70 protein-coding genes (1 of these 70 cut by a window edge) are annotated in these 56,401 nt (G+C 35.0%); 48 read left to right on the top strand and 22 right to left on the bottom strand.

Annotated features, from left to right (window positions below):
* From LW139_RS09015 to LW139_RS08900, 25 genes are all read left to right on the top strand, one after another.
* Positions 1–568, top strand: the 3' portion of a protein-coding gene (locus LW139_RS09015; protein WP_247851089.1) for a hypothetical protein. The gene continues 101 nt to the left of window position 1, outside the view; 568 of the gene's 669 nt are visible here — the last part of the coding sequence; the start codon falls outside the window, past its left edge; its stop codon occupies positions 566–568.
* Positions 569–673: 105 nt separating this feature from the next.
* Positions 674–1,042, top strand: coding sequence for a hypothetical protein (locus tag LW139_RS09010; protein ID WP_247851088.1), 369 nt, complete (start codon positions 674–676; stop codon positions 1,040–1,042).
* A gap of 1 nt (position 1,043) precedes the next feature.
* Positions 1,044–1,289, top strand: coding sequence for a hypothetical protein (locus tag LW139_RS09005; RefSeq protein WP_247851087.1), 246 nt, complete (start codon positions 1,044–1,046; stop codon positions 1,287–1,289).
* 91 nt (positions 1,290–1,380) lie between these two features.
* A complete protein-coding gene (locus LW139_RS09000; RefSeq protein WP_227335673.1) occupies positions 1,381–1,581 on the top strand; it encodes a hypothetical protein in 201 nt (66 codons plus the stop codon).
* Between the two features lie 22 nt (positions 1,582–1,603).
* The gene (locus LW139_RS08995; protein ID WP_247851086.1) at positions 1,604–2,599 is read left to right on the top strand and encodes a cell envelope biogenesis protein TolA; all 996 of its coding nucleotides are present in this window, start codon (positions 1,604–1,606) and stop codon (positions 2,597–2,599) included.
* Positions 2,600–2,737: 138 nt separating this feature from the next.
* Positions 2,738–2,872: a hypothetical protein gene (locus tag LW139_RS20580; RefSeq protein WP_255310961.1), complete on the top strand. Its 135-nt coding sequence runs from the start codon at positions 2,738–2,740 to the stop codon at positions 2,870–2,872.
* Positions 2,863–3,129 carry a hypothetical protein gene (locus tag LW139_RS08990; protein ID WP_247851085.1) on the top strand — a complete coding sequence of 89 codons (267 nt, stop codon included), beginning with the start codon at positions 2,863–2,865 and terminating at the stop codon, positions 3,127–3,129. Before LW139_RS20580 ends, LW139_RS08990 begins: the two co-directional genes overlap by 10 nt.
* Positions 3,130–3,161: 32 nt before the next feature.
* Positions 3,162–3,599 (top strand): SAM-dependent methyltransferase, encoded by a 438-nt coding sequence (locus LW139_RS08985; protein ID WP_109409586.1) that lies wholly within the window; start codon positions 3,162–3,164, stop codon positions 3,597–3,599.
* On the top strand, positions 3,596–3,748 hold the full coding sequence (locus LW139_RS08980; RefSeq protein ID WP_247851084.1) for a hypothetical protein: 153 nt from the start codon (positions 3,596–3,598) through the stop codon (positions 3,746–3,748). The genes LW139_RS08985 and LW139_RS08980 overlap by 4 nt, the downstream gene beginning before the upstream one ends.
* A complete protein-coding gene (locus LW139_RS08975) occupies positions 3,745–4,062 on the top strand; it encodes a hypothetical protein (protein ID WP_247851083.1) in 318 nt (105 codons plus the stop codon). The genes LW139_RS08980 and LW139_RS08975 overlap by 4 nt, the downstream gene beginning before the upstream one ends.
* Before the next feature lies 1 nt (position 4,063).
* Complete coding sequence (locus tag LW139_RS08970) at positions 4,064–4,936, top strand: ATP-binding protein (RefSeq protein ID WP_247851082.1); 873 nt, start codon at positions 4,064–4,066, stop codon at positions 4,934–4,936.
* Positions 4,937–5,476, top strand: coding sequence for a single-stranded DNA-binding protein (locus LW139_RS08965; RefSeq protein WP_247851081.1), 540 nt, complete (start codon positions 4,937–4,939; stop codon positions 5,474–5,476). It abuts the gene before it with no gap.
* An 8-nt stretch (positions 5,477–5,484) separates the two neighbouring features.
* On the top strand, positions 5,485–5,940 hold the full coding sequence (locus LW139_RS08960) for a hypothetical protein (protein WP_247850838.1): 456 nt from the start codon (positions 5,485–5,487) through the stop codon (positions 5,938–5,940).
* Position 5,941: 1 nt separating this feature from the next.
* Positions 5,942–6,169, top strand: coding sequence for a hypothetical protein (locus LW139_RS08955; protein ID WP_247850837.1), 228 nt, complete (start codon positions 5,942–5,944; stop codon positions 6,167–6,169).
* A 42-nt stretch (positions 6,170–6,211) separates the two neighbouring features.
* Complete coding sequence (locus LW139_RS08950; RefSeq protein WP_247850836.1) at positions 6,212–6,478, top strand: hypothetical protein; 267 nt, start codon at positions 6,212–6,214, stop codon at positions 6,476–6,478.
* A gap of 36 nt (positions 6,479–6,514) precedes the next feature.
* Positions 6,515–6,835, top strand: coding sequence for a ClpX C4-type zinc finger protein (locus tag LW139_RS08945; protein WP_247850834.1), 321 nt, complete (start codon positions 6,515–6,517; stop codon positions 6,833–6,835).
* Positions 6,835–7,113, top strand: a complete 279-nt coding sequence (locus LW139_RS08940) for a hypothetical protein (protein ID WP_247850832.1) — start codon at positions 6,835–6,837, stop codon at positions 7,111–7,113. The genes LW139_RS08945 and LW139_RS08940 overlap by 1 nt, the downstream gene beginning before the upstream one ends.
* Positions 7,106–7,387, top strand: coding sequence for a hypothetical protein (locus LW139_RS08935; RefSeq protein ID WP_247850831.1), 282 nt, complete (start codon positions 7,106–7,108; stop codon positions 7,385–7,387). Before LW139_RS08940 ends, LW139_RS08935 begins: the two co-directional genes overlap by 8 nt.
* A 72-nt stretch (positions 7,388–7,459) precedes the next feature.
* Positions 7,460–8,596 (top strand): DNA (cytosine-5-)-methyltransferase, encoded by a 1,137-nt coding sequence (dcm, locus tag LW139_RS08930; protein ID WP_247850829.1) that lies wholly within the window; start codon positions 7,460–7,462, stop codon positions 8,594–8,596.
* An 89-nt stretch (positions 8,597–8,685) separates the two neighbouring features.
* Positions 8,686–8,862 (top strand): hypothetical protein, encoded by a 177-nt coding sequence (locus LW139_RS08925; RefSeq protein ID WP_004916560.1) that lies wholly within the window; start codon positions 8,686–8,688, stop codon positions 8,860–8,862.
* A gap of 3 nt (positions 8,863–8,865) precedes the next feature.
* The gene (locus tag LW139_RS08920; protein ID WP_247851080.1) at positions 8,866–9,186 is read left to right on the top strand and encodes a phage protein NinX family protein; all 321 of its coding nucleotides are present in this window, start codon (positions 8,866–8,868) and stop codon (positions 9,184–9,186) included.
* Positions 9,183–9,410 (top strand): hypothetical protein, encoded by a 228-nt coding sequence (locus tag LW139_RS08915; RefSeq protein WP_247851079.1) that lies wholly within the window; start codon positions 9,183–9,185, stop codon positions 9,408–9,410. Before LW139_RS08920 ends, LW139_RS08915 begins: the two co-directional genes overlap by 4 nt.
* Entirely contained in the window at positions 9,397–9,999 is a 603-nt protein-coding gene (locus LW139_RS08910) for an MT-A70 family methyltransferase (RefSeq protein WP_247851078.1), read from the top strand. The genes LW139_RS08915 and LW139_RS08910 overlap by 14 nt, the downstream gene beginning before the upstream one ends.
* Before the next feature lie 7 nt (positions 10,000–10,006).
* Positions 10,007–10,207 (top strand): hypothetical protein, encoded by a 201-nt coding sequence (locus tag LW139_RS08905; protein ID WP_247851077.1) that lies wholly within the window; start codon positions 10,007–10,009, stop codon positions 10,205–10,207.
* Between the two features lie 204 nt (positions 10,208–10,411).
* Positions 10,412–10,645: a hypothetical protein gene (locus LW139_RS08900; RefSeq protein WP_109372516.1), complete on the top strand. Its 234-nt coding sequence runs from the start codon at positions 10,412–10,414 to the stop codon at positions 10,643–10,645.
* On the opposite strand, the gene LW139_RS08895 is transcribed toward LW139_RS08900, so the two are convergent.
* Both LW139_RS08895 and LW139_RS08890 read right to left on the bottom strand, forming a co-directional pair.
* The gene (locus tag LW139_RS08895) at positions 10,621–11,802 is read right to left on the bottom strand and encodes a tyrosine-type recombinase/integrase (RefSeq protein ID WP_247851076.1); all 1,182 of its coding nucleotides are present in this window, start codon (positions 11,800–11,802) and stop codon (positions 10,621–10,623) included. The genes LW139_RS08900 and LW139_RS08895 overlap by 25 nt on opposite strands.
* Positions 11,803–12,212: 410 nt before the next feature.
* Positions 12,213–13,553, bottom strand: a complete 1,341-nt coding sequence (locus LW139_RS08890) for a hypothetical protein (RefSeq protein WP_247851075.1) — start codon at positions 13,551–13,553, stop codon at positions 12,213–12,215.
* A gap of 310 nt (positions 13,554–13,863) precedes the next feature.
* On the opposite strand from LW139_RS08890, the gene LW139_RS08885 reads away from it, so the two are divergent.
* The gene (locus LW139_RS08885) at positions 13,864–14,307 is read left to right on the top strand and encodes a PACE efflux transporter (protein ID WP_227336789.1); all 444 of its coding nucleotides are present in this window, start codon (positions 13,864–13,866) and stop codon (positions 14,305–14,307) included.
* Here the strand turns inward: LW139_RS08885 and LW139_RS08880 are convergent, their stop codons facing one another.
* Complete coding sequence (locus LW139_RS08880) at positions 14,308–14,997, bottom strand: AraC family transcriptional regulator (RefSeq protein ID WP_166541384.1); 690 nt, start codon at positions 14,995–14,997, stop codon at positions 14,308–14,310.
* Positions 14,998–15,105: 108 nt separating this feature from the next.
* On the bottom strand, positions 15,106–15,444 hold the full coding sequence (locus tag LW139_RS08875) for a tRNA-binding protein (protein ID WP_247851074.1): 339 nt from the start codon (positions 15,442–15,444) through the stop codon (positions 15,106–15,108).
* A gap of 266 nt (positions 15,445–15,710) precedes the next feature.
* Here LW139_RS08875 and LW139_RS08870 point away from each other — a divergent pair, with 266 nt between their 5' ends.
* Together LW139_RS08870 and LW139_RS08865 are read left to right on the top strand one after the other, a co-directional pair.
* Positions 15,711–16,307, top strand: a complete 597-nt coding sequence (locus LW139_RS08870) for a GNAT family N-acetyltransferase (protein ID WP_166541386.1) — start codon at positions 15,711–15,713, stop codon at positions 16,305–16,307.
* Between the two features lie 99 nt (positions 16,308–16,406).
* Positions 16,407–17,120, top strand: coding sequence for a MarC family NAAT transporter (locus LW139_RS08865; protein ID WP_166541387.1), 714 nt, complete (start codon positions 16,407–16,409; stop codon positions 17,118–17,120).
* Here the strand turns inward: LW139_RS08865 and LW139_RS08860 are convergent.
* Entirely contained in the window at positions 17,117–17,788 is a 672-nt protein-coding gene (locus LW139_RS08860) for a transglycosylase SLT domain-containing protein (protein ID WP_166541388.1), read from the bottom strand. The genes LW139_RS08865 and LW139_RS08860 overlap by 4 nt on opposite strands.
* 632 nt (positions 17,789–18,420) lie before the next feature.
* On the opposite strand from LW139_RS08860, the gene LW139_RS08855 reads away from it, so the two are divergent.
* The 5 genes from LW139_RS08855 to LW139_RS08835 all read left to right on the top strand — a co-directional run bounded on the left by LW139_RS08855 (position 18,421) and on the right by LW139_RS08835 (position 22,957).
* On the top strand, positions 18,421–19,278 hold the full coding sequence (locus tag LW139_RS08855) for a metal ABC transporter substrate-binding protein (protein WP_227336951.1): 858 nt from the start codon (positions 18,421–18,423) through the stop codon (positions 19,276–19,278).
* Positions 19,275–20,162, top strand: coding sequence for a manganese/iron ABC transporter ATP-binding protein (locus LW139_RS08850; RefSeq protein ID WP_109408653.1), 888 nt, complete (start codon positions 19,275–19,277; stop codon positions 20,160–20,162). Before LW139_RS08855 ends, LW139_RS08850 begins: the two co-directional genes overlap by 4 nt.
* Positions 20,163–20,164: 2 nt before the next feature.
* Positions 20,165–21,076, top strand: a complete 912-nt coding sequence (locus LW139_RS08845) for a metal ABC transporter permease (protein ID WP_166541390.1) — start codon at positions 20,165–20,167, stop codon at positions 21,074–21,076.
* A complete protein-coding gene (locus LW139_RS08840) occupies positions 21,073–21,930 on the top strand; it encodes a metal ABC transporter permease (RefSeq protein ID WP_036937443.1) in 858 nt (285 codons plus the stop codon). Before LW139_RS08845 ends, LW139_RS08840 begins: the two co-directional genes overlap by 4 nt.
* Positions 21,931–22,084: 154 nt before the next feature.
* A complete protein-coding gene (locus LW139_RS08835; RefSeq protein ID WP_166541391.1) occupies positions 22,085–22,957 on the top strand; it encodes a fructosamine kinase family protein in 873 nt (290 codons plus the stop codon).
* A 128-nt stretch (positions 22,958–23,085) separates the two neighbouring features.
* Here LW139_RS08835 and LW139_RS08830 read toward each other — a convergent pair whose 3' ends face one another.
* Positions 23,086–23,625, bottom strand: a complete 540-nt coding sequence (locus LW139_RS08830) for a YniB family protein (protein ID WP_109408650.1) — start codon at positions 23,623–23,625, stop codon at positions 23,086–23,088.
* A 199-nt stretch (positions 23,626–23,824) separates the two neighbouring features.
* Between LW139_RS08830 and hxpB the strand changes: the two genes are divergently transcribed.
* The 4 genes from hxpB to LW139_RS08810 all read left to right on the top strand — a co-directional run bounded on the left by hxpB (position 23,825) and on the right by LW139_RS08810 (position 28,011).
* Positions 23,825–24,493, top strand: a complete 669-nt coding sequence (hxpB, locus tag LW139_RS08825; protein ID WP_109408649.1) for a hexitol phosphatase HxpB — start codon at positions 23,825–23,827, stop codon at positions 24,491–24,493.
* Between the two features lie 307 nt (positions 24,494–24,800).
* Positions 24,801–25,367, top strand: coding sequence for a metal-dependent hydrolase (locus LW139_RS08820; RefSeq protein ID WP_109408648.1), 567 nt, complete (start codon positions 24,801–24,803; stop codon positions 25,365–25,367).
* Positions 25,368–25,609: 242 nt separating this feature from the next.
* On the top strand, positions 25,610–27,001 hold the full coding sequence (locus LW139_RS08815) for an L-cystine transporter (RefSeq protein ID WP_072070396.1): 1,392 nt from the start codon (positions 25,610–25,612) through the stop codon (positions 26,999–27,001).
* Between the two features lie 146 nt (positions 27,002–27,147).
* Entirely contained in the window at positions 27,148–28,011 is an 864-nt protein-coding gene (locus LW139_RS08810) for a hypothetical protein (protein WP_227336788.1), read from the top strand.
* Positions 28,012–28,096: 85 nt separating this feature from the next.
* Here LW139_RS08810 and htpX read toward each other — a convergent pair whose 3' ends face one another.
* The 5 genes from htpX to LW139_RS08785 form a co-directional block, all read right to left on the bottom strand.
* Positions 28,097–28,975, bottom strand: coding sequence for a protease HtpX (htpX, locus tag LW139_RS08805; protein ID WP_109408646.1), 879 nt, complete (start codon positions 28,973–28,975; stop codon positions 28,097–28,099).
* A gap of 416 nt (positions 28,976–29,391) precedes the next feature.
* Positions 29,392–30,744, bottom strand: a complete 1,353-nt coding sequence (locus tag LW139_RS08800) for an OprD family outer membrane porin (RefSeq protein WP_227336787.1) — start codon at positions 30,742–30,744, stop codon at positions 29,392–29,394.
* Positions 30,745–31,679: 935 nt separating this feature from the next.
* The gene (gene prc, locus LW139_RS08795; RefSeq protein WP_166541392.1) at positions 31,680–33,740 is read right to left on the bottom strand and encodes a carboxy terminal-processing peptidase; all 2,061 of its coding nucleotides are present in this window, start codon (positions 33,738–33,740) and stop codon (positions 31,680–31,682) included.
* A 19-nt stretch (positions 33,741–33,759) separates the two neighbouring features.
* Positions 33,760–34,452, bottom strand: a complete 693-nt coding sequence (gene proQ, locus LW139_RS08790; RefSeq protein WP_166541393.1) for an RNA chaperone ProQ — start codon at positions 34,450–34,452, stop codon at positions 33,760–33,762.
* 95 nt (positions 34,453–34,547) lie between these two features.
* Positions 34,548–35,045 (bottom strand): GAF domain-containing protein, encoded by a 498-nt coding sequence (locus tag LW139_RS08785; RefSeq protein WP_115349612.1) that lies wholly within the window; start codon positions 35,043–35,045, stop codon positions 34,548–34,550.
* 266 nt (positions 35,046–35,311) lie between these two features.
* Here LW139_RS08785 and yebS point away from each other — a divergent pair, with 266 nt between their 5' ends.
* From yebS to LW139_RS08770, 3 genes are all read left to right on the top strand, one after another.
* A complete protein-coding gene (yebS, locus tag LW139_RS08780) occupies positions 35,312–36,580 on the top strand; it encodes a membrane integrity lipid transport subunit YebS (protein WP_109408640.1) in 1,269 nt (422 codons plus the stop codon).
* Positions 36,522–38,840: a PqiB family protein gene (locus tag LW139_RS08775; RefSeq protein WP_247851073.1), complete on the top strand. Its 2,319-nt coding sequence runs from the start codon at positions 36,522–36,524 to the stop codon at positions 38,838–38,840. Before yebS ends, LW139_RS08775 begins: the two co-directional genes overlap by 59 nt.
* Before the next feature lie 210 nt (positions 38,841–39,050).
* Positions 39,051–39,293 carry a DUF1480 family protein gene (locus LW139_RS08770; RefSeq protein WP_072070409.1) on the top strand — a complete coding sequence of 81 codons (243 nt, stop codon included), beginning with the start codon at positions 39,051–39,053 and terminating at the stop codon, positions 39,291–39,293.
* A gap of 304 nt (positions 39,294–39,597) precedes the next feature.
* On the opposite strand, the gene LW139_RS08765 is transcribed toward LW139_RS08770, so the two are convergent.
* From LW139_RS08765 to ftnA, 4 genes are all read right to left on the bottom strand, one after another.
* Entirely contained in the window at positions 39,598–39,939 is a 342-nt protein-coding gene (locus LW139_RS08765) for a YebY family protein (protein WP_109408638.1), read from the bottom strand.
* A 47-nt stretch (positions 39,940–39,986) separates the two neighbouring features.
* On the bottom strand, positions 39,987–40,883 hold the full coding sequence (copD, locus tag LW139_RS08760) for a copper homeostasis membrane protein CopD (RefSeq protein WP_247851072.1): 897 nt from the start codon (positions 40,881–40,883) through the stop codon (positions 39,987–39,989).
* Complete coding sequence (gene copC, locus LW139_RS08755; RefSeq protein ID WP_166541397.1) at positions 40,883–41,275, bottom strand: copper homeostasis periplasmic binding protein CopC; 393 nt, start codon at positions 41,273–41,275, stop codon at positions 40,883–40,885. Before copC ends, copD begins: the two co-directional genes overlap by 1 nt.
* A 433-nt stretch (positions 41,276–41,708) precedes the next feature.
* Positions 41,709–42,212 carry a non-heme ferritin gene (ftnA, locus tag LW139_RS08750; RefSeq protein ID WP_072070414.1) on the bottom strand — a complete coding sequence of 168 codons (504 nt, stop codon included), beginning with the start codon at positions 42,210–42,212 and terminating at the stop codon, positions 41,709–41,711.
* Positions 42,213–42,913: 701 nt separating this feature from the next.
* On the opposite strand from ftnA, the gene LW139_RS08745 reads away from it, so the two are divergent.
* From LW139_RS08745 to LW139_RS08725, 5 genes are all read left to right on the top strand, one after another.
* A complete protein-coding gene (locus tag LW139_RS08745; protein WP_109408635.1) occupies positions 42,914–43,348 on the top strand; it encodes a universal stress protein in 435 nt (144 codons plus the stop codon).
* 310 nt (positions 43,349–43,658) lie between these two features.
* Positions 43,659–44,039 (top strand): DUF2628 domain-containing protein, encoded by a 381-nt coding sequence (locus tag LW139_RS08740; protein WP_166541398.1) that lies wholly within the window; start codon positions 43,659–43,661, stop codon positions 44,037–44,039.
* A gap of 178 nt (positions 44,040–44,217) precedes the next feature.
* Positions 44,218–44,769, top strand: coding sequence for a class IV adenylate cyclase (gene cyaB / locus LW139_RS08735; RefSeq protein WP_166541399.1), 552 nt, complete (start codon positions 44,218–44,220; stop codon positions 44,767–44,769).
* 329 nt (positions 44,770–45,098) lie between these two features.
* Positions 45,099–45,698, top strand: coding sequence for an NADH:ubiquinone reductase (Na(+)-transporting) subunit E (nqrE, locus tag LW139_RS08730; protein ID WP_247851071.1), 600 nt, complete (start codon positions 45,099–45,101; stop codon positions 45,696–45,698).
* Positions 45,699–46,394: 696 nt separating this feature from the next.
* A complete protein-coding gene (locus tag LW139_RS08725; RefSeq protein ID WP_166541400.1) occupies positions 46,395–47,993 on the top strand; it encodes a methyl-accepting chemotaxis protein in 1,599 nt (532 codons plus the stop codon).
* Between the two features lie 66 nt (positions 47,994–48,059).
* On the opposite strand, the gene LW139_RS08720 is transcribed toward LW139_RS08725, so the two are convergent.
* Complete coding sequence (locus LW139_RS08720) at positions 48,060–48,797, bottom strand: phosphatase (protein ID WP_227336784.1); 738 nt, start codon at positions 48,795–48,797, stop codon at positions 48,060–48,062.
* 300 nt (positions 48,798–49,097) lie between these two features.
* On the opposite strand from LW139_RS08720, the gene LW139_RS08715 reads away from it, so the two are divergent.
* Entirely contained in the window at positions 49,098–49,532 is a 435-nt protein-coding gene (locus LW139_RS08715; protein ID WP_109408630.1) for a hypothetical protein, read from the top strand.
* Positions 49,533–49,618: 86 nt separating this feature from the next.
* On the opposite strand, the gene LW139_RS08710 is transcribed toward LW139_RS08715, so the two are convergent.
* The 4 genes from LW139_RS08710 to LW139_RS08695 all read right to left on the bottom strand — a co-directional run bounded on the left by LW139_RS08710 (position 49,619) and on the right by LW139_RS08695 (position 52,278).
* A complete protein-coding gene (locus tag LW139_RS08710) occupies positions 49,619–50,482 on the bottom strand; it encodes a lipase family alpha/beta hydrolase (protein WP_166541403.1) in 864 nt (287 codons plus the stop codon).
* A gap of 187 nt (positions 50,483–50,669) precedes the next feature.
* The gene (locus LW139_RS08705; protein ID WP_166541404.1) at positions 50,670–51,014 is read right to left on the bottom strand and encodes an antiterminator Q family protein; all 345 of its coding nucleotides are present in this window, start codon (positions 51,012–51,014) and stop codon (positions 50,670–50,672) included.
* A gap of 277 nt (positions 51,015–51,291) precedes the next feature.
* Positions 51,292–52,068, bottom strand: a complete 777-nt coding sequence (gene map / locus LW139_RS08700) for a type I methionyl aminopeptidase (RefSeq protein WP_109408627.1) — start codon at positions 52,066–52,068, stop codon at positions 51,292–51,294.
* Positions 52,069–52,080: 12 nt separating this feature from the next.
* A complete protein-coding gene (locus tag LW139_RS08695) occupies positions 52,081–52,278 on the bottom strand; it encodes a ParD-like family protein (protein ID WP_036937502.1) in 198 nt (65 codons plus the stop codon).
* Between the two features lie 361 nt (positions 52,279–52,639).
* Between LW139_RS08695 and LW139_RS08690 the strand changes: the two genes are divergently transcribed.
* On the top strand, positions 52,640–53,398 hold the full coding sequence (locus tag LW139_RS08690; RefSeq protein WP_247851070.1) for a hypothetical protein: 759 nt from the start codon (positions 52,640–52,642) through the stop codon (positions 53,396–53,398).
* A 211-nt stretch (positions 53,399–53,609) separates the two neighbouring features.
* Positions 53,610–54,149 carry an AAA family ATPase gene (locus LW139_RS08685; RefSeq protein ID WP_109408625.1) on the top strand — a complete coding sequence of 180 codons (540 nt, stop codon included), beginning with the start codon at positions 53,610–53,612 and terminating at the stop codon, positions 54,147–54,149.
* 331 nt (positions 54,150–54,480) lie between these two features.
* On the opposite strand, the gene LW139_RS08680 is transcribed toward LW139_RS08685, so the two are convergent.
* Both LW139_RS08680 and LW139_RS08675 read right to left on the bottom strand, forming a co-directional pair.
* Positions 54,481–54,897 (bottom strand): hypothetical protein, encoded by a 417-nt coding sequence (locus LW139_RS08680; protein ID WP_247851069.1) that lies wholly within the window; start codon positions 54,895–54,897, stop codon positions 54,481–54,483.
* A gap of 486 nt (positions 54,898–55,383) precedes the next feature.
* A complete protein-coding gene (locus LW139_RS08675) occupies positions 55,384–55,665 on the bottom strand; it encodes a DUF5339 domain-containing protein (protein WP_247851068.1) in 282 nt (93 codons plus the stop codon).
* Positions 55,666–56,401 lie beyond the last annotated feature (736 nt).

The raw sequence follows: 56,401 nt of genomic DNA, 5'->3' as shown, positions 1-56,401 counted from the left end.
ACAGTACGCAAAAATGAGCGAGGAAAGATTTAGATTGCCGGATGGTAGCATGTCTAGTGTCCTTGCTCTCCAGCAAGAGTATTTCAATATAACAGGCAATAAATTAGCAAAGCCAGCAACCATGTCATGCCGATGGGATTCTAAATGCTATTTCGATATATGGCTGGCTAATTACAATAGTGAAATAGATAGAATTAAAGCCAAACAATTGGCAGACAAGGAACAACAAGAAGCACATGCGGAACTATGCTCGAATGACCCTGAGTGCATAGCTAGACTCGAAGGAATATCATTTGCAACACGGCAATTAAATCGAGGGTATAGCGTATTACAGATCAGGTATCTGCATGATCAGGATGGCGCTGATGCGTTATCCAGAATGGTGTGCAGGCAGATGGGCAAAGCTCAGAGGGATAAAATAAGTAAGGAATCTGTTAATGAGTGGGTTAATTCACTTGAAGGGGTTCCTCCTGATGCCAGACCATATGTCTCCGCCGTGGGAGAGGCATGCTGGTCATTAAGTCTATATGGCGTTCCTGACGGGACGGTTAGAATTGAACATTATTAATATTATTCAATAACATATTCTATTAAGAGATCAATTATACGGCCCCTTTCTTTTGTCTGTCAGGGCATAACTTGTTGTGAGTTGATTAATAGATAGGAGATAGAGATGTCAATAACACTGAAAGTATATAAAGACTCGCCTGAGTATAAAGATTACATGACCGCAAGATTTCCAAAAACTGGAAACTATACCGTTGGAACTCCTGCAACATTCGAATTCAAAGGTCACCGCTGGAAATACCAAGTAACCAGCTTCGATGATAACGGCGACTATGATTTACTGTGGCGTCCAGATGCTAAAGAGCCTGAGCTGATGTTAGCTGATATCTCTTTTAGAGATTACGTTGCAACTGAGGCTATGAATGGGATCTTATCTAACCACTGCATGATTGACAATGTAACCGAACAATCTGTGGTATGGGTTGCTAAAGAATCCTACCTTATGGCAGATGCAATGTTAAAGGCTAGGGGGTGATATGGGAAAAATGACATTCGTAGTTGAGTATGATGACAACGAAGAGCCAATAGTATATGCAGGCATGAAAATATTAGGAGGGCACTTAGTGGCATTTGCGTTCAATGATTATCGTGATGATTTACTAACTCAGGATGAGGCTCATGCCGTAAATAATTCTATTGAACCTACCGTGTTACAAGAATACTGCGAAGAGTTCGAAGTTAATTATGACGAAGTTGTCGCCAAGTTAGAATCGCCACTCTAGCAATCGCAAAAGCCCTCGGTCAGCAGTAACCCATTAATTAATCATTCATATCGCTATTAATAGTGAGGAATACGCACATAAGGAATTAATTATGGAATTCACAGAATCAGAAAGTAATCCAATTGCAAATAACAACAAACCAGTTCAAGCCGTAACTATCGGTAAGATGACTATTTCACAGTTTGGAGATGGCCAGCTTTGGATAGAAGAGCCCAACGGTGAACATGGTGGTTCATTTAAAGAATCTGATATCGCCAAGTTGCTCGAAGAATATCACGCCAAAAACTTCTAAACGCACATAAGGAAAATTGGAAATGGCAAATGAATTAGTCGTAATTGAAAAATCGACGGCGCTTGAAGTATTTAAATCATCAGACAGCGTCGAAGATATCATCCGTAAAGTAGAGCAAGAAGTTAACTCTTTTATTCACGATGTTAGCACTGCTAAAGGTCGCAAGGAAATTGCTTCGCTGGCTTATAAAGTCGCTCAATCAAAAACTTACCTTGATGGGCTCGGTAAAGACTTGGTGGCAGAGTTAAAAGAAATACCAAAGCTAATCGATGCTAATCGCCGAACTGTACGAGAGCGTTTTGATGCATTGCGCGATAAAGTTCGACAGCCATTAACCGAGTGGGAGGCTGAGCAAGATAGAATAAAAGCAGAACAGCAAATGTTAGCGTGGCACGAAGAGGCGCTAGAAATGAATGCAGTATTCGATAAGGCACTTGCTGAGCGTATCGAGTCAGACCATGAAATAGCCCTGCTCATGAATGAGAAATTCGATCGTGATTTAGAAGAAGATAAAGCCGAAGCAGAACGCCAACGTATTGCTCACGAAGAAGAGCTGAAGAAACAAGCAGTAGAGCAAGCGAGGTTAGAAGCCGAACAAAAAGCACAGCAAGAAATCGAAGCAGCATCACAGCGCGAACGTGAAGCCAAAGAAGCACAAGAACGCGCAGAGCGTGAAAAGCAGGAAGCTATTCAACGTGCAGAGCAAGCGGTAAAAGAAGCCAAGGAAAAGGCAGAACGTGATGCTAAAGAGGCTCAGGAACGAGCTGAGCGTGAGAAGCAATTAGCTATCGAGGCTGAGCGTAAGAAAGCACAGGAAGCAGAACAAGCGCGATTAGCAGAAGAAGAACGCAAGCGTCAGGAAGAAGCTAAACGTCAGGCTGATAAGGAGCATCAGAAAACAGTTAACAATAAAGCCATGCAAGATTTAATTGATGCTGGCATTCAAGAAGAGTGCGCCAAGAATTGCATTATCGCTATCGCTAAAAACTTAGTATCAAACGTAAAAATTCACTACTAACCCACCGCACCAACACCAGAACCTAAATAACAATCGCTATCTAAATAGTGAGAATTTCGCATGAACATAGACACTATATTCAGCGCCCTACTTCTATTCGCAGTCATTTCATTAAGTCTAATTATCGCAAGGTAAATTATGAAAATTAACCAAGATATTTTCCGTCTGGCGCAAGCTCAGGCGCAGGTAGCTATTCGCCAGAAATGTGAGGATATCTGGTGGTTAGCAATGGAATTACTCAAAGAAAGCTATCAGGAGGGTTTATGCAAATAGCCTTCAGATACTCTTACGGAATGAGAGTTAATAGCGACGGGAAAGTCGTGATTGATTTTGATGATGTTAGTCAGGTTCAGATTGAAACAGGAAGTTTCGCTGAGCTGGCTAAATTAACGGAAATCGACTCAGTTGAGGCAATGGAATATGTGCTCGATTGTGACGACGAATCGCTTGAGCGGATTATCAATGCGATTGGCAAGGAAGCCTTTATTAACAGGATATTACGAGTTTCTAAGTTAAGGAGGGTTGCGTGACTCAGGTTCTAGATATGTGTTGTGGCAGTCGCATGTTCTGGTTTGACAAGGAAGATAATCGAGCAATTTACAGCGACATCCGCGCAGAGAAGCATATTTTATGTGATGGCAGGAAGCTAAATATCACTCCAAACATTATCGCTGATTTTAAAAACCTCCCCTTTCCTGACGGTTCATTTTATCAAGTTATATTCGACCCACCTCATTTAATCAGGGTTGGCCACAACGGATGGATGTTTAAAAAGTATGGGAGATTAAATAAAGAGTCATGGAAAGACGATTTATCAAAAGGATTTAGTGAAGCATTTAGAGTGCTCAAGCCAAACGGAACATTGGCATTCAAGTGGAATGAAACGCAAATACCTACCAAGCAAGTTTTAGCGCTAACCGACCAAAAACCAACAATAGTACAGCGTGTCGGTAAGAACGATAAAACGCATTGGGTGCTGTTTATTAAGGAGGAGTTATGAGCAACTCAAAGCAATGGTTAGAAGAATTACGCAGGAAGCGTAAAGAATCGCAGGAACGCGAACACGATGAGTTTATATATCAAACGGAAGTGTTAGGGCGACAAGGATTGTCGACACCTTTAAAGGATTTTGCAGGAGATTTTCAATGAACGTTTCTAACTCTTACCCTACTGATAAATACCCTCGATTAACATCATCACTAGCAAAAAACAGAGAGGAAGCTCTGGCTCAAGCTATTGCAATGATTGAGGGCCATTTGCCGAATACGAGCGTGAAGGAGAGAGAGAAGCGACTAGCAATGGAACTGTTACACATGAATTTAGATGCATCGAAAAATCACCCTCCTCTACCAGCGCATATTCAAGCAATACGTGATACAGAAAGGAGTTCTGCACCGAGTAATAAATTTGAAATCGATTACTACGGAACTGATCGCCGACCTGGTCAGTATTTGGGAGATTAATATGAAATTCGTCAAGGCAATGCGAAAAAAAGCAAAGTTAAGGCTCGCTTTAACAGGACCTAGTGGGTCAGGGAAAACTTACGGGGCACTGGAAATAGCCAAAGGACTTGGCGGAAAAACGGCGTTGATTGATACAGAAAAAGGAAGTGCTTCTCTTTACTCTGACCGTTTTAATTTTGACGTATTGGAGTTAGATCCACCTTTTACACCAGAGCGATTTATTGAAGCTATCGGAGCTGCGCAGGAAGCTGGCTACGACAATCTCATAATCGACAGCCTTACTCATGAATGGAGTGGTACAGGTGGCTGTTTAGAGATGCTTGATTCACTAGCTAAAGCTAAATTTGGAGGAAATACATGGTCTGCATGGAGCGTGATCACTCCTCGCCACAATAAGTTTCTTGATGCGATTCTTCGGTCTGAGGTGAATATTATCGCGACTATGCGGAGCAAAACGGAAACGGCTCAGGTTGACAAAGGTAACGGCAAAAAACGCGTTGATAAATTAGGGATGAAATCAGAGCAGCGTGACGGTGTTGAATATGAATTCACCACGGTTCTCGACCTTAATCATGAAACCCACACAGCAGTAGCCAGCAAAGACCGGACAGGATTGTTCAGTAATGCTGACTTTACTGTAATTGATGAAACCACAGGCATTAGGCTAATGGAATGGCTTAACGACGGGCGTACTAAAGCAGAGATAGATCTAGCTCACTTTACGAGCATCGCAATGGAAGTGCAAAGCATGAATGAGTTGAAAGTCGCATTTAGTGAAGCATACAAAGCACTTAGGGATACATCTGAACAAACGGAAGCTCAGAAAGTATATGAGCTAAGAAAAGAAGAACTAACTAAACAAGAGGCGGTGTAAATGGCAAGTCGTGGAGTATGCAAGGTGATCCTTATTGGTCACCTGGGGCAAGACCCTGAAATTCGATATATGCCGTCAGGTGGCGCAGTAGCAAATCTCACACTAGCCACATCGGAATCGTGGCGTGATAAACAAACCGGTGAGATGAAAGAAAAAACCGAGTGGCATCGTGTATGCATCTTCGGCAAATTAGCAGAAATTGCAGGTGAATATCTAAGAAAAGGAAGTCAGGTATACATAGAAGGTTCTCTGCAAACCAGAAAATGGCAAGACCAAAGCGGGCAAGACCGATACACAACAGAAGTAGTGGTCAATATTGGTGGAACAATGCAGATGCTAGGCGGTAACAGTGGTAATCAGGCAGGAAGCCAGAAGCCACAGCAGAATCAAGGATGGGGACAGCCACAGCAACCGCAAGCACCAAAACAAGCACCGAGTAATCAAGCACCACAGAATCAGCCACCGATTGATTTTGAAGATGATATTCCTTTTGCGCCGATTGGGCTCATGTATCCACGTCACGCTATTAATGTGATTTAGGAGGCTTTATGTCAATTACTCCAGAATTTGTAGAATATGATGAAAATGGTTATTGGACTCATTCAAAACTGCCATATTCCGAAGATAGTAATGAAATTATGCAGTGGGTAACGGATAACCAATTAGAGCAACGCTGTATTTATATGAGTGAAGATGTCGGAGAGAATACACCTGTTTTCCAGAACTATTTTACTCACGGTAACCCTAATGTATCAGCTTGGATGCCAACAGAACCTCCTGGTGAAGGTTGGTTTGTTGGAGCCATATACGAAAGTGAAGATGGACCCATCTGTCTTTGGTTACGCTCTTCAAGATATCAATTAAAAGAACAGTTTTTTAAAGCCCATCGAGAAGCTGAAAAAACAGCTTATGAATATTTCTGTGCTTGCGATATCGGCGAAGAGAGAATTCAAGCACACGAAATCTACCAACGTATCAGAACAGCTACGCGCATAGGTGGATGATATGAATACGCTCGTGATGATTTTAACTAATGAAGATGGCGAAGAAGAAGAACCACTGTGGCACGCAATAGACCCATTTAATGATGATTTCAAGGTTTTATGTTCTGGTCAATTTTTTGGTGAACATGCTAGTGAATGCACATACAAAACAAAGGATATTATCAGAGGTGGCATTAGCTGTCCTAAATGCTTAGAGATAATTAAGTTCTATAAGAGCATTAAACTCTAACTTAAATTGAGTAGAACAAACAGGATCAAACAGGAGGTAGATATGAAAAAGCAAACAGTAGATTTACTAAATTCTAATAACGAAACTATTTTGATGATGCGAGGCAGTCAAACCAAAGAGCAAGTTATCGACGCTGCAATTAAAGAAAACATTATTTGTGAAAGCGATAAATTGGAATGGGTTAATTGCGATCGCGTTGATGTTTGTTATTACAAAGCAGTTCCTCGTGATGGTTATTCAGCATATTACTATCCATCAAATAAAGATGTTAAAGGTGCATTTTTAGCGACAGCTTTAATTATCTTTTGATTTAACTCGCAGGGATGCAATGAAGAGGAATGAATAATGGATAGTTTTACACACCATAATCAAATTATGAAATTTACATTGCCAGAACCAGATCCTAGGAATGTTTGCAACTTTTGCGGTGGAAGCGGTAGTAAGGACAATTTAATCCAAGGTAAAGCAGCAAATATTTGCTTCGACTGCTCAGATTTAGCGAAGGAAATTGCAGATGAAAAGCGTAAGGAAATTAAAGAAAAGGAAATTAATCAAATTTCTAACACCCTATCCACTACTCGTGACGGTAATTTTGATGTAGATATGGCTCAAGCTCTAGTTTACGCAAATCGTTTATACAAAGCTGGGTATAGAAAGGTGGAGTGATGGATAAATCAAGGAGACAGTTTGAAGAAGAATTTAGAAAGTATTCTACATTAGATAAAGATGACATATTTAAAATAGATTCAGAATCTGACGATTATTATTACCTAGCAACTCGGCAAGCATGGCATTGGTGGCAAGCATCACGCGAGAGTTTGGAGGTTGAATTGCCACAACGTAAAGGCATTTGTCATAACGAATACGATAGTGGTTATTTTGATGGAATTGATAAATGTGAAGACATATTAATCAGCAACGGAGTGAAAATAAAAAATGAATGATGAGATATTGGAGTTAGCGATTGATTTAAAAAATAAAGCTAAGGTATTAAGCATTGGGCATGAACGATCATATGTTAATTTAGATACGCTAATAAAAATTTGCGAATATATCGAACACATTAACAATCTACAACCAGTCGCTTGGATGTACCCTGTATTTCATGATGAGAAAATGCAATTCACTACTGATGCTGTTACATCTGAAAATATAGATATTCATTTTCAATCTCATGGCTCACCATTTAAAGTAACCCCGCTATATAAATTAGATTAAACAACCATGCAAATAATCGGATATGTATTACTCATGCTAATACAGGGTTCTGCACATTCATAGGAAATCAAAATGATATATTTAAGTCTGTTCAACGGAATATCCGCTGGGCGATTGGCGCTGTCTCGAGCTGGAATTAAATTTGATAAATATTACATCGCTGAAATAGATAAATTCGCTAACAAAGTATCTGAGTTTCATTATCCAGATAACATTCAATTAGGTGATGTTAATAATTGGCGTGAGTGGGATATTGACTGGTCAAGTGTAGGATTAGTTACTGCGGGATTTCCATGCCAGAGTTGGTCACTTGCGGGAAAGCAACTAGGTGATAAGGATGAGCGTGGTAAATTATTTTGGACGACGTTAGAAATAATGAGTCATGTATTAGAAAATAATCCAGATGCTAAATTCATGCTCGAAAATGTAAAAATGAAAAAGGAATTTGAGGAATATATAACATTACATACGGAGCGTGCATTAGGTTATGTAAATAAAACGCTTATTAATAGCTCGTTATTATCAGCACAAAATAGACAGCGTTACTACTGGACTAATTTTGAAGTTAGCCAGCCAGAAGATAAAGGTATTTTGCTGAAAGATATTATTGATGATGAAAGTATTACTGATAGAGAAAAATCATATTGCATCATGAGCAATTACGCATGTGGTGCAAGTGAAGATGAATACTTTAATAAACGTCGCCGGCAAATAGTATTTAGACCATGCGAGCCAAGAGAGAGTATCAGGCAATCCAGAGACGGGTTAATTCATGTTGCTAACGCCTCTGATGTCAAAGGCAATGAGCAGATAAAGCGTATTTATTCTGATGCTGGAAAAGCCCCGACACTGTCAACATGTCAAGGCGGGCACAGAGAGCCGAAAGTAGCAATCTATCAGCGTCCTCGAGGGAAAAACAATGGAGGTATTCACACTGAAAAATCTCCAACACTCACATCTAATTCGTGGGAACATAATAACACTCTGCAATATCGAAAATTAACTCCTACAGAATGCGCCAGACTACAAACATTTCCCGATGGTTGGTGTGAAAATATAGTCTCAAATTCACAGTCATATAAATGCTACGGCAATGCTTGGACTGTTGATGTTATTGCTCACATATTTAAATGTGCATATAGAGAAAATAAACATGAAGTTATTCGTCCTGTTGTTAATTATGAACAATCATGCAGTGCCAATATCTGAGGATTTATACACGCAATCGGAATGCAATAAACGTGCTGAATATTTAATGTCAGTGAGGGGTTTAAATATTATTTGTGGTGAGGTGATTCGTGAAAATAACAATTGAATGTAAAGATAATGAGTATTTATTTGCTCTTGAAGCAGCAAAAACAATTATTAGTAATAAGCCAGATGTTAATGCGTTAGCTGTGGCTACTGGTGACGGAAAAACGGCATATGGTAAGAAATCACATGCGGGTAATTACAAAATAACTGTTAAGGATTAATCAATGAATAAATACACCGAACTCTCTGACTTCGAGATTAACAGACGAATAGCAGAAATGGACATTAAGAATAGGTATGTTTATTTCGAAAAAGAACAAACTATTTTTAGAAAGTTTAATAATGGGCAAACTCAAAAGTTTAATCCGTGTAATTATCCATCCGACGCAATGCCGATTATTATTGAGAGTGAAATATCCATGATTAAAATCTCAGGTGGCTGGATGTGCTGCCATGGTTCAGTTAGTCAGGTTGAGCATGAAAACTTATACCGTGGCGCTATGGAGTTATTCTTAATGATGAAGGATGCGGAGAATAATAAATGAAACAAGTTCAGGCCATGACGACACTGGTGTTAATTGATGGCGTTACATATCAAATAGCCCTACCTAAGCAGCATGTCTCTCTTCAGGCAAAGCAGGCGTTAATGTTTGCTCAAGAGTTCGGAGGTGGAATTATCCCATGTACGTTTACTCACATAAAACCAATGGAAGCTGATGGACTGCCGTTTTATATAGGTGACAGTGGAGCGGAGAATGAAAAAGTATGACTTGATATTGTGCGATCCTCCTTGGTCTTACAATAACAAAGTTTCAAATGGCGCAGCAGATAATCATTACAACACCACCGACTTATATTCCCTTTCTAGATTATCAATAGAAAAACATACCTCTAAAAATGCCGTGCTGTTTATGTGGTACACAGGAAATTTTGCACTCGAAGCAATCAAATTAGCCGAAGCATGGGATTTTAAAGTTAAAAACATGTTCGGTTTCGTGTGGGTTAAATTAAATAAAAACGCAGGAGATAGAATAAATAAAAACCCGCCAGAAGATTTCTTTGATTTCATGGAAATATTAAATAACGAGACAAAGATTAATTGCGGTAATTATACCCGTCAAAATGTCGAAATGTGCTTAATTGCCACGAGAGGAAATGGATTGCCTCGTCAATCTGCAAGTGTTCGGCAGGTTATTTATTCATGTCTAGGTGAGCACAGCGAAAAACCAAAAGAAGTCCATCATCGCTTAGAGGAATTATATGGAGATGTTCCTCGACTCGAATTGTTCGCTCGTGAGAAATACGGTGATTGGGATGTATATGGCGACCAAATGGAAGAAAGTATTCAATTAATATAGGTGAATTATGGAAATCAGAATTCATGGTGATATTAGTGATATAGAAAGAATGGCAATAAATGCAGCTTTAAATATCCACGATAAAAGCAAGAAAGGATTTCGAATAAATCACAGAGTTAAGATTAAAAATACAATTTATAACGTAGAAATAGAAAATTGCCCTAACTCTCTCAGAATAATAATGAGAAATAAAAGGCAAAGCCTATGAATGCACAGGCAATGGAAAACGCAAGACGGCAAATAGCAAAGGAATGCTTAATCGAACTCAGAAGCCACGGAATACCCAACGACAAACTAACAACTCAGATCCTCGATAAATACACGCCAAAGTTTAAGCCTCTAAATCACATGAACTATCAGGACAAGATGGTCCTATCGTATTACCTACGGAAATTACAAAAGGAAGAGAAAGATGGATGACAACATTCCAAAATTTTTAATTTGTAGAAGTAAAATTCAAGGGATGCTAGGTGGAATATCTCGCACAACATTCTGGAGAAAAAGACAAGAATGGATCGCTCAGGGAACGCCATTTCCAGAACCCGATAGTAATTACGCCCCTATTAACGGAGGCGCATTATATAAATACAATGAAGTTATTGAGTTTTTTAAAAGCAAAGGCTATTCAGTACAGGATAATATGTGAGTCGCCAAACTATTTACTGCATCTATTTGCTCTTTTATATATTCGTGTTGGTCATAAACAGAAAGGACTCCACCAAGTTTATGGCCTAACACTTTCTCAGAGACATGAGGAGGAACGCCAAGCTCACTCATTTTTGTCTTTGCGGTTCTGCGAAGATCATGCATACTCCAATCATTAACCTTCATTGCATCACCAACCTGAATAGCCATGTTTAATAATACACTAGCGGCCATTGGCCTGTCCTCCTTCAGGTTTGCAGGGGGAAAGACTTGTTTAAAGCTTGGGTATAATGAAAACGCTTCATTTAATAAAGAAACAGCCTCATCAGACAATCCTCTACTAAATCCATCCCTTGTCTTAGAGTTCTGATCGGGAACTGTCCATGTATTGTTTTTTAAATCAAATTCTGATTTTTTAGCAAGTCTAAGTTCGGCACCTCTACATCCTGTTAATAAAACCAACTTAATAAATATTTTGCTTTGCTTAGTCATATTGGTGTTATCGACAGCCCGCCAAAACATACCAATCTCTTTATCACTAAAGTATCGCCTTCCTGTCTTTGGTTTCATCCCCACATCATCAGCTCTTAGTTCAGAAAGTGGATTAACGGTCATTTTTCCAGAGCGAATACAGTATGAAAATATCTGCTTCATTTTTGAAAGAATTTCGGTTGCCATTGTTGGTGATCCGTTGTCTCTCATTTTCTTAAAAACAGGCTGCCAATGAGCTATAACCATATCTTCAGCAATCATTTTACCAACACTAGTGGATACGTGACGATGTAACGCCCTCTTCCAGAAATCATGTTTTACTAATTTCTGTGCATGAGGGCTTTTTAACCATTCATTTATACACTCGTTTACTGATAGCTTTTTACCCTCATCAGCTATTTCCATTTCTTTGGCAATAATTGGATCTTTGCCTTCCAATAATATATTCCTAGCTTCTTGAGCTAAATTCCTAGCATCTTTAAGAGATATGGTTCCATATTCACCAAGAGTCATACGTCGAGGTCGTCCATTAAAGCGGTACCGGAATTGGAATATAATCATACCCTTCGGCGTTACTCGAATAGATAATCCCTGAGCATCAGCTATCTCAATACGCTTTTCTATTGGAACGTTATGAAGCTTTCTTAGTTTCGCATCTGTGAGCATGTGTACATCCCTTTAACTGTGTACACGGGTATGTACACAAATTTCATGGCACGAACTTAAACTGAATGAAACAGAGTGAAACATACGAGAAAGGGAAACTCAATATCTATATAGTGCTAGGTTGTATTTTTGAAACAGATTGGAATTGGTTGGAATAGCTTTGATGGCTTATACGCAAGATCACTTGTAAGCTTTTTATTTCATCTATATTCAGTACGTTACGACAATTTCTCACTTTACCTCGCGAGGTTTGCACACAGTTATGTACACATATTTATTTTATAAATATCCATAGCATCACTGAGCCTTATCATAACTCAGGAGGGATATTATCACAGACAGTAAAGATTTATACATTTATCTGCCTATATTTCCTCAAGAAAATACGAAATAGAAACCACAAGAAAATCTCACTCATCACATTGTGTTAATTGACTCAATATTCTTTTCTCTATCTCTTTTTTATCATCTCTATTTTTTATTGTATGGTTATATTCAAGATGTCGGAGTAAATAGCTAAAACAGGTTTTTTCCTTGCCATGATCATCCGCCAAGTAATTATATCCATTGCATTTATAATTACTTGTATTTACTAGATTATTATCCAATAGTGCTATAATTAAGTTCTTACTTCCATTACTAAAAATAAAGGTATTTATATCAAAAGGCATAATCCCTTCATCACAACCAGATGCGGACAATGCAGATGTATCCATAAGAATTTGAGTAAAGAGTTCAGGATTTTTCTTTCCTTCATCAACAATATATTTAATGTCATCTTCAATGATTGCAAAACCTAATTTAATAAAAGGATCATTTTTATCGAGATGTTTTTTAAGGTATTGAGCATATTTTAATCGGTGATTTCTGAGTGCGTATATAAACTCTTTTCGATCAAAAATAATATAGTTTTTAAATTCAGGACGCTGTTGAAGAATATAATCAATTTTTTTCGTATAATCATCAAAGGTGCCTGTATACATTAATCCTTCTTGAAAAGTTTGTATTATGGTATCGCCTAGTTCCTTTTTCTCTTCTTCTGGAAGAGTGCTATAAAATTTTTTATCGATAAATAAATCGACAACATTTTCATTCCATTCTGCTATTGAAAACTCTCTATCAAACAGCGGATAGTTAGTCGGTCTATAATATAAATAAATAGATTCTGTCTTCTTATTTTGTTTTACACACTCAGTTAAAAACCAGAGTGATTTTTTATCAAATGTTTTTATCAAATCTGTGTTATAAAAAAATTCCACTTCAATGCTATAAGGATCAGGACAACTTCCTTTCCAAACTTTATCTAATGCTTCTAAATCACCTCTTTGTAACAGCTGAATAACTCTCTCTTTTTTATCTCCCATCATTTTTTGTGGAAAATAATATGAGTTATAAGCTAAGAATGACAATGTGAAGGCTATCCAATAGCCCACTATTTTAGGGTTTCTTTTTCTGACGATATGAAGATAAATAAATGGGAGACAGAAAAATAATAGACCTAGAAAAATAAATTGAGGATCATTGCTCTTAATAAGAGCAAGCTCTCCCTTTGAAACTAAAGTGGTATTAAAATAGAAAAATATATTAATTAATATTAAAATCAAAGAGAACAAGATGGATTTTTTTAGTGGAGACTGGATATATTTAAATGCTGATATCACAACAAAAAAATAATAAACGGGCGCTAAATACAAAATGGCCATTGCAATAAAAACGACAGTCATTATGAAAACAGCAATCTCACCACTCATAAGCATCCTTATTTTGTATTATGTAAATACACTTATTTAATATATTTACTATTCTCCTATCATTTGCATAATCATATTATAGTGTGAGTTTTTCGTTATTCTGTGTTCCTCTTCTTATTTTCTATTATAAATAATACTTATTATTTAAATCATAAACACAGATGCATAAATCATCAAAAAACACTTATCTCTTTGCAATTTATAACTCGTTTCATTACCATCAGTACCCATCAAGCGGAAACCGTGGCTTTAAAAATAACATTCTCTGGGGCGGGCCAGAACTTTCATCGTTAATATAAAGGTATATAACGTGTTTTATCTAAAGCCTCGTCCTCGTAAATTAGTCTATGCCATTACTTTTGAAACTCTCGCGATTTTATTAAGCACTGTTTTACTGGCAATATTGAGCCAGAGCCAATCACATAATTCACTTCCTGTTGCAATCGCTGTTTCTGTTATTGCTCTAATTTGGAATTATATTTTTAATTCTTTCTTTGAATTAATTGAGTCGAAATTAAGGATCAAAAAACGCACAGTCATGGTACGACTTACCCATGCAATAAGTTTTGAATTAGGTTTATTTTTCTTTACTATTCCGCTTTATATGTGGTGGTATAACGTTGGTTTTATAAAAGCTATAAGCATGGAAATCACCATTTTGATGTTCTTTTTTATCTATACCTATTTGTTTACGCTAATTTTCGATAAATTATGCCCTCGAATTTACTCAGCGAAAAATAAAGCAGCGCAATAATTAGGCTTTCCTATATTCTGTAGGACTTTTATTAAAGTATTGGCGAAATACTTGGCTAAATGCAGAATGAGAATCATACCCTACCGCTAAAGCAATATTCTCAATATTTGTGGATGTATATTTCAATAACTCAGCGGCTTTATTAAGTCGCTGTTTAGTCACATATTGCATAACAGACATACCTAGCTCGGATTTCATTTTTCGTTGTAGCGTGCTTGCTGAAGTATTAAATGCTAATGCAATATCGTGTGTTGTGAGTGGCGTATGTAACTTATTTGCTAACCACGCATCAAGATTATCACGCCAATCTTTTTGTATTTCCATTTGAGCAAGTAAAAGCCGTGTTATGGTTGAATATTGCTCGGGAGGTTGGGGATATTGATGCAACCATTCTAATAACCCTATAGCGGCAGGTGACAAAGCAAATTGCCCCCCCTTTTCACTTAATTGCCATTGTGAGGTTACGGGCAATTCTAAGATAAGATTTTTATTATCTTTATTGCCAGAAAAAGCGTGATTAATAGTCGGAGGGATAATTAAGCAATTTTGATTAGAAATAAGAAAATCTTCTCGATTAAAGTTAACCTCCATCGAGCCAGACAATCCAAAAATAATCTGCCATAAATTATCATGCTGATGAGATACCGTCTCTTGTGTATAACATCGTAAATGTAATTGAGGTAATAACAAAAGACACTCCTCCTATTCAATGCGCTGGTTGATAAACACTATATCAAAACTCAGCAGAACATCACTATCGAAGAGTATCTTGTTAGGAAATTATTATGTTAAACAAACTTAAGCCAAACGCGAGCCATTTGGTAAAGGCAAATTAAATTCAGCTAATACAATCGCACCTGTTTCATCTGGTGCTCCGGTAATTAGTACTTCGGATTTAATGCCAGCTATACGCTTAACAGGGAAATTACAAACACATAAAATACGGCGCCCAACAAGTTCTTCAGGTGTGTAATTTACCGTAATTTGGGCACTAGACCGTTTGATACCTAATTCACCTAAATCTACCTCCATAACATAAGCAGGTTTATTGGCTTTTTTATTTATTTCTGCACTAATAATCATTCCTACACGCATTTCTACACGAAGAAAATCATCCCATTCAATTACATTTGTCATTTTTTACCAATCTATTTTATTTACAGTGATATCTTAATTACTGAGTTATAGATTAGCATGCATCATGCAACCTCACCTGTAGCAAGACAATCATTCTCTGTTGAGAGAGAGTCATCCTATTCTCTTTTTTCGCTATTTTAATTATTAATAATTTTCCGTATTTTTAACCATTATTTAAATAATCGTACCATTTCATAAATTTGTTATGTATAAAAAGTATTCTTAAATGACGATCCTTTTCACCACTAACGTAGGGAAAATATGAAATGAAAAAAATAACAGATTGGGTAACTCTTGAAGGAAAACTCGTACGCTTAGTGCCACTTAGTATGGATCACTATTCAGACTTATATGAGTTAATTAAAAAAGATAAACCCAATGAGCTTTGGTTTACAACTGTTCCTTCAGTGACAGAATTGAAACGTGATATTGAACATAAGCTTCAATTGCAGCAAAAAGGATTAATGTTGCCCTTCACCATTTATTCTCAAGCCAATAATCATGTTGTAGGCATAACAACCTTTATGAATATTGATAACCAAACACCAAGGTTAGAAATAGGCTCAACGTGGTATGCAAAAGAAGTACAAAGAACAGGAATTAACACTGAAGCTAAATACCTATTACTTAAATATGCGCTAGAAGAGTTACAGTGTATTGCTGTTGAATTTCGTACTCACATATTAAACCAAACAAGTCGTAGAGCGATTGAGCGCCTAGGTGCAAAGCTCGATGGCATTTTACGTAACCATAGACTAACAACAGGCGGTCAAAAAAGGGATACATGTGTTTATAGTATTACTGATTATGACTGGCTCTCAGTAAAAATGCATTTAGAGTGGTTAATGAAGAAATACCAATAAACAGTAAGATTATTATGCTTAAAAATAACTTTTTTGCTGTTTAATTTGTTATCATAAATACTCCTTAATTACCTGTTATTATAGGAGCTTTTATATTCCATGCACTCTGCTTACCAGTTTTTTCAGGCTATTGGCCTTGGTCTTATTTTACTTTTACCTTTAACTAATCCATTAACGACTGTTGCTCTCTGGCTTGGTCTTTCAGGAAATATGACCAAAGAACAGCGTAATCAACAATCTTTAATGGCATGTGTCTATATTTTCCTCATTATGACCATCGCGTTTTATGCAGGTCGCGTCATAATGACAACCTTTGGTATTTCGATACCCGGTCTTCGTATTGCTGGTGGGATGATAGTAGCTTTTATTGGCTTTAGTATGCTGTTTCCTAATACACCTAATGTTGATGATCCTATTGCTGACGATAATAATCCTCACCACAATCCCAAAGAACCCAATATTGCCTTTGTTCCTTTAGCAATGCCAAGTACCGCAGGACCAGGAACCATTGCAATGATAATCAGTACCGCTGCATCAATACCTTCGCGTACTGATATTGCTCAATGGGTATTATATGTTGCCCCTGTAACGACCTTCTTTTTAATTAGCGTGATTGTTTGGCTGTCACTTCGTGGCTCCACCCGCATTATGAAATATTTAGGTCACAGTGGTATTGATGCTATTTCTCGTGTAATGGGATTTTTATTAATCTGTATGGGTGTTCAATTTATGATTAACGGCGTTCTTGAAATTATTGCAGATTTGCCTGCTTTATTAAAACAGGCCCAAGCCGTAGCTAATTTGCCAGATTAATTATCCCCTGCATGGTAAGCAGCTCTTACTTTAGCTAAATAACGTGGTGCTTGAGTTGCCGGATGGTTTTTTTCAACGTAACGATAAAAATCGTCCGCACTCATTGAATTAATTTTAGCTATCGCATTATCTCTATCTTTATCAAATGTTCTTAATAAAGCGCCTGCGCCATTAACATAAGCAAGAATGGTGGCGTAATAAAGTGTTTCAGGATCAGCAATACCAACAAGGTGGCGCTCTCTTAATAATTGAATATAAGCAGTACCTAAATCAATATTAATAGCGGGATCTTTCAATTGAGCTGTTGTTGGTTGCCCCGCTTTTCCTCTATTTTGATAAACATCTCTTCCTGCTGTCGATGCTTTAATTTGCATTAATCCAACTGCATTTGATTTACTAATCACCTCTGGTCTAAAGTTAGATTCAACTTGGATGATCGCTTTAATTAATGTCTCATCAACATTATAACGGCTAGAGGCTTGCTGTATGTGGTTATCAAAAGGGGTTGCTTTCCATTGTGCCGTAGATATTGAAGCATTATTAATACGACTATTTATCGGTTTTTGGCTTAAAAATCGAGATGTATCTTTTTGAATTGGTTGACGAGCATGATCAGCACAACCAGCAAGAAGCAAAATTGCCAAAGAAAAGATGATTTTTACTTTCACGTTTTATCCTTTTGCATAAAGGGTTGTACAACGACATATTTATATATCAATAAGTTGGAAATATATTATTCTATTTTCACACAAAAATGCATGTTAAAATATGGCAAAGTGTGAGAAATAAATCAATCAATTACTATTCCTAGCGTGTGCGTTTTATCTCAAATTATCCTATTTCCTGTTTTCCTCCCAAAATCTCTCAATCAGAATTGAAGCAGCCATAATAGGTTTATATTGGGTTATTGCATATTCTAAAATAAATCATATGAATTAATTACTTTAAGAGAGGTTTTTATGAGAGCTATAAAAACTGTAGAAGTATAACAAGTGTTGGTTTTTGAGGAAAAGTGAGCTTTTATAAGTAATAAAAATAAGCTCTTGCACAAATAGTTACGAACGATTGTTAATTTTTGTGACAAAACCCGACAATCTACTTAACATTTGTTGGAATACATGTTGTTATCTTATTTCTAGTCGTTATCAAATGAAGCTTTTTACACAGAGATAACTTGACTTCTTTGAAATGATATTGATAATCATTATCAATTGAGAAAATAACTCTGCAACTATAAGGCAATAATAATATGGATATATTTCGCTCTGTAAACAAATTTTCACTAACGGCTTTATGCCTTATGGCAACTGTCTTTTTAACCACGCCTACACAAGCAAAAGATAAACTTAAAGTCGTCACTACCTTTACTATTATTCAAGATATCGCACAAAATGTCGCTGGAGATGCGGCGATTGTTGAATCAATTACAAAACCTGGTGCTGAAATTCATGATTATCAGCCTACCCCAAAAGATATTGTAAAAGCCCAAAAAGCTGATTTGATCTTATGGAATGGTTTAAATCTTGAACGCTGGTTCGAACGTTTTTTTAATGAGTTACGTAATGTTCCTGCGGTTGTAGTAACTGAAGGCATCACTCCAATGGCAATTAGTGAAGGCGCTTACAAAAACAATCCGAATCCACACGCATGGATGTCACCAAATAACGCATTAATTTATATTGAAAATATTCGTAAAGCACTTGTTGAACACGATCCTGATAATGCAGCAATTTATAATCAAAATGCAGCAAATTACGCAGAAAAAATTAAACAACTTGATACACCATTAAGAGAAAGATTATCTCGTATACCACAAGAAGATCGTTGGTTAGTGACCAGCGAAGGCGCTTTCAGTTATTTAACACATGATTATGGCTTTAAAGAAGTTTATTTATGGCCAATTAATGCAGAAGAACAAGGCACTCCGCAACAAGTTAAATATGTCATTGATACAGTAAGAAAACACAATATCCCTGTAGTCTTTAGTGAAAGTACAATTTCAGATAAACCGGCTAAACAAGTCAGCAAAGAAACCGGGGCAAAATATGGCGGTGTTCTTTACGTAGACTCACTTTCCGCTGAAGGCGGTGAGGTTCCTACTTATATTGATTTAATTACTATCACTGTGGATACAATTGCGAAAGGATTTGGTCAATGAGTAAAATAAAAACGAATCCAACGTTGACAGTTGATAACGCCACTGTCACCTATAACAATGGTCATACCGCTATCTTTGATGCAAGTTTCTCTATCACGGGCGGCACAATTTGTGCCCTCGTCGGTATCAATGGTAGTGGTAAATCTACTCTGTTTAAAACCATTATGGGGCTAGTAAAGCCCTCTAAAGGTAAAGTGACATTAAACGACAATCCTATTCAACAAGCGTTAAAGCAAAACATGATTGCTTATGTACCACAAACAGAAGAAGTTGACTGGAATTTTCCTGTGCTTGTTTCTGATGTTGTAATGATGGGTCGTTATGGAAAAATGGGTTTTTTTCGTATTCCATCAAAACATGATCATGAAGTTGTTGAAGCATCGCTAGAGCGTGTGGGGTTATCTGGATTAGGTCATCGTCAAATTGGTGAACTTTCTGGTGGTCAGAAAAAGCGCGTTTTCTTGGCACGAGCAATGGCTCAAGAAGGTACTGTTTTATTACTCGATGAACCCTTTACTGGTGTCGATGTTAAAACCGAAAATGCTATTATCGAACTTTTACGTAATTTACGTGAAGAAGGTCATCTCGTTTTAGTTTCAACACATAACTTAGGAAGTGTGCCTGAATTTTGTGACCACGTTATTTTAATAAATAGAACTGTATTAGATAGTGGACCAACTGAAACAACCTTTACCCAAAAGAACTTAGAACACGCATTTGGCGGTGTATTGCGTCATATTAGCTTGTCGGGCTCTGATCTTCACGATGACGATGATCCACGCTCACTTACTGTAATTACTGATGATGAACGCGCGGCCGTTTTTTATGGTCATCAAAAAGAACATACTCCAGCGCACCAAAGTCAGCGCAAACAAGGAGATTAGCCATGCTAGATTTACTCCTACAACCTTTTGAATATAACTATATGGTGAAAGCTATTTGGGTTAGTGCCTTAGTAGGTGCTGTCTGTGCGTTTCTTTCATCCTATCTTATTTTAAAAGGTTGGTCATTAATGGGAGATGCCCTTTCCCACTCCGTTGTTCCTGGTGTTGCGGGGGCTTATATATTAGGTTTACCTTATGCGGTCGGTGCTTTTTTTACGGGTTTGCTCGCTGCATTATCAATGACATTCATTCGCCATATCACACGCCTTCGTGAAGATGCCGTTATTGGCTTTATTTTTTCCACTTTTTTTGCCTTTGGTCTGTTGCTGGTTTCGCTTAAACCGACAGCCGTCAACGTTCAGACCATCATCCTCGGAAATATTCTAGGTATTGCAGATGAAGATGTATGGCAAGTTGTTATTATTACAGGTGTCTCTTTTCTCGTCTTATTTTGTATCTGGAAAGACTTACTGGTAGTTTTTTTTGATGAAATCCATGCCAGATCTATTGGTCTATCACCTTTAAAATTAAAAATTATCTTTTTTACTTTATTAAGTGCTTGCACCGTTGCTGCACTTCAAACTGTTGGTGCCATTCTGGTTATTGCAATGGTTGTAACACCTGGCGCAACAGCTTATCTACTCACCGATCAATTTAAACGACTTGCTATTATTGCTATCTGCATTGGCACAATAACCAGTGCTGTAGGTGCCTATCTTAGCTATTTCTTTAATGGCGCAACGGGTGGCGTCATTGTCACAATGCAAACTGTACTTTTTTTATTAGCATTCTTATTTGCACCTAAACACGGCATGTTAGCTGCTCGTCGCCGTGCTCGCCAAAGCTCACAACAGTTAATCTCACAATCTCATCAGCCCCAAGAAGCGCCAAAACAAGAAGAGGTGAAACTATGAATGAGCTAATTGAATTTTTCATTGAACCATTTCAATATCCTTTTATGCAACGGGCTATCATTGCCGCTATCATTATCGGGATCGCCTGCGCTATTTTATCTTGTTATATGGTTTTAAAGGGCTGGTCCTTGATGGGAGATGCTATCTCTCACGCTGTGTTACCCGGCGTAGTGCTTGCTTATGTCACTGCCATTCCATTAACGGTCGGTGCCTTTCTTTCTGGCTTGTTTTGCTCGTTTGCCACAGGCTATTTAAAAGAGCACAGTCGTATTAAAGAAGATACCGTGATGGGAATTGTATTTTCAGGTATGTTTGCCGTAGGTTTGGTTATTTTTGCCAGTGTCGATACAGACCAACATTTAATGCATATTTTATTTGGTAATATTCTGGGTATAACGCCAGATGTATTAACTCAAATTAGTATTATTTGTTTAATTACCATCACAATCATGCTAGTTAAGCAAAAAGATTTTATGCTTTATTGTTTCGATCCTAATCAAGCAAGGATCGTCGGTTTACCTGTTACCTTATTGCACTATGGCTTACTGTCTATTTTGGCATTAACTATCGTTGCTTCAATGCAGGCCGTTGGGATTATTTTAGTTGTCGCTATGCTTATTTCTCCGGGGATCACTGCGTATTTATTAACACGTAGTTTCTCTCGTATGATAATGCTAGCTATTATATTTTCTGTCGCATCCAGTGTGATTGGTACATTTATTAGTTTCCATATTGATGGAGCAACAGGCCCATGTATTGTGCTAACTCAAGCTATATTCTTTATTATTGCGTTATTCTGTAATCAGATTAAATTAGCAAAAATAAAGCGACAAACAAAACCCGCGAACGCCTGATAATCTCCTTTATCTTCGCAAAAACGGGATAATCATCCCGTTTTTTAGCTTTATACTTTATTGATTTAATTAAAGTGTTATTGTCATAAGATAAACATCGCTCGTTATTATTTTATTTGGGTCTACTGAGTAAACAACTTTGCGAGGTGTAAGTATGTGGCAGAATATAGGTCGTTTACTGGAATCAAACTTAGGATTTTCAGCAAAGATAAACGAAAAAACTCACCTTTCTAGTGGCGATATTCACCATACATGGAAAATTTATTATGGTGATACACCCGTCTTTGTAAAATCTAACTTACGTGAGTTTCTGCCTAATTTTAAAAATGAAGCAGAACAACTTGAAATGCTGGCAAAAAGCCAAACAATTCGTACTCCTCGCGTTCTTGGCATTGGTAATAGCAAAGATGCCAGCTTCTTACTCCTTGAATTCTTACCTGTTCAACCTTTTACACCACATAGTGCCTATTGCTTTGGTCAACAATTAGCAAGACTACACCAATGGGAAGATCAACCTAGTTATGGTTTTGATTTTGATACCCAAATCGACACAACTCCCCAACTAAATGGCTGGGAAAAACGCTGGAACCACTTTTATTCTGAAAAACGGATTGGTTTTCAACTGCAATTGGCATCAGAAAAAGGGATGGTCTTTGGTGATATCGATGAGATAACCCAAATTATTCATCATCGTCTAGCTGATCATAATCCACAACCGTCTTTGCTTCATGGCAACTTATGGCCTAAAAACTGCGCAGCAATTGGCCAATCTGAAGGGACAGTTTTTGATCCTGCCTGCTATTGGGGAGATAGAGAATGTGATATAGCGATGCTACCACTTTGTACTGCAGTACCCGCTAATATTTTCGATGGTTATCAGAGTGTTTGGCCGTTATCTGAAAAATTTTTATTACGTCAGCCCATTTATCAACTCTATTTTTTCCTCAACCGTTGTAATTTATTTGGTGGTGAAGAAGATTACTTAGAAGCGCGAAAAATTATTGATGATTTATTAGCTACTCCCTGACAAAAGATAAAAAAACAGTTTAAACCAGGTAATAAGCTAAAAATATAACCTCGCCAGCTCACATTGTGCGAGGTTTATTTTCCCTTCAGTTAGATAAATGAACTATCCTCGTTCATTATAAAGCACTATTACCACCCTAAAAATTTCAGTAAGAAATACCCAATTGCCATGACAATAATTGGTGATAGATAAAGCACCATAATTTGAGTGAAAATAGTATGTCGTGGTAATTTGATATTTTGTTGTAGCTCTTCTGCGGTAATGCCACTCTTCATCGCTCGTTCAATGATAAGCTGATCTTGTATATTTTCTTTTAAATACTTAACTTGGCGATAAATTCGTAATCCCGATGCACTAAACGCCAACCCAACAAACATAAGAAGAAAAATAACAAAGAAAGTGATGTTTTCCTGACTCAATCCCATTTGTGTATTAGGGATAGGTGAATTTCGCCAGAAGAAGCCTAAAAATGGTGTATTAAATTGTACCATTTCCGCTAACACACGAAAAAAATCATTGATCACGGCATTTACACCATCACCACTTGGGCGTTGGATTGCAGCCAATCCTATCAACGACACTGTTGTAGAAATAAAGGCAGGAATAAAAATAAGCCAACCAAGAACGCGCTTTGAAATGGCATATAATCCTGCATATTGATAACTCATCACATCCTCACTAGTAGAATTCGTCAATATTTATCTGTTTATCGTAGTCTAATTAACGGCTAATACGACAATATATTAATAGTAGCCATTCTCTCTATTTATTTTACTAAATAAATAAGAAACTGATTAAAAAGATTTTCTTTGTAACTCTTGCTACAATCGCCATTCGACAACATAGACCTTATTTATGGAGAGTAACATGTCTTTTAAATTCCCTATTGAAGCTGCTATTTTTGATATGGATGGTTTATTAATCGACTCTGAACCATTTTGGCAGCAAGCAGAACATGAGGTCTTTGCTGAATTAGGCGTCGATTTATCCCTTTCATCGGCAATGCCCGATATGGTTGGGTTAAGAATAAACGAAGTCATTGATTTATGGTATAAAGCCTCACCATGGCAAGGCGTTTCAAAACAAGAAGCAAAACAAAAAATGGTTTCTCGTGTTGTCAAACTGGTTGAAGAAACCAAGCCACTATTACCCGGTGTCGAACATGCTTTAGAACTTTGTAAATCATCAGGATTGAAAATTGCGTTAGCATCAGCCTCTCCTGATTTTATGCTTGAGCGTGTGCTTGAGTTGTTTAATATTCGCCATTATTTCTCAGCTGTCGTGTCTGCTGATGAATTACCTCACAGTAAGCCACATCCAGAAGTTTATCTAAATGCAGCCAAAGCACTCAATCTTGACCCAATCCACTGTGTTTCATTAGAAGATTCTCGTAATGGTATGATTGCCTGTAAAGGTGCAAGAATGCGCTCTATCGTTGTACCAGCAGCAACACAATTTAATGATAAGCAATGGGGTTTAGCTGATGTGAAAATTGCCTCTCTTAATGAGTTAACACAACTACATTTATTAGGTTAGTTTCCATCAATAAAAGGGATATTTTGCTTTATTCGATATCCCTTTTATTCTGCTTCTAACACTTTATTCTTCAATACTACTTTTTTACTCTTGGCGTTTTCTTACTCATATGCCTTAATGCCACCAGCTCCCATTCCACCTTTTAGGTTTTTATCCTAAATTCGATCGTTTTTAAATCAATCAAATAAAATATTTCTGTTATTACTTAATATTTAAGGCAATTTTTATCTTTTTTGTCTGTTAGTTATCATCAAAACCTTTTATACTTTATCACTGTATAAATGAACAGCAAACAAACAGACTTGGAATGACCGCAGAAGGACATTTACTTTTTTCTGTTGCAACACTTGTGTTAGCACAGAAACTTGAAATAACGCCAGCTCTTGCTCATGGTGATTGGTTTCACATGATCCCTGCTGTCTTATTAGGCTCACTTTTACCAGACTTAGATCATCCAGGCTCTATCCTTGGGCGATTGTTCCGTGTTATTTCTCTTCCCTTATCAAAACTTTGCGGCCACCGAGGTTTCACTCATAGCCTACTCGCATTTTGTGGTTTAGCGATTTTATGGGAAACCCAAGTTTCACCACGCTGGGAAATTTCAGCCGATATCTTTCATGCTCTTTTACTTGGTTATCTTAGCCATCTCATTGCCGACATGTTAACCCCAGCAGGTGTTCCTTTCCTATGGCCTCTAAAAATGCGCTTTGCGCTACCTATTTTAGGTAAAAAAAATAATAAAAAAGGTGAACGTTTTATCTCCGTCCTTATTCTTGTAGGCGCACTTTTTTTGCCACCACACCTTACTGTTACATTGCCTTCGCAAGTCAATAACTGGTTACAGATGTACCACGACAAGCGCACTAATTTTTAACACCCCCTGACAAAACCCTACGTTTCTCTATTTATTTATAAATTCTTACATCTTTTTATGCCTATTTTCTTGTCTTTATAACTAAACGATTATATAAAAGAATAATTAATTATAAAAAGTTATTAACAATCCTGTTACCCTATAACGAGTTGATGCTGTTATATCCTTTCTTACTATCTAAGAACTCATATCGCATACAATCGTCGAAATTATATAAATAAAGATCTCGTTGGAGAGTTAAGATGAATTTTCCGTTAATCATTAACGTACTCGTCTTTGTTGTGTTATTACTCGTCTTGGCTAAATTAAGTCAACGTCAGTGGAGCCTTTCAAAGAAAGTTCTTGTTGGTTTAGTTTTTGGTGTTGCTTTTGGATTAGCGCTACACGCATTCTATGACTCACACGATCCTATTATTAAAGAATCTATTCTTTGGTTTAATATCGTGGGTAATGGTTATGTTCAGCTATTACAAATGATCATTATGCCATTAGTATTTGCCTCTATTCTTAGTGCTGTTGCTCGTTTGCATCAAGCATCTTCACTAGGAAAAATCAGTGGGTTAACTATTGGTACTTTATTATTTACCACTGCCATTTCTGCATTAATTGGTATTGTGATCGCCAATTTATTTGGTTTAACCGCAGAAGGCTTAGTACAAGGCGAACAAGAAGCACAACGCTTAATTGCACTTGAACAAAATTATATGGGTAAAGTTTCTGACTTAACCATGCCTCAGCTTATTTTGTCGTTTATTCCTAAAAACCCATTTGCTGACTTAACAGGTGCAAGCTCAACATCGATTATTAGCGTTGTTATCTTTGCTACTTTCTTAGGTATGGCTGCGCTGAAATTACTCAAAGAAGACCAGCCTCGTGGCGAAAAAGTCTTAGTTGCGATTGATTGCTTACAATCATGGATCATGAAGCTAGTTCGTATTGTTATGATGTTAACTCCTTATGGTGTTATGGCGCTGATGACTAAAGTTGTAGCCAGCTCAAATATGCACGACATCATTCAATTAGGAAGCTTTGTTGTTGCCTCTTATGTTGCTATTGGCTTAATGTTTGTGGTTCATGGATTACTCGTTAGTTTTACAGGCTTAAACCCAGTTAAATTCTTCAAAAAAGCGGGCCCATTATTAGCATTTGCATTTACTAGCCGTTCAAGTGCAGCAAGTATCCCGTTAAATATTGAAACACAAATCAAACGTGTAGGTGTGCCAGAATCTATCGCGAGCTTCTCATCATCTTTTGGTACAACGATTGGCCAAAATGGTTGCGCAGGTATCTACCCTGCAATGCTCGCTGTTATGGTTGCACCAACCGTAGGTATTAACCCATTAGATCCAATGTGGATTGCCACTTTAGTTGCTATCGTAACCGTCAGCTCTGCAGGTGTTGCGGGCGTTGGTGGTGGTGCCACATTTGCAGCTCTTATCGTTCTGCCTGCAATGGGTTTACCTGTAACATTAGTTGCCCTATTAATCTCTGTAGAGCCATTAATTGATATGGGACGTACCGCATTAAACGTCAGTGGCTCAATGACAGCAGGTACAATCACCAGCCAAATTATGGGACAAACGGATAAAGCAGTCTTCAATCAAGATGAAGAAACAGAACTTACAGTAAAATAAACTTTATCTACCTCTATTGATCAAGCCAGTTCATTTGAACTGGCTTTTTTTTGTATCTATTTGTATCTATATTAAGTTACATATCTTCCATCTATATCATTCACCAATATCAATAGAAAAATCTATAAATATAACAAGGTAAAATCGTGCAAAAAATTATGCGAGTTTTGCGAAAACTCTATAAGTATGAAAACAGCCAGTATGATCCTGAACGCCAAGTTTCTCTTTATCATCTTGATGTTCTTTCAGAAAAGGAAAAAAACATATTATTAGCGACCAATTGGCAACCTAATATTATTGAAAAATTTGCGGATCACTCTGATGTTATGAATCAATTACATAGCTTAAAAAACAATCCGTTACTCACTCAAAAACGTTGTTTAGATGCATTTGTGGCTGGTGTGGGTGGTAGCTATCTTAGAGGACGTTCTGTTTTAGGTGCTTTTCATAAATTACAAAATTTACCACTACATAATTATGACGAAAAGCCTCAATATGCCTGTTGTTGGATTTGTAGTGATAGAAACCAACAAAAACATATTAATGATAGTTATTTTCAATATTGTCTCTATTACGGTAATTCTTATACTGGCAACCCCTCTTATGCTTATCTGAATTTAAAGCACTTACTAACAGTCCCTCCCGTAAGTCCAACGCAGGCAGACAAACAGACCTTTAAGCAATTACTTCATTTATTACGTAACGCCCCTGAAGATGAAACTCCGGGTAAGTTTGAAAAAAGGTTAAATGAAGCTAAATTAATTTCTGGTGATAAATACACCAAGCGGGGTATTTTGCACTCACTTGCTTTAGTAGGTGTTATTCCCAATGCCTTTATTTCATTATCTTTAAATAGCTGGGCCAATTTCGGTGATATTACCATTGCAGAGGATCAGCTTAATAACACTAAAGGACGTTCTGATATGGAGATGCCATGGGCGGGATGGAAAGGTAAGCTCAAGATTGATGAGGAAAAAACTGTGGCTTATTTTGGGGAATATTTAGATTAAATATCAATATGTTCCATAAAAAACGCCCAATACTGTTCATATTGAGCGTTTAAATATTGGCGTTAATTTATCGCCTATAATATTTTTATTTTAGATACTCACCATTGCGCAGTGCTTCAATACGCTTATCTAATGGTGGGTGAGATAAAAATAATTCACTGAATGACTTATTACGGCCATTAATACAGAAAGCCATCATACTGCTCTCTTCTTGTGGCTCATAGCTCGTTTTTAAACGTTGTAATGCTGCAATCATCTTCTCACGGCCAACCAGTTTTGCCGATCCTGCATCTGCATGGAACTCACGATAACGAGAGAACCACATGGTAATAATACTCGCCAGAATACCAAACACAATTTCCAGTACCATTGAAACACCCATATAAACCCATGGGTTACCATTGCTATTTTCACTCTCTTCATCACTCGAAATAAAGTTAGCAACGAATTGTGCAATGATACGCGAAATAAAGATAACGAAGGTATTCACAACCCCCTGAAGCAAGGTCATAGTTATCATATCACCATTAGCAACGTGGCTGATTTCGTGAGCAATAACCGCTTCTGCCTCATCACGACTCATACTGGCTAATAACCCTGTACTTACAGCCACCAGCGAAGCATCACGACGAGCGCCTGTCGCAAACGCATTGATATCAGGTGCATCATAAATAGCCACTTGTGGCATTTTAATACCGACTTGTTCAGATTGGCGTCTTACCGTATCTAATAACCAACGCTCTACTTCTGAAGTTGGGTTTTCGATAACTTGACCACCCACTGAACGTAATGCCATCCATTTTGACATTAACAGTGAAATAAATGCACCACCAAAACCAAACAAACCCGCCATGATCATCAAACCTTGAACACTGCGACCTTGTATACCTGTTAAAGATAAGATGATCCCAAAAACAAACATTACAGCTAAGTTTGTTAAAAGGAATAACGCAATTCTCATCATATTGATACTGTTCCTATTTTATCTAATTATCACATTGCAAAAACTACCTTATAAATAAGGCTTTTTTGAATTTTATCAAGTCTTTTAACGTATTTAATACTAAAAACAGTATAACTTTACATTTTGATAAATAAATAGGATTTAATTACCCACTTATTGGGCATTATTTAAAACTGGAAAGAGATGAGTGTTCAAAAATGGGCGGGACAACTTTTTGTATTATTTAGCTAAAGAGATAAGCTCCAGAGAAGGCTTTATAACGTTTAATCTATCAACAAAAAAGTGGAAGAGATTAGCATATAAACAGAACACTATTATCGACGAGCTCACTGTAGCTATGCTCTTTGTGCACGACTTGTAAGTAATACAAATCGTGCACATAAGACAAGCAATAGCGTGATTAAGCTATAAACTAATTACATTTTAAAACGATATGTGGTTGTCATAGAGCCTGATAATGAATGTGCTCGTTGTGAATGACCATCATACAGTTTTGGTGTGGTGTAATCGTTTTCTTGCTGGTGGTGCCAACCGATACCACCACTTAAAGAAACAGAAAGATTTTTTGTTGGTTTCCAATAGCTAAATAAACCAAACTGTCCTTGTTTTAATCTTTCACCTGAATAACTGAACTCACTATAGTTAGTACGTGCACCAACTGACAGCTCTTTACTAATTCTGTACTCGGCTTCCAACGCACCCATAACCTCACCATCACGTACATAGTCAATATCAGCGTAAGCTGGTGAGTTAAAGCGTCCACGAGTATTACCAATTGGATTACGTGCAAATTGACCAACACCATTTGCTTTCTCAGCATCGGTATAAGTCACACCAGTACGCAATGTCCATGGTGACTCAGGAATTCGCCATTCCATCGTACCTGCAAAGTGCCATGCATCATTATCAAAGTTACGCTTACCTTTATTGGCATCACTTACTGTACGTTTACCATCACTACCATAATCGTGATAATAAACAACACCACCAATAGTCACGTCTGAGGTTAATTTATATTTTGCTTCTAAGCCTTGTTGACGGAATACATCATCCGCCTGGCCATAGAAATAAAATACTTTTAACGGTTTGGAGTTATAGTTAATTCCACCAGTTAATACATGATCGATGTTGTGTCTGTTACCATTACCATCACTGAAATACATTCTGTCGATATTTGGGCTATCACGACGCATTATTTTACCGTCAAGAAACAGTAAATCTAAGCTCCAATCACCCATTGCTGTGTTGGTAGCATAGCCATTATAGCTGTTTAATGATAAGCGCTGTGAGTTAGTAAAAATACCCGTATTTTTCAGCGTAAACCAACCTGCTTTACCGTTAATTAAAACAGGATCTAAATCAAATTTAACTTTTGCGAAGCGTTGACCAATTTTGTTATAGCCTTTTGCATCGCCATCATCATTATATAAAATTGCACGGGAGGCGAAGTCTTTACTTGCACCTAATTTGATACCACCATAATAAGAGACATCAAATCCGAGGATGCCACCTAAATAACCAGATCTGAAATCTGCTTGAAAGTTTTGACCCCAAGCATTAGCAACTTGTTTTCTATAACGTTGTTCATTTTTATCGAAACGGTTTTCTGTCTTTAGGTATTTCCACATATTAATTGTAGAAAGCTCAAGTTCAGAGTCGGAAACAAATGCGCTCTCTTTAATAGAATCTTCCCAATTTCCAGCATTGGCGGCGCTAACAGCTAAAAAACAAGGGGACAACATAAACAATACTATTCTTTTTACTTTCATTTTAAGTCAACCTGGTTAACAAATATTTGAGTTGATTTATATTGGCTTATATTCAACAAGTTCAACAAAACACCATTCTTATATTTAGCTAAAAAAACAACCCTTGATTAAATTTCTGGTTACATACATTTCAAATACTAAAGTTATTTTTAGGCATGAAAAATCCAATATGGCTATCTCACTGCACACCACATTTGTATTTATTCATTTTTTAGCAATAAAAATCCTTTAAGCAAATTATAGATTATTTGCCTTTTAGTTATTATTCCTTACGTAGAAAGACTACTCCTGAAAATATGATATTTCAGTTTTTACATGTGACTCTGATAATACATTTTGAACTCATAGAATAAAAACAACCCATTATTTAGATAAGTTTTTAGCTGTTGCATCAATGTCTCAAAGTGACACTAAATTTCTATGATCTGTATGCTATAGTAATTTTATGTCAATTTAAGCGATCATTGTCACAACATGTTACATTTATTGCAATAAGTAAACCATAAAACGTGAGAATAATCACAATAAATAATTTATTTACCTTTTTATTTTACTTACTAGATAAAAAACCAATTACATATCATCATTTGAAGAAATTTTTATCTAAAAGCTAATTTAATATCTTTTTTACATCACAAACTTATTAGAAATATATTTCAGATTAAAAATTAAGCGAAACAAAGTTAAATTAAATATCCATATATTAATAATTATTTATATTACGGGTAACTTTATAGAATAAATAAACAAGAAGATAAAAGCTCTAAGCTCCAAAATATAGCCAATGTATTTAAAATACGCCTAGTAACTTGCTTGATAAACATTGGTTAGCAAAACCTTTTTTATATCTTAATGTACTTAAATATAAAAAAACCCAGTAATTGGCTATCCAACTACTGGGGTAACTTTAAGTATCAGTTTTTATAATTGATAACTTAATTTAATAGTTTTTTCGGCTTAAGTACCTTTGAAAGATCAACTGCAATTTTTGCGGTCTCATCTAAATAAGGATCTGGCCCTTCATAATCCTTAGGTAAATCATCAAGTGATTTTAACAAAGGCTTACCTTCTAATTTAAAACGCTCATTAATACGATTTAATTTAATGGTTTCTAGCTCTTTGTTTTCTTTCTCTCTTTCAGCAAAATTCAGGATAACAAATTTATCTTCACCTTTTGCTTTAGCATCATTGTAGCGTTGAATATCATCAAAAATGTATGAGAATTCTCTGTCACTTGCAATACGTTTAGTATGCTGCTCCGTTAATGGTGCTAATGCTGTTTTCAATTTATCTGAGTATTCAGATAACTGATAACTAGCAGGAGAAATACTATCCCAAGGTAATGCGTTATCTTCAAAGCTCTCGCCCATTTCAGCACTATCAAAACTTGGTAATAATAAATCAGGTGTTACCCCTTTAAGCTGAGTACTACCACCATTAATTCGATAGAATTTTTGGATAGTGTATTGTACTGAACCTAAACCTGGCCAATCAGGGCTAAGCATTTGATCGTAAACTCGTGTTAAAGGACGATATTGTTGAACTGTTCCTTTACCAAAGGTCTGTTCACCAACAATCAAAGCACGTCCATAATCTTGCATGGCTGCCGCAAAAATTTCAGAAGCTGAAGCACTAAAACGGTTCACAATAACAACTAATGGGCCTTTGTAATAAACAACATCGTCTCTATCAAAATCTTGTCGTACACGACCATTATTGTCTCTAACTTGCACCACAGGACCACTTGGAATAAATAATCCTGACAGTGAAATGGCTTCAGTTAAAGCACCACCACCGTTACCACGTAAATCAATAACTAATGACGAAACATTATCTTTTGCTACTTTTTGCAATTGAGTTTTAACATCATTAGTTAGACCAACATAGAAACTTGGAATATCTAAAATAGCGACTTTATCACCATTGATGACTTTTTCTGTCAATTTAACAGCTCGGTCTTCTAAACGGATCTGTTCTCTCACTATCGTGATTGTTCTTGGTTTAGCGCCTTTCTCATCAGAGATAACTTCTAACTTAACTTGACTACCTTTTGGACCTTTAATCAAGGCAACAATATCATCAAGTCGCCAACCGACAACGTCTACCATCGGTTTATTTTGTTGGCCTACAGCAATAATTTTATCACCAACTTTCAACTCTTTGCTTTTTGCAGCCGGTCCACCGGTCACCATCGAGTTGATCATAGGATAGTCATCATCCATTTGTAATACAGCACCGATGCCTTCTAATGAAAGACTCATTTCAGAATCGAATGCTTCTGTATTTCTTGGTGATAAATAACTGGTATGTGGATCAATTTCGCGGGCAAATGCCGACATAATAATTTGAAAAACGTCTTCACTTTGGCTTTGTGTTTGACGACGCAAAGCGGCTTTATAGCGCTTGGTCAACGTTTCTTTAATTTCACTGTCTGTTTTTTCAGATAATTTCAGTGTTAACCAATCGTATTTAACTTTTTCATCCCAAAGCTTATCTAATTCAGCTTGAGTTTGAGGCCATGGTGCTTTCGTTCTATCTAACTCAAACTTATCCTGACCAGTTAAATCCATTGGCTTATTGATACGATCTAACGCATATTGAAAACGTTCAAAACGTCTTTTTTGCGCTAAATTGAAGAGATCATAAAGGGGTTGAAGCTCACCTTTTTTCAGGTATTCACCCACTTTAGTTTTTTCTTTATCAAATTGGGCGATATCAGACGCAAGCAATACATTGTGACTATAGTCTAATAAATTAAGATAGCGATTAAATATCTTTTCAGAAAAGCTCGCATCTAGCGAAAACTGACGATAATGAGAGCGTTCAAAACGAGAGGTAACTCGCTCGCTCACAGTAGAGTGTTGTGGCTCTTGCTTTAATTCGGGTAACTGATCAATAGTTGCCACTGCTGGAGTGGCTGGTTTCTCAGCCATCACAACAGAAGTACCTGTTAATGTTAATCCGATTGCAAAAGCCACATTTAAAAGTTTGTTCATGCTCTGGTTGGCCTCCGTATCAGAACTTTAAATGTTCCGTGCGTACATTCATTGCCAAACCGTTAGGCAATTGTACACGTACACCCTCTTTTGCTATCTCTAGCACTGTCGCATTCATCACGCTACTACCGACGTTAACTTTCAGCGATTGACCAACAGTAAGAACTGATGTGTCTGTTACTGGAATTAACTTTTCAGTATTTTGGCGTGGTGCTTTACGAGGAGCTTGAGCCGCTTTTTGAGGACGAGGCTGCCGTTTTTCACCTTCTTTAGGTGTCTGACGACGCGTATTATTTGGCTTTTTCGCTGCCGGACGTTTACTGGTCTCCTTATCACCTTCAGCTTCGCGCTTTTTAGCACGTTGTTCAGCTCTTTGAGCTTGAACGCGCGCCTTGGCTTCTGCTAATTGTGTACGAGCATGTTCAATATGCTCAGCTTCCAGTTCGCCGCAGTCATTACCATCCAAATCGACACGTTTTGCCCCTTCTTTAACTCCATAAAGGTAGCGCCAACTTGAGGTATATAAGCGTAATGCGGAACGTAACTGTGTTTTGCTTAATTCAGCTTCATCTTTTAGAGCTTCAACAAGATCTTGAAAAATGCCAACTTTCAAAGGGCGAGCTTCGCCCTCAGCAATAAAACACTTAGGGAAACGTTCAGCTAAAAAAGCGATGATTTCTTTACTACTATTCAACTTAGGTTGATTTTCCATGAAATTTCCTGATTACAACGGTTTTGCCAACCAGCGCAGGCATGAACAAGCGACATTATAATAGTGTTGCCAACAATTTCTATGGCAAACGCCTGTTAACTTACACAAAATTCACAATATTTTGCTGTATGACAAGTTTTTAAATGCTCGCAGAGCACGTCACACAACGCTTTAAGCCCATTTTCATCTTTTTTATCAAAACGATTAAAAATAGGGCTATCAATATCGAGAACGCCTATAATTTGTCCATTCACCTCTAGAGGTAGAACAATTTCAGACTGACTTGCACTGTCACAAGCAATATGTCCACTAAATTGATGAACGTCATCCACTCTTAAAATTCTGTTTTCGGAGTATGCAGTTCCGCAAACTCCTTTTCCAAAACCTATCCTGACACAAGCAATTTTACCTTGAAATGGACCAAGAACTAATGAATCACCATCATTAAGATAAAACCCAACCCAATTTATCGTATCTAACTTCTCGAAAAGAAGTGCGCTGGTATTAGCAAGTGATGCGATAAGATCATTTTCACCAGACAACAAGGCTGACAAATTATCAGTGAGTTCCTGATAAAAAAGCGAATTTGGCATCATTAAACCCTATTTACATAACTAAAATAGATAACATACTCGTAATTTAGCCTATTTTATCTTGAGGTTGAATACTCCATTTTCAAGAATTGGGTAAAAAAACGATAAAACTTCCTTAACATCTACAAAAAAAATCAGACTCTTATTATTGTAAAATGAAAGGCATAAATATAATAAAAATGGTAACTTGTGAACCATTGAGTATAGGTACTTTTTTTTAGCTTAATCAAACGATAACTCTTAAGAAAGCTAACTTAGGCGAATTAATGAGCAACACTGAGAACAATATCGCAATTAACAAAATAAAATCAATACGCTGCCAAGAATGTGACCATCTTGTGGCTCTTCCCCTTGCGCTTAAGCGTGGAGAAGATGCGTACTGTCCACGTTGCCAAGCTAAACTTGCCTCTTATCGAGACTGGTCACTAACTCGCTTACTTATTTTGTCGATTACAATGCTAATCTTGGCATCTATTGCATTTACTCAACCATTAATCAAAATCCATTTATTGGGCACAATGATAACCGCCAACGTGCTTGATGGTATTCGTATGATGTCAGAGCAAGGCTCTCCTCTTACTGCAACTATGGTTCTCTTTTGTGCTGTCGCCGCCCCACTTAGTCTCCCTATTGCTATTTTGTATCTTCATTTAGGCGCGCGTTTACGTTTAAATTTACGTCCAGTACTTTTAATGCTTGGCAAATTAAAAGAATGGGTAATGCTAGATGTTTATTTGATTGGGCTGGGTGTTGCAACAATAAAATTAGGTGATTATGCCACGGTTTATATTGGCAATGGGTTAATTGCTTTTGTTTCTTTAATGCTACTAAGCTTATTGATGCTGATTAATATTAATATGGACCAACTTTGGCAACAATTTTATCCACAAAAAGAGATCCAACGAAGCCCAGCAACATGCCATGCTTGCCATTATCATTTTAAAAAAATGCCTTCAACACATTGCCCACGTTGTAAATCTTGCTACACCCCAAGACAACCAATGAGTTTGCAGAAAACATGGGCAGCATTAATTGCAGCGATTATTTTATTATTACCTGCAAATTTATTACCTATTTCTATTTTTTATTTAAATGGCCAACGCACCGAAGATACCATTTTTTCTGGCGTCATTGCCTTGGTAAATTCAGGTAATACCCCTATTGCTATTATCGTTTTTATTGCCAGTATTTTTGTGCCTTTTTTCAAAATTATTATTATGTTGGGTCTATTGTTGAGTATTCATTTTGATTCTCACATTCACCCTCTATTACGTATGAAATTATACCGTTTTGTCTCTTGGATAGGACGATGGTCCATGCTTGATCTCTTTGTGATCGCACTGATGATGTCATTAATTAATCGAGATCAACTGATGACGTTCACAATGGGCCCAGCAGCTTTTTATTTTGGTACTGCGGTTATTCTTACTATCCTTGCCGTTGAATGGTTGGATAGTCGTTTACTATGGGATACTTATGCAACACGAAGAAAACGACGCTCAGGAAACACAAGCCCAAATACGCCGCAAGCGTAGAATTTCGACATTTTGGCTACTCCCTGTTATCGCCATTTTTATTGCAAGTTGGTTGCTTTTCCAACATTGGCAAGATAAAGGCGTACAAATTACGATTGATTTTCAATCTGCTTCAGGGATTGTCTCTGGTAGAACACCAATCCGCTATCAAGGCGTTGATGTAGGAATAGTTAAAGATATCACCTTAAGCGATGACTTACGCAGAGTTATTGTGACAGCTGATGTACGAAAAAATCTTGCTTCTGCATTACGGAAAAATACGCAATTTTGGCTTGTTACACCTAAAGCGAGCCTATCAGGTGTATCAGGGCTAGATGCTTTAGTAGGTGGTAACTACATCAGTATGCTACCTGGTGATGGTGAAAAGCAGTTTAAATTTATTGCTCAAGAAGTTCGCCCTCAAGCAAATATTGATAAAAACCAGCAATTAATTACCTTAACTGCAGATAAACTGGGATCACTCAATGTTGACTCTCAAGTTTATTACCGCCAAGTTCCCGTAGGGAAAGTTTATAGCTACGCAATTCGCCCTGACAACCAAGGCGTTTTTATTGAATTAAGTATTGATAAACAATATTCACATTTAATTCGTCAAGACAGCCATTTTTGGAATGTATCTGGATTCCAAGGTAATTTTAATTTAAAAAGTGGCGTGTCCGTTAAAATGGAAAGTGTTTCTGCTTTAATTAACGGTGCGATAGCTTTTGACTCCCCAGAAAACAGTCAACCAGCACAAGAAAACCAGCAGTTTGTTTTACAATCGGCTACCTCTGTTGAGGCGGGTAAAGCAATATATGGTGAAGATGGATTAATTCTTTCTCTAACTAGTGAAGAAAGTTGGGGCGTCGATGCAGGACAACCTATTCTCTTTAGAGGCATAACTATTGGCCAAGTCATACAACGTAATATAAGTGATGATGGTGTTATCTTCGATGTTATTATCGCCCCTGAATATAAACATTATATTTATGAGGACAGCAAGTTTGTTGCCAATAGCCGAATAAACGTCAATATGGGCTTAAATGGTATTGATATTCAAGGTGCTTCTCCTCAAGAATGGCTTGAAGGCGGTATTCATCTTATTCAAGGTAACAAAGGTACCCCTAAAGAGCAGTACCGTCTGTATCGCAATGATTTTTTTGCTAAAGCAAGCATCAATGGTAATGAATTACCAGTGACATTAACGTTAAAAGCCTCCAGCCTTCCGGGTATTCAAAAAGGCTCTGTCGTGCTTTACCATCAATTTCAGGTTGGTGAAATCACTGATGTCAGACCATTAATTGATGAGTTTGATATTGATGTTTATATTTCCAAACAATATCGCCACCTTCTTACTGAAAAAAGTGTTTTCTGGACTGAAGGTGCGGCAAAAGTTTCCGTCAATGGTTCAGGATTAACCGTTGAAGCGACACCATTAAATAGAGCCTTAAAAGGTGCTATTAGCTTCGATAACTTTGAAAATATCAACAATAACGCCTCACGTTACAAACTCTATTCATCAGAAACCAGTGCTAGGGCTATTGGTGCTCAAATCATTTTAAAAACTTACGATGCTAGTAAGCTTTCTGAAGGCATGCCTATTCGTTATTTAGGCATTGATATTGGTCAGGTTGAATCACTGATCCTCTCGCCAGATAGAAAAGCTGTGACGGTTTCGGCAGTACTCTACCCTGATTATGTAAAAACATTTGCAAGATCAGGTAGTCGCTTTGCTGTTGTCACACCAGAGCTAACAGCATCAGGATTAGATAACCTAGACTCCCTAATTCAGCCATACATTAAAGCAGAACCTGGTAATGGTGGTGTTTATCGTCAATTTGAACTTCAAACATCTAACATTACAGACTCTCGCTATCTTGATGGGTTAAATCTTGTCTTAAATGCCACAGAAGCTGGCTCAGTACAAATTGGTACGCCTATTTATTATCGAGGTCTTGAAGTTGGTGCTGTGACGGGACTTGAGTTAGGAAACATGTCTGATAGAGTCTTAATTCACATTCGAATTAGTAAAAAATATCAATACCTTGTTAGAAATAATACCGAATTCTGGCTCTCTTCTGGATATAACTTCTCCTTTGGTTTAACGGGTGGCGTTATACGAAGTGGGACATTTAAACAATTTATACGTGGAGGTATTACATTTGCAACGCCACCTTCCACGCCACTACAATCAAAAGCGAAACAGGAACAGAATTTCATTTTAAATGCAAAAGAGCCTAAAGATTGGGATGAATGGGGAACTGCGATACCAAAGCCATAAAATAAGATAATTCCCCCTTATTTCCTACTAGTTATTTAAAGCGGATCACAAAAAATGATCCGCTTTTTTTATTTGTGAAATATATTTTGGAAATGAATTCCATTTATACTATGCTTAATTTTGTTTGGTCGAAAAGCATTATTCAGAATAAATGCCACCAACAAAACATAACGGAACACAACAAAACATCGCCTAAGCAGGAGTAATAATATGAAGAAAACAACGTTAAAAATTGCTTGCTATGAAATTGAAGATATTACTTTGAAACACTCTTCTGATAATCAATTAACTTATATTCATATTCCATGTGATTATGATACAGAGTTTTGCATGCAACTAGATGGATGGGATGAAAACACGAGCATTCCGGCTCAATTGAAAGATAAAAATATTCTGCTTTATCGCCATGCTTATGACAAAGAAAACCACCATTGGATCTTAAAAGTGGCATAAGAGATGTTAAAGCAACATAAAAAAAGCCAGATAAATCATTTATCTGGCTTAGGGAAAAGGCTCATTGCGAGCCGTGCGCTAAAAAGTAATTACTGATTACTGCGTAAACAAAAAAATCGAGGACTCACTCAGACCTTTCTATTTCACAACCTACTGTTAAATATTAGCTAACAATATGTAAATATCCAGTAAACAAATCAATCGCACACTCTTTTCTATTCAAAAATTAATCTCAAGTGAAATTTATTTATTAAATCAATAAAATAGAAATAAAAAATTCCACTTTCAATTATTAATCACTTGATTAATTACTTTCGCAAAGTGCTTTAAATGCACCTTGAATAGCTTCTACTGATTTTTTCTTTTCAGGAGAATTAGGATCTGGAAGTAAAATAATATCGATTAGCTGCGCCTTAACTTTTCCACTTTCCATCTGTTTCATAGCAATTTCATTAAGTGGATACTGAACTAATGTTGCTGGATTAATCACAAACCAAGCGCCATCAGCACGGCAATTAAGCATTACCTCTTCTCGTGTAAATGGCCAATCATCACCAAATTGAAGCTTACTTACAGTGGAAATTGGAGCAGAAAATGCTTGAAAAGAGAAAAGCATTAACATTCCCGCTAATATAAAACGTTTCATGTTTATATCTCACTTAATAAATTAGATTTTTACGATTATATAACAATCTATACAGGTGAGTTAATCGCAAAGATGGCAACAGTAAAAATAACCATAGTTCCAAGTAATAGTTCAAACCAGCTATTAATTAGCAACCACTGAAAATTATTTTTCTTACGAATATGAGGCACCAAAACATAACGATTAATTACAGCCAAACCTAGCATTAGCATAACTAAGCTGATTTTAAGCCATAACATGCTTTGATATTCTGATGATAAGTGTATTGCTGGCCACCCTGGAATGAGCATAACAGCACTAATAACACCCGTGATGGTAACTAATAAAACAGCAACATGACCAAATAATGAAAATCTCTTCATTGTGCCAATAATTGGCTTGATCATCCCTTCTGCAAGCTCATCTTTATTACGCAAAAATTGTAAACAAGCAACAAATGGCCATAAACCACCAAACCAATACGCGGCACTAATAAGATGAATACTTTGATTAACTTTATAAAAGGTTGCTTCTGATCCTGTAAACATAGCACCATGTCCGATAGACGCATGTAGGATCAACATAATTGACGCAATTATTAATAAAGAAAAATTACGAATATAGCGTTGGTGTATAAATAATACAGATAAAGCAAGAGTTGCTAATATCAACTGCCATTGCCAAACCTGACCAAATGAAGTACCTAATACCGCTTTCCATATTTCAAGTGACCAAGCATCCTCCCACCCATCACCCATAATGCCAGATTGTACAGCCATCCATAGATAAGTCGTAATAAAGACTGTAATAGTACTGATGGCTAATGCAGGGCGTAAACGGACTTGAATAAGAGGAACAAACTTATCTTTTGCAAGAATGGCAGCCGAGAAGCTCAGTCCGAACATAAACATGACTGCCACAAAATGAAAGAAACGGCATAAAATATAAACGTCTTCAGGTGTCATTATTTTACACTAAATTGATAAGAACCTTTTGTCTTGTGCCCATCAACAGAAACCACATTCCAATCAACTAAATAATTGCCTTCAGCCAGATCACTTTCTAAAGGTAATAATAATTTAGTGTTGTTAACAGGATCTAAACTCAGTTTTCCTACTGTGATTTCTTTACCTTCAGCATTTGATACTTTAATTTTACTAAAAGCAAGTTCAATGCCTTCAGAAAAATCTAGTGTGATAACTTTAGGTGCTTGTGACTGCTCAATAGCCGCGCCTTCAGCAGGTAACTGTGATTTTAAATGTGCATGAGCTAATGCTTGTTGATACGACATACCTAGGAATAAAACCGCAATGGCTGATAATTTACCCCAAGATGTCTTAAGTGTATTTAATGACATAATAACCTCTTAAATTACAGGTGATTTTTTTATTTATGGAAATATTTTATAGCAAATTTACGTCAAGATCTTCGCTTCTTCTTATTAGAAATAAAAGGTTGTGAACTAGCACTCAAAATATATGTTATTTAGAGCAGTTTCTGTTTCAAATATCACCCATTTTTACACTTCAAAAAAATATAATACCCACATTGACAGTCTAAACAGTTCAATACATAACCAAATTAAGTTAAACGTAAAATAAACATCCTGTATAAATAACATCCAACAACACATTCAGGATAAAAAATAGACAGTGCTAGTAAAGGAAGAGATAAAAGGCATGAATAGAAAGAGAGGTAATGATAGAAGAATAAAAAAGCGCCCTACTATTCACTTATAGCAGGGCGTAATGATTCATTTATTAACTTATTATCTGAAGCTTTATGAATAATTAGACATGTGCAGATGTTGATAATGTATTCAGATCTTTATCTAACAAGAATAAAGCTTTACCACTATCACCAACCATTGCTAATTTATCTAAGATTGATTTAAATAATTTTTCTTCTTCATGCTGCTCTGCAACATACCATTGTAAGAAGTTAAAGGTTGAATAATCTTGAGTGGTCATTGCTACATGAGCTAATTTATTAATTTCAGCTGTAATATGTTTTTCATGCTCGTAAGTTTTATCGAACAATTCAGAGAGTGATGAAAACTCTGATGGTGGCGCTTCAATTGCACCAAGTAAAGGCATCGCACCTGTATCACTTAAATAATCAAATAAGCGATGCATATGCTCCATTTCTTCACGAGAATGTGCTTTTAAAAACTTAGCTGCACCATCAAATCCTTTATCGTCGCACCAAGCACTCATTTGTAAATAAAGATTTGCTGAATAAAACTCTAAATTTAGCTGTTCATTCAATTTATTAATCATATCTTGATGTAACATATTTTACGTCCTTTGCGATGAAAATTAACATTAGAGATATTATGCACAATTAAAAATAAAAATATACTTATTTAAATAGAGTTTGTTTATTTTTTTAATTAGTTAATGCGTAACAAAAATAAAAACCAATCTCATTTGCAATATAACTTTGTTATTTTAACAAAAGTTAAATGCTACTTATTATCATTGGCAACAAAAAAACCCAACACTACCGTAACACATTGTAATAATTGGTTATTGTTTAAAATTAAATTAATAAGGTTAATTTAATTATTTTTAGCCAATTAAAGCATTTAACTTTTATAAAATATAAACAAAGTACTAAAATTTAATTATTATCTTCTACTTTTAATTCTTTACTTTATTTACATCTCTATATATACATCTATTTATAGCCACTCTTCTTTTATATATCTATTTTAATACGATTGTAAAAAAACTTTATTATCACCTGTTAATTAACCTATTTTATCAGCAATTATTTCTAGTTTACTCCATTGTGTCCCTTCCTCTTAAATTACTACGATTTTTTTCATTTTTTGCATGTAAAAAAAACACACAACTCTCAAAAAATAAAAATATTTCTAATTTTTATACAGTTTTTGATTTTGGCTGATAAGATTAGTAGGTAACTCATATTTGTATGTACAAAAAATTAGTATTAAAGCCCTAATCATAATAAAGGTTAATTAGGAGCCACTATGACAAAAACAGTGTTAGTACCCGTTGATTTTACAGAGCTTGGTTTATTAGACAAGGTTGTTTCTCATCTAAAAGCATTGTCTGTCGCTGACAAACTGAATATTCATTTTTTATCTGTGATCCCAAGTTATGAATCTTTTGTTGGGTTTGCATTTGCAGGCCAAGACCGACTCGCAAGTGACAAACAACGTATTGAAATTGCGTTATCTACGTTAAAAGAAAATTTATCGCATGTTGAGATTTCTAACAGTACTTCTCAGTTTTATATTTCCATTGGTAATCCACGCGATAAAATTTTAGAAACAGCGAAAAAAATTCAAGCCGAGTTGATTGTCATCGGTTCTCGTAACCCCGGCATGAAAACTTACCTCCTCGGCTCTACTGCATCTTCTGTTGTTAGCTATGCTGAATCATCAGTATTAGTTGTCCGTTAATTACTTTATTCCCTTATAAGAAATCTGGTACAAGTCATAAACCAGATTTCTTATTCTTTATTCCGTAAAATGAAGTGAAAATAATATTTTATTTTATCATTCTTATTTTTGAGAGTAATTATTAATAATATATCTTTAAACAATAAGATAATTATTAAAAAACAAGAAGAAAAAGGTGTATTAATGATTAATATATAAATATATTAACAACCTATTAATACTTTTATATTGTTGATCATGTGAATTTATGTAAAGATACTTTTCTTTCTATGAAAACCAAATGTAATCAATATCGGTAAAAGGAATTAACATGAATAACGAGTACTCTGAAAAATGGCAAGAGCGTTTTTCATTTTTTGATAAATATGGCTCACCTAAAACTCCTGAATTTAAAGCGGCTTATAAAGAACTATCCTTTGGTAAACGTATTCTCATTGGAATGAATATCTGGGCCTTTTTCTTTGGTTTTATTTATTTTCTTATTTTAGGTTTATGGCGTAAAGCATTAACATTACTTGCCATTAACATTGCTATTTTTACTATTATCGGTTTCTTCCCTGTCAATAATGGTGTAATCAATGCTGTCGGTATTGCCATTAATATTTTATGGGCAATAACAGCTAACTATGCTTATTATTTAAAAGAAACCAAGAATGATCAAAGCTGGAATCCTTTTGATGGGGTTCTATAATAGTTTTTCTACAATAATATCAAAGGGGTAATTACCTCTTTAGTTTTTATATTCCTCAAATCCTTTTTACTAACAACACTACAGTACCTTCTACTTTTGTCATAAAGATTCATTTTCCTAACCAGAGAAAATTCTAGTCAATGCTATAATGCGTTAACTAGAAATCAGGGAAAAAATCATGTCGAATCATTTTCAAGGTAAATTTGAAGCAGAACTAAAATATCACCTTCAAAATCCAGAAAAATTTATTGCAGCATTAGAAAAAGCTGGTGCAATCTTATTTACGCCTAATAACCAAGAAACAGATTGGTATATGGAACATTCTAATCTCAAGTTCCCGACATCAAACATAAGCTTGTGTATAAGAAAAATGTTACCTTCAGGCATAAACCTTCTTATCGTTAAAGGCCCTGATTTATCACAATGTGAAGCAGTACGCATAGAAGATGCAGAAAAAACAGTCTCCATGTTTATCACACTAGGCTACCATTGTATTCTCAATTATACCAAATCAAGAGAAATCTATTTTTTAGACGAGTTTCATATCACCATTGATAAATTAGATAATCTAGGTTCATTTGCAGAATTCGCTATTATGACTGACGATCAAAGTCAACTGCCTCTCTATACGAAACAATTACAAAATTTAGCAGCACAGTTTGGGCTTACAGAAAAACATCTTGAAAAAAATAACTATAAAAAACTTATGTTAAATAGCTTAAAAAGATAACCTAATTTAAATTAAAGATATTCTTTCTATCACTTGTTCAAACACCGACATTATAACCTTATCCTAAATATCGGTGTTTTATCTTTCCCAAGATTATTTACCCCACGTAGTAAAAAATAGAAAAAACCTCCCTTGATACAAGTTTAAACTTGAATACTATTTTTTTGGAGAGCTTCTTAAATTTTTTCTTTTTTTTCTCTTTAATAACATTCAGATTTAGGCTAATAATGCTATTCAGATCCGATTTAAAAGATATTTTTGCAATACCACTTATATTAATGCTATGTTTTTATTAGAATTAATAAAAAAATATACTAATAGGAGGGGTTATGCTTGAAAATTACCTTAATATCTTCATTAAGGCAACTTTTATTGAGAATATGGCATTAAGTTTCTTTTTGGGAATGTGTACTTTCCTTGCTGTTTCAAAAGAAGTGAAAACATCATTAAAACTAGGACTCACGGTCACTGTTTTACTTATTATTGCTACTCCAATCAATAACTTAATTTATAATTTTATCTTAAAAAAAGATGTTTTAGTGAAAGGTATCGATCTTAGTTTTCTAAGATATATTACTTTTATTGGTGTTTTAGCCGCATTAGTTCAAATATTAGAAATGTTTTTAGATAAATTTATCCCTTCACTTTACCATTCATTAGGGATTTTTTTGCCTTTATTAACTATTCATTGCGCTATCTTTGGTGCCACCATTTTTATGGTTGAGCGTGATTATACATTTTCAGAATCAGTTATATACGGTGCAGGTTGTGGCGTAGGCTGGTTACTAGCAATTGTCGCTCTATCTGGCCTACGAGAAAAAATGAAATATTCAGATATTCCTAAAGGATTAAGAGGATTAGGTATCACCTTTATCACTGTAGGATTAATGTCATTAGGTTTTATGTCATTTTCCGGTATTTCACTTTAAAAAAACATTTAATATCATTTAATTCAAATTTTCATACATCATAAATTTTATTGAAAAAACAACATAAACTATAAACGGAAAGCTCACATTTTTCGTTTATAGTATTTTTATCTATTTTCTTCCTAACCCCCCTATTTCCTCTTACTTATTTTAACTCGCACAATCACATAAATACTTCTTATTTATGCTTGTAATAAAAGAAAAACTAATTTTATTTATTGCTCTTTATATCATAAGTATTTTTTTATTTTATAAATAGAATCACTTACATTATTAAAATCTAATTGTTTAAATTACAAACTATCAATTCACATTAAATTAATAACAAATCAACAGGTTATCAATTAGTTATTAAAAACAACATTTTTTATGTCATCTTTTTACTTTTTCAAATTTTAAGTCTTAAATTAAATTTAATGAAAATCAACACGTTACATCACCAAGGAATTCATTTGAAAAATTTATTAATAAGAACAATAAATAACCATAAAGAATATTTATAAAATGCCGATACTCTTTTTTAGTATTTGAAAAAATCAAAAGGATATATGGCATTAAATCAAAGAGTGTTCTAAAAACATAACTTTACTCGTTTTTAGTCATTTTTTGTCTATACCAGTTACAGGAAGTAAAAATAAAACTTAAAAATCAATAAATTGCACAGTTGTATTTTTATAAAAAAGGAAATAACTATTCATGTTTAAGAACTTCAAACAACGTTATTTGCCAAACGTCTCTTTTAATATGTCGAATTTAAAAACAACCACCTTAGTTTGGCTTATAACCGGCTCCTTGATTTTACTTCTTGGTTTAGCCTCTGTTTTATTTCTTTCATCTGTAAATGATTACAAGAGAAACTTAAACACACTAAACAATATCTACATTGAACAATCACTACTAAGTAACACCTGGGAAAATCTGCTACAAACTCGTAATACCTTAAATAGAGCAAGCTCTCGACATTTATTAATTATTAATAAAATGGCCACCGCAAATACTGATATTTCATCTTTATTACAACAAACTAAAGAAAAACTTCAAAGTGTTGAAAATGCTTGGAGTAGTTTTAAAAATATTCCTCATAATATTAAGAATGAAAGCTATATTCAGCAATTAGAACAAAAGTATACTGAACTTAATGCTGCATTAATTGAATTTTTAGCCTTCTTAGAACAAGGAAAAACATACGAGTATTTAAATCAACCGACACAAACCTACCAAGATAATTTTGAACAAGCATACATCAACTATCATCAACAGCTACAAAGCCATTACACTGCATCATTAAATGAAGGTGAGTTACTGTATGATAGGATCATTTATAGTTTAATTGTAATTACAATCCTCATTGTTATTTTTTCTTTTTTAGTCCAAGTCGTATTACGAAAAAATTTTATTTCACCTCTAAATGCCATTATGAAGAATATTGAAGATATCAGTAATGGTGAGTTAGCCACTAATGTCACGACAAAAGGTCTATTTGAAATAAACATCCTCACTAAAAATATTGAAAAAATGCGAGATCAAATAAAGCAGATAGTTAATAACATTAATAGCAGTTCAGGCCTTATCAATTCAGAATTAAATGATATTTCTGTTATGAACAATAATCTTGCTATTCGCGTTGAACAACAATCAGCAGCTGTACTTGAAACATCCGCAGGGATAAGACAACTAAGTGTTACCTCAAAACAGCATGCAGAAAATACCCAAGCATCATGTGAACTTGTGACTAAAACAGATTCTATGATCCATCAAAGTAATGAAATGTTAGCTAACGTAGTTGAAAATATGCATGAAGTCGTCTCTTTCTCTGAGCAAATTAATGATATTACATCAACAATTGACAATATTGCCTTTCAAACTAATTTGTTAGCGTTAAATGCCGCTGTGGAAGCCGCTAGAGTAGGTGAACATGGTAAGGGATTTGCGGTGGTTGCAAAAGAAGTCCGTGAATTATCCATTAGCTGTAATTTAGCATCAAAAGAGATAAAAGTACTTGTTGCAAATTCAAGTAAAAAAATAAACCAATGTTTTCAATTAGCCGCTGACGCAAACGATAATATGGTGGATATTTCTAAACATACTGAAAATATCAATGAAATGATCCACGATATTTCTATCTCAACTAATGAACAAAGTAATGGTATTGCTCAAATTGAAGATGCTATAAACCAATTAGATCAAACAACACAAGCTAATGCCACAATGACAAGGGAGCTAGTTAATTCACTAGATTCCCTACAGACACAATCAAACCAATTAAAACAAGAGTTAACTGTTTTTCATCAATAAAAAATGCTAACTAATTCAATAGAAAGTTATCCTAAGATAGCTTTCTATTGTTCATATATTAAAGTATCAAAAATGGCTAAATTCAGAGATCTCTTTCTTCCCATGTGATTTTAAAAAATCTAAAACTTTTCTTGGGGACGTATTTAATATACGTTCTTCGGGAAAATCTATTTGAGTTAATACTTCTAATACTCGATCAAATTTTCCTAATGATAAAGCAATATGAGAGTCAGATCCTAGTGCAATCAATCCACCTGCATCACGAACTGCTTTAGCTATATCTATGCAGTTTTTCTCACTCCCTACTCTAGAATGAATAAATGATGAATTATTCATTTCTAAAGCAACGTTACTAGCCGCAGCCACTTTGGCAACTTCGGCAATATCAATGGGGTATTTAGGATTTCCAGGATGAGTTATCATTTGAACAACGCCACTTGTTATTGTCGCAATTAAAGCCTTTGTATTATCCACAATACCCAATGAACTCATAACTGGATCGTGAAAACCAGCAAGCACTATATCTAATTTCTTACTCATTTTTTCACTGCAGTCCGTTTCGCCTTTAATATTTTTAATATTTGCTTCAATACCATAAAGGATCCCAACACCATCAATCATACGGGGGATCACTGGTAAATTAGAAAAATGCCATTCATGAGGAGCATCATCCATATCAGGACCATGATCAGTAATTGCAAATAATTTAATTCCCTGCTTTTTAGCTTGCTGAAAATATTCACTCACCGTACTGTAAGCATGTGTACTGGCAATTGTATGAGCATGTAAATCAACGGGATACATAAATAATTCCTTCATAAAAAAGCGCTATGATCATCTGTAAGATGGTTCTTCTTCAAATATAAGATCTACCTAAAATCGATGGGCTACAATAACAAAAATATGAAATAGCTTATAAGCTGCTATGTCTATTTTTTCTTACATTAGTAAGAAATGAAGATAAACTTCAATAAATATGCTTTAATCTTCAACATATTATTTAATATCAATTAGATAATTAATGTTTCACTTTAGTACTATACACAATAATTCTGAAAATACATTGTATAATGCTTTTTCATTTTAACTTTACAAAGGCTAATTATGTTCAACTATCCCGCAGTCGCTCATTTTGATGAAGAAAGTGAAACCTACGAAATTACTTATCGTGATTTTGATAATATACACGCTGTTGCTTACACGGAAGATGATATTGAGCTAGAAGCCTCTGATATTTTGCATGTTGGCCTTGAGGAGTTTCTTTCAAGTAAAATGCCTATTCCTGCTCCATCAAAAGCACAACCAGGCGATTTTATTGTTTACTTACCACTCATCAGCTGTTTGAAAATCGCGCTTCATAATGCCATGCTAGAAACTAAAACAAAAAAATCAGACCTTGCAAGAAAAATGAATTTAACTAGCGCACAAATAGAACGTCTACTTGAAATTAATCAATCATCAAAAGTTGATAGCTTAGAACAAGCTCTTTATTTATTAGGTTATGGGATTTCTGTTAGCGTTTATAAAGACACAAACTGATAATACTAAAGATAAAAATGGCTCTAATAAAAATTAGAGCCATTAGTTTATATTATTTTATAATCCACAAATCTTGTTATTAGATATTATAACTTTTTGCTTGCTAAAAATTTGGCATGATTAGTATAAATCGCAATAATATCTTCACCTCGTCCTACTAATCCTGCAACTTGGTTAACCATATCAATGTGATCTTCAGCATAATCATCCTTAATTAATTTGCCTAACCGCATACTCGTTCGACCAACTAAGCCATCATTTTGGCGCTCAATGAAAAAAGCACTTAATACACGCATTGCGGCATGAGTCGGATCCAGTAAATTACCTTTTTCACCCGCAATTAGTCCTTGAATATAACTACCAAATGAGTAGTAATGCACGCCATTAACGATTTCTTTACCTTCACCACCACGAACTTCAGGTAGCCCTTGTGGATAATTCTTATTAAATTCAGTTACATTTTCAGTTGTTAATGCTTCTAATGCAGCGATAGCATCTTGGGGATTGCCACGATTACCAGAGAATGTAGAAATAATAGTGCCAATAGCTTTCATGACTGCATCAGCAATATATTCTGGCACACTATCCTTGCGCATAATGCGTCGTACTAAATCTGCAATTTCTGAACCATGATTTACACCATTAACAGAAGTAACAGAAGCAATACTTTTAGCATGTTTTGCAGCAACATAACGACAAGCTAATGGGCCTTGGCTATGACCAATTAAATTGACTTTTTTTGCTTTCGTTTCTTTAAGAACTTTTTGCACAAATTCCCAAAGTTGTTCACCACGAACTTCATTAGAATTAAATGCAGAAAGAGATGCTGTAAAAACTTTATGACCATCCTTTTCTAATGCATCCGCGATACCATAAAAGTAAGGGTAACCGACGATATCATCAAAACCAGATAAACCATGAACTAAAATAATTGGATATGTAGTTGACATATTTTCCACTCCTTGGGGTTAAGTTAATTAATTGCTAAACATCCTATTAGCAATACTTACAACAATCGGTAAAATACAATATTTATAATATGACATCATATTTTGACACTTCATTTGTCATAAGTGATTATTAGAATAATCTAAAATTTACGATCGTAAAGCCTTATTTTTATAAATTTTATATTTTTTAATCATCATCTGAAAAAATCAACATACCTTCTATCAAACCTTCTGCTTTTTTTAACTTTTTCCCAATATATGTATCTGAACATTTTTCATGTTTTGCAAGCTCAATAAAAGTTTTTCCAAAAACATAATAATTAATAAGTAATTGATAATCTTCTGTATTATACTTCATAAGCCTTTTCATTAAATCATTGATTATATTTGCTTTATGATGAGAACATTGTTTTCGTTGCTTTATTTTTTCCGGGATAATTTCTTTTTTGTTTTTATTTAAAAAGTAAACAGCAATATGATCATTAGCAACCCATGCTCCCCACTCTTCAAGTATTTTTGAAATATTCCTCATATTAACATCCTTATTTTTTCATATGGTGATAATCGCATCCAGCAATCATTTAAAAACACCTATCTAATTATTAATAGGTATTATAAATATAATGACAAAAGTTTAATTTACAACTGGATTTAATAAAGCGATGAAATTGAATGTTGAAACTATGAGAGGATATGAAAAATCTAAATATGACTTAGCTATTTTAATTAAGAATCGGATTATCTTTAAGTTATAAAGAATTTTATTCTGTGTTTTTCTTAAAATAGCCAGCCATATGAAATATCAGCGATTACGGTAATGTTTCTTCAGGTCGTAAAGTCAGTACTTCGTATCCATTTGAAGTAACCAAAATTGTATGTTCCGACTGTGCCGATAATTTTTTATCTCTCGTTACCACAGTCCAACCATCTTTTTTAGTTTTTATTTTAGCACCACCCTGATTAATCATTGGTTCAATCGTAAAAGTCATGCCTTCTTTCAATTCAATACCTTGCCCCTTAATACCATAATGTAAGACTTGTGGTGCTTCATGCATTTCTCTACCAATGCCATGTCCGCAATATTCTCTTACAACACTATATCCATGGCTTTGTGCAAAGCTTTGAATAGCATGGCCAATATCACCTAATGTTGCTCCCGGTTTAACTTCTTTAATACCTTCCCACATTGCTTGATATGTTGTTTTAGCTAATTTGCGCGCAATAGGAGATGCCTCTGGCATAATATACATTTTACTAGAGTCGGCAATAAATCCATTCTTTTCTAATGTGATATCAACATTAATAATATCTTTACTTTTCAGTCGTTCATCCGATTTTGGTACACCATGACAGACAACTTCATTAATTGACGTATTTAACACATACTCGTAACCATACTGGCCTTTACTCGCTGGTCTTGAGTGGAGTTCATTAATAATAAAGTCTTCCACTTTATCATTGATTTCTAATGTAGAAACACCTGGTACAATAAAGTCATCAAGCATTGTAAAAACTTGTGCTAATAAACGTCCAGATTCGCGCATTAATTCAATTTCATCAGACGTTTTGATTGTTATTTTATCCATATTCCTTTCCTCTTATTCTGCTTGTTGCTTGATAGCTTCTTTTTCCAGCATTTCGTTAATAATCATTGGGAACGTTTTGTCTGGATTTAACTCTGCTTGGATACCAATTTTTATCCAAAATTCAGCCTGAGCATTAACCGAGCGAGACATTACATTGCTTGCCTTTCTTAAATACTCATGTAACTCATCAGAGATTTTTACAATACCCACGCCAATCCTTATATACAGATCATAATAAAACATATACGTTCTATAGTAGAATCAATTACCGATGCTTTCAATTGCTATTTAGTGCTGCCATAGGCATAAAATGCTCAAATAAAAAAATAAGAGTAAATAACAACCAAAACAAAAGGTCGTATTTTTTACTTTTTTTATATTTCAATACATTTATTCCAAAATGCTCAATGGTTTTTGATATTTTATTTCTTGTTATCTTAAATTAAAGATATTTATTTTTAAGTGCATTATCCTCAGAATTAGCTGAGAGACAAATTAGAAAACAAGCGTTAGTTTAATATTAATAAAACTTAGAACCGAATTTCGTATAAATACTAAGGAAAGCAATAATATGAATCCATTCAAAAAAATTACCTTACTTTCGCTATTAAGCAGTCTTTTAATATTAATCTCAGGTTGCACAACAATTGAGAGAAATTATCCCACAAGTTTAAGTGTCGCTAATGAACAAACTGAAAATAAAGCACTCTCAACAAAATGGGGAGAAAACTTATTATCTGTAACTCAGAGCATTGAGGCCCATCGATTATCACAAACACCTTCACAAACAACATCAATATATTATCAGAGCGGAGTTCCCGCTAATTCTTACTCAAAAATTACACGTATTAAAGAGAGTCCCGTACAGATATCTATCCTGACTGAATCTAGAAATATAATTCCTCTCTATTATTCACAAAATAATCAATATTTATTATATGGTAAAGAGAATGAACGTTATATTATTTTCTTACATAACACCAGTTCAAGAAAAATATATGAAGCAATCATTACTGTTGATGGATTAGATGTTATTAGCGGTACAGTAGGCTCATACGAAAATAGAGGTTACTTATTAAGATCTGGAGAAACTTTATTTATTGAAGGATTTAGGAAAAATGACCAACAAGTCGCTGCATTTCGCTTCAGTTTACCAGATGAAGGGTATGTAAATTATAATGTACAAGGTGATAAAAGAAATATAGGCGTAATAGGTGTTGCTCTTTTCGAATCAGAAGAGGGACCAGAAAAGATAATGAAAAAATGCAGCTATTTACCTAATCCTTTTCCAAAGGATAACAACTATGCACCAGATCCTTGTATTCCCTAATATTAACCATTAATTATCTCTTATAAAAAATAGTGTATTTAGTTACACTATTTTTTATTTAGAAAATATTAATTATAATTTTTATTTTTTTATGTTATTATTCCTAGAGTTTATCTTTTATTACTACATTTTCACTATTCTCATTCTCTCTATCCCTTCAAAAAAACCTCATTTTTTATTCTGTTAACAATAAAAATTTTTAGGAATTGTTATGTCTAAAAAACCATATCGCATTATATTAACAGGCGGCCCAGGTTCAGGAAAAAGTACGTTAATTAATGCACTTAAAAATAAAGGCTACTCTTGTTCTTTAGAGGCAGGTAGAGCCATTATACAAGATCAAACTCTTATCAAAGGTAATGGGCTACCATGGATCGATCCTGAAGCTTTCGCACAATTAATGCTAAGTTGGGAATTGCGTTCATGGCATGAAGCAGCCAACGCTGAAACTCCCTATTTCTATGATAGAGGACTTCCCGATATTGCAGGCTATCTGTTATTGTGTGGATTACCCATTCCCAAACATCTTAACAATGCAATAATGTTATTTCGTTATTCAACAAATGTATTTATTGCCCCACCTTGGCCTGAAATCTATACGCAGGATAAAGAAAGAAAACAAACAATTAAAGAAGCAGAGGAAACTTATTTAGCAATGCTAGAAGTTTATAAAAACTATAATTATAGTTTGATTGAGTTACCTAGATTAGCAATAGAGAGTAGAACTAATTTTATTATCAATAAGATTTAATATCAGCCAGTAAGATATTACTGGCATAGATAATAATAAATACTTAGTAAGAAGCTATAATTTTTAGATCTGGTTTCTCCCCTCGCATTATAGCCCGTTGTTGTTCATGAACTGCCTCATTAATGGCTTTTTGTTCCCCTGGCGTTCGAGTGTTTTTACCGCAAACTAATGTAGAACACACCGGGCTACCTATCCTATGACTCCCTGAATTGCCTGTACTAAAAGTCACATTATCAGTTGTACAACCTAATAATAGAAAAGATAACAATAAAGTGATTACTATGCGCATAATTTTCCGTATAAAATTAAATTATAAATTGATATGACAGTATTAATAAGCATCAAAAGTATAATGTGGCTTTTGTATCCACTTAAATTCAACTGTTTGTTTTTTTTCATTCCAAATAGGTTCAGGAACTGGCATCGTAAAGCTTATTTTTTGAATAGGCTTCATTGTTGAGTATTCATTATTTATATATTGATTATTTACTGATGATTTTGGCTCATTTAAACCAACTTTAAAAAGTTGTCCGAATTTACGATTATCTTCTTGTACCTCTAATTCAAAACGTGACTGTTTCCCTAACATAAAAACCAAGTTATTATTAACTGTGTTACTATCAATGCGAGAATTATCAACTTCAGGATTATCAATATGTATATCAGAAAACTTAGCTTGAGCTACTTTGCTAGAGCTACATCCAGCGATAATGAATATAGAAAATAATAAAAATAAAGGATAATGCATAATATAAATATCAATAAGAAATAGGAATAAATAATTATTCCATAAAAAACATTTACTAACAAAATAATTTTCATTAATTATATAAAAAAAGAAAAATAGTCTTATAAAATAAAAACCAATAAATAATCGAGCTAAAAATAAAGCAATAAATAAAATTTTATAACCACATAAGTAAAATTAACAATAGACCCATATAAATTCATTTTTTATATGGTTCAATTTAATCTATATTAATTACATATACTTCTTGGGTAATATAACCACCTAATTAACCTGAATATAATTTCAAAAATATAAAAAATATCAGTAAAAGTATTTTTATTAAAAAATAGACTCAAATTATATTGTTTTTATCTATTCGTGTAATTTTAAAAGAGGAAGGTAATAAAAACCAAGATATAATTAATTATTTAAAATTTAAAAAATAAAAAATAAAAAAGCCTTATAATTATTAAAAAATATAAGGCTTATAATGCGCAGTATACTTTATTGACCTGCTGATATTTTCTTCATTTGTTCTAAAGAATCTAATGCTTGCTTACAAGTACTTTCTTGAACATCTGTAGGTAATGCTGCAAATTGTTCTTTCGCCTGAGCATACTGTGCTTTCATTGCTTCAGCTTGAGCTTTAGTTGCATCATTTTTTGCCATTAACTCAACATAAGAGTCTGTTTCTTTAAAATAGTCTTCACATGCTTTAGATAAATCAGCAGAAACAGCAACAGAAGAGATTGATAATAAACCCAATGCTAAAATAAGCTTTTTCATAAATATCCTTTAAGTATTGTTAACAGTTAGAAAGTAATTTCTATTATTTTTCTTAAGTCGGCATTATCTCAAAAAATAGTAAAATGGGGATAAGTATTATCTTAATTAAAAAATAAAGTTTCATCTAATAATGATTAGAATAATAAATAAAATCAAAATATGATAATTGAAAATTAGCTTGTCACTTTTAGCATTAACTCTATATGTTAAATTATTCCTTTTAAATTAATGTGTTATTCTTATTAATTAAGAATTTAATTTTTTAATCATAAAGCTCGTATAAAAATAATGCTCGATAAAATAATACCCACAAAAAAATATAGGTAAAAATAATAATTGATAAGATAGACTGGTACGCTTGCGATAACTTTCATTATGATCTTCTACTTGAAAATGGAATTAAAGAACTAGGAATGTTACGTAAGAGATCAATAAATAGGTTTACATTTCTTACCCAAGCTTATGACGAAAACTTATTGACGACATTTAAATAATGAAGGATACCCTTTCTCACCGTACTATTACGGATCAGAAAATGATAAGTTTTTCAAAAAGATCGAAAATATTTTAGTTCAAAAACTCCCATCTTCTTATTATGTCAAAAAACCCATAGGTAATTATCAAAATTTTTATTCTTAATTACAAATACATATGAAACACAAAAAATAAAGTAAATTGGTTTTAATTATTTCTGTATCAATTTAAAATTTAACTCTCACAACAATTATATACAACA

Source organism: Proteus vulgaris (genome assembly GCF_023100685.1).
Taxonomy (GTDB): Bacteria; Pseudomonadota; Gammaproteobacteria; order Enterobacterales; family Enterobacteriaceae; genus Proteus.
The sequence above is the reverse complement of the archived record's forward strand: the minus strand, read 5'-3'. Positions and strand labels throughout refer to the sequence as shown.

Bases quoted from the DNA above. Each gene is read 5' to 3' on its own strand.
- LW139_RS09010 (WP_247851088.1), top strand. From the start codon at position 674: ATGTCAATAACACTGAAAGTATATAAAGACTCGCCTGAGTATAAAGAT.
- map (WP_109408627.1), bottom strand. From the start codon at position 52,068: ATGGATAAAATAACAATCAAAACGTCTGATGAAATTGAATTAATGCGC.
- LW139_RS08940 (WP_247850832.1), top strand. From the start codon at position 6,835: ATGGATAAATCAAGGAGACAGTTTGAAGAAGAATTTAGAAAGTATTCT.
- LW139_RS08715 (WP_109408630.1), top strand. From the start codon at position 49,098: ATGTTCAACTATCCCGCAGTCGCTCATTTTGATGAAGAAAGTGAAACC.
- LW139_RS08935 (WP_247850831.1), top strand. From the start codon at position 7,106: ATGAATGATGAGATATTGGAGTTAGCGATTGATTTAAAAAATAAAGCT.
- LW139_RS08915 (WP_247851079.1), top strand. From the start codon at position 9,183: ATGAAACAAGTTCAGGCCATGACGACACTGGTGTTAATTGATGGCGTT.
- ftnA (WP_072070414.1), bottom strand. From the start codon at position 42,212: ATGTTACATCAAGATATGATTAATAAATTGAATGAACAGCTAAATTTA.
- LW139_RS08745 (WP_109408635.1), top strand. From the start codon at position 42,914: ATGACAAAAACAGTGTTAGTACCCGTTGATTTTACAGAGCTTGGTTTA.
- LW139_RS08775 (WP_247851073.1), top strand. From the start codon at position 36,522: ATGCAACACGAAGAAAACGACGCTCAGGAAACACAAGCCCAAATACGC.
- proQ (WP_166541393.1), bottom strand. From the start codon at position 34,452: ATGGAAAATCAACCTAAGTTGAATAGTAGTAAAGAAATCATCGCTTTT.
- LW139_RS08965 (WP_247851081.1), top strand. From the start codon at position 4,937: ATGGCAAGTCGTGGAGTATGCAAGGTGATCCTTATTGGTCACCTGGGG.
- LW139_RS08955 (WP_247850837.1), top strand. From the start codon at position 5,942: ATGAATACGCTCGTGATGATTTTAACTAATGAAGATGGCGAAGAAGAA.
- LW139_RS08920 (WP_247851080.1), top strand. From the start codon at position 8,866: ATGAATAAATACACCGAACTCTCTGACTTCGAGATTAACAGACGAATA.
- LW139_RS08845 (WP_166541390.1), top strand. From the start codon at position 20,165: ATGCTAGATTTACTCCTACAACCTTTTGAATATAACTATATGGTGAAA.
- yebS (WP_109408640.1), top strand. From the start codon at position 35,312: ATGAGCAACACTGAGAACAATATCGCAATTAACAAAATAAAATCAATA.
- LW139_RS08875 (WP_247851074.1), bottom strand. From the start codon at position 15,444: ATGACAAATGTAATTGAATGGGATGATTTTCTTCGTGTAGAAATGCGT.
- LW139_RS08725 (WP_166541400.1), top strand. From the start codon at position 46,395: ATGTTTAAGAACTTCAAACAACGTTATTTGCCAAACGTCTCTTTTAAT.
- nqrE (WP_247851071.1), top strand. From the start codon at position 45,099: ATGCTTGAAAATTACCTTAATATCTTCATTAAGGCAACTTTTATTGAG.
- LW139_RS08910 (WP_247851078.1), top strand. From the start codon at position 9,397: ATGAAAAAGTATGACTTGATATTGTGCGATCCTCCTTGGTCTTACAAT.
- LW139_RS08800 (WP_227336787.1), bottom strand. From the start codon at position 30,744: ATGAAAGTAAAAAGAATAGTATTGTTTATGTTGTCCCCTTGTTTTTTA.
- cyaB (WP_166541399.1), top strand. From the start codon at position 44,218: ATGTCGAATCATTTTCAAGGTAAATTTGAAGCAGAACTAAAATATCAC.
- LW139_RS08975 (WP_247851083.1), top strand. From the start codon at position 3,745: ATGAACGTTTCTAACTCTTACCCTACTGATAAATACCCTCGATTAACA.
- hxpB (WP_109408649.1), top strand. From the start codon at position 23,825: ATGTCTTTTAAATTCCCTATTGAAGCTGCTATTTTTGATATGGATGGT.
- LW139_RS08865 (WP_166541387.1), top strand. From the start codon at position 16,407: ATGCACTCTGCTTACCAGTTTTTTCAGGCTATTGGCCTTGGTCTTATT.
- LW139_RS08835 (WP_166541391.1), top strand. From the start codon at position 22,085: ATGTGGCAGAATATAGGTCGTTTACTGGAATCAAACTTAGGATTTTCA.
- LW139_RS08685 (WP_109408625.1), top strand. From the start codon at position 53,610: ATGTCTAAAAAACCATATCGCATTATATTAACAGGCGGCCCAGGTTCA.
- LW139_RS08905 (WP_247851077.1), top strand. From the start codon at position 10,007: ATGGAAATCAGAATTCATGGTGATATTAGTGATATAGAAAGAATGGCA.
- LW139_RS08705 (WP_166541404.1), bottom strand. From the start codon at position 51,014: ATGAGGAATATTTCAAAAATACTTGAAGAGTGGGGAGCATGGGTTGCT.
- LW139_RS08855 (WP_227336951.1), top strand. From the start codon at position 18,421: ATGGCAACTGTCTTTTTAACCACGCCTACACAAGCAAAAGATAAACTT.
- prc (WP_166541392.1), bottom strand. From the start codon at position 33,740: ATGAACAAACTTTTAAATGTGGCTTTTGCAATCGGATTAACATTAACA.
- LW139_RS08690 (WP_247851070.1), top strand. From the start codon at position 52,640: ATGAATCCATTCAAAAAAATTACCTTACTTTCGCTATTAAGCAGTCTT.
- LW139_RS08950 (WP_247850836.1), top strand. From the start codon at position 6,212: ATGAAAAAGCAAACAGTAGATTTACTAAATTCTAATAACGAAACTATT.
- copD (WP_247851072.1), bottom strand. From the start codon at position 40,883: ATGACACCTGAAGACGTTTATATTTTATGCCGTTTCTTTCATTTTGTG.
- LW139_RS08850 (WP_109408653.1), top strand. From the start codon at position 19,275: ATGAGTAAAATAAAAACGAATCCAACGTTGACAGTTGATAACGCCACT.
- LW139_RS08770 (WP_072070409.1), top strand. From the start codon at position 39,051: ATGAAGAAAACAACGTTAAAAATTGCTTGCTATGAAATTGAAGATATT.
- LW139_RS08720 (WP_227336784.1), bottom strand. From the start codon at position 48,797: ATGTATCCCGTTGATTTACATGCTCATACAATTGCCAGTACACATGCT.
- LW139_RS08890 (WP_247851075.1), bottom strand. From the start codon at position 13,553: ATGAGTGGTGAGATTGCTGTTTTCATAATGACTGTCGTTTTTATTGCA.
- LW139_RS08960 (WP_247850838.1), top strand. From the start codon at position 5,485: ATGTCAATTACTCCAGAATTTGTAGAATATGATGAAAATGGTTATTGG.
- LW139_RS08870 (WP_166541386.1), top strand. From the start codon at position 15,711: ATGAAAAAAATAACAGATTGGGTAACTCTTGAAGGAAAACTCGTACGC.
- copC (WP_166541397.1), bottom strand. From the start codon at position 41,275: ATGTCATTAAATACACTTAAGACATCTTGGGGTAAATTATCAGCCATT.
- LW139_RS09000 (WP_227335673.1), top strand. From the start codon at position 1,381: ATGGAATTCACAGAATCAGAAAGTAATCCAATTGCAAATAACAACAAA.
- LW139_RS08785 (WP_115349612.1), bottom strand. From the start codon at position 35,045: ATGCCAAATTCGCTTTTTTATCAGGAACTCACTGATAATTTGTCAGCC.
- LW139_RS08765 (WP_109408638.1), bottom strand. From the start codon at position 39,939: ATGAAACGTTTTATATTAGCGGGAATGTTAATGCTTTTCTCTTTTCAA.
- LW139_RS08740 (WP_166541398.1), top strand. From the start codon at position 43,659: ATGAATAACGAGTACTCTGAAAAATGGCAAGAGCGTTTTTCATTTTTT.
- LW139_RS08990 (WP_247851085.1), top strand. From the start codon at position 2,863: ATGCAAATAGCCTTCAGATACTCTTACGGAATGAGAGTTAATAGCGAC.
- LW139_RS08895 (WP_247851076.1), bottom strand. From the start codon at position 11,802: ATGCTCACAGATGCGAAACTAAGAAAGCTTCATAACGTTCCAATAGAA.
- LW139_RS09005 (WP_247851087.1), top strand. From the start codon at position 1,044: ATGGGAAAAATGACATTCGTAGTTGAGTATGATGACAACGAAGAGCCA.
- LW139_RS08840 (WP_036937443.1), top strand. From the start codon at position 21,073: ATGAATGAGCTAATTGAATTTTTCATTGAACCATTTCAATATCCTTTT.
- LW139_RS08995 (WP_247851086.1), top strand. From the start codon at position 1,604: ATGGCAAATGAATTAGTCGTAATTGAAAAATCGACGGCGCTTGAAGTA.
- LW139_RS08675 (WP_247851068.1), bottom strand. From the start codon at position 55,665: ATGAAAAAGCTTATTTTAGCATTGGGTTTATTATCAATCTCTTCTGTT.
- LW139_RS08680 (WP_247851069.1), bottom strand. From the start codon at position 54,897: ATGCATTATCCTTTATTTTTATTATTTTCTATATTCATTATCGCTGGA.
- LW139_RS08900 (WP_109372516.1), top strand. From the start codon at position 10,412: ATGGATGACAACATTCCAAAATTTTTAATTTGTAGAAGTAAAATTCAA.
- LW139_RS20580 (WP_255310961.1), top strand. From the start codon at position 2,738: ATGAAAATTAACCAAGATATTTTCCGTCTGGCGCAAGCTCAGGCGCAG.
- LW139_RS08985 (WP_109409586.1), top strand. From the start codon at position 3,162: ATGTTCTGGTTTGACAAGGAAGATAATCGAGCAATTTACAGCGACATC.
- LW139_RS08945 (WP_247850834.1), top strand. From the start codon at position 6,515: ATGGATAGTTTTACACACCATAATCAAATTATGAAATTTACATTGCCA.
- LW139_RS08820 (WP_109408648.1), top strand. From the start codon at position 24,801: ATGACCGCAGAAGGACATTTACTTTTTTCTGTTGCAACACTTGTGTTA.
- LW139_RS08980 (WP_247851084.1), top strand. From the start codon at position 3,596: ATGAGCAACTCAAAGCAATGGTTAGAAGAATTACGCAGGAAGCGTAAA.
- LW139_RS08830 (WP_109408650.1), bottom strand. From the start codon at position 23,625: ATGAGTTATCAATATGCAGGATTATATGCCATTTCAAAGCGCGTTCTT.
- LW139_RS08815 (WP_072070396.1), top strand. From the start codon at position 25,610: ATGAATTTTCCGTTAATCATTAACGTACTCGTCTTTGTTGTGTTATTA.
- LW139_RS08970 (WP_247851082.1), top strand. From the start codon at position 4,064: ATGAAATTCGTCAAGGCAATGCGAAAAAAAGCAAAGTTAAGGCTCGCT.
- htpX (WP_109408646.1), bottom strand. From the start codon at position 28,975: ATGATGAGAATTGCGTTATTCCTTTTAACAAACTTAGCTGTAATGTTT.
- LW139_RS08710 (WP_166541403.1), bottom strand. From the start codon at position 50,482: ATGTCAACTACATATCCAATTATTTTAGTTCATGGTTTATCTGGTTTT.
- dcm (WP_247850829.1), top strand. From the start codon at position 7,460: ATGATATATTTAAGTCTGTTCAACGGAATATCCGCTGGGCGATTGGCG.